At 46.9% G+C, this 48,453-nt stretch carries 34 protein-coding genes; 18 read left to right on the plus strand and 16 right to left on the minus strand.

Annotated elements, in window-relative coordinates; all coding sequences use genetic code 11:
- Positions 1-581: 581 nt before the first annotated feature.
- The 3 genes from A1359_RS01785 to A1359_RS01795 all read right to left on the minus strand — a co-directional run bounded on the left by A1359_RS01785 (position 582) and on the right by A1359_RS01795 (position 4,750).
- On the minus strand, positions 582-971 hold the full coding sequence (locus A1359_RS01785) for a hypothetical protein (RefSeq protein ID WP_066977136.1): 390 nt from the start codon (positions 969-971) through the stop codon (positions 582-584).
- 231 nt (positions 972-1,202) lie between these two features.
- Entirely contained in the window at positions 1,203-3,317 is a 2,115-nt protein-coding gene (locus tag A1359_RS01790) for a diguanylate cyclase domain-containing protein (RefSeq protein ID WP_066977139.1), read from the minus strand.
- 83 nt (positions 3,318-3,400) lie between these two features.
- Positions 3,401-4,750 carry a replication-associated recombination protein A gene (locus tag A1359_RS01795; RefSeq protein WP_456297531.1) on the minus strand — a complete coding sequence of 450 codons (1,350 nt, stop codon included), beginning with the start codon at positions 4,748-4,750 and terminating at the stop codon, positions 3,401-3,403.
- A 42-nt stretch (positions 4,751-4,792) separates the two neighbouring features.
- Between A1359_RS01795 and accA the strand changes: the two genes are divergently transcribed.
- The 4 genes from accA (at position 4,793) to A1359_RS01820 (ending at position 8,075) form a co-directional block, all read left to right on the plus strand.
- The gene (gene accA, locus A1359_RS01800) at positions 4,793-5,767 is read left to right on the plus strand and encodes an acetyl-CoA carboxylase carboxyl transferase subunit alpha (protein WP_066977141.1); all 975 of its coding nucleotides are present in this window, start codon (positions 4,793-4,795) and stop codon (positions 5,765-5,767) included.
- Between the two features lie 60 nt (positions 5,768-5,827).
- Positions 5,828-7,165: a tRNA lysidine(34) synthetase TilS gene (gene tilS / locus A1359_RS01805; RefSeq protein ID WP_066977143.1), complete on the plus strand. Its 1,338-nt coding sequence runs from the start codon at positions 5,828-5,830 to the stop codon at positions 7,163-7,165.
- Positions 7,166-7,680: 515 nt separating this feature from the next.
- A complete protein-coding gene (locus A1359_RS01815; RefSeq protein ID WP_066977147.1) occupies positions 7,681-7,875 on the plus strand; it encodes a hypothetical protein in 195 nt (64 codons plus the stop codon).
- A gap of 2 nt (positions 7,876-7,877) precedes the next feature.
- Positions 7,878-8,075, plus strand: a complete 198-nt coding sequence (locus A1359_RS01820) for a hypothetical protein (protein WP_066977149.1) — start codon at positions 7,878-7,880, stop codon at positions 8,073-8,075.
- A 7-nt stretch (positions 8,076-8,082) separates the two neighbouring features.
- On the opposite strand, the gene A1359_RS01825 is transcribed toward A1359_RS01820, so the two are convergent.
- On the minus strand, positions 8,083-9,078 hold the full coding sequence (locus A1359_RS01825) for a class I SAM-dependent methyltransferase (RefSeq protein WP_232322075.1): 996 nt from the start codon (positions 9,076-9,078) through the stop codon (positions 8,083-8,085).
- 248 nt (positions 9,079-9,326) lie between these two features.
- On the opposite strand from A1359_RS01825, the gene A1359_RS01830 reads away from it, so the two are divergent.
- Both A1359_RS01830 and A1359_RS01835 read left to right on the plus strand, forming a co-directional pair.
- Complete coding sequence (locus A1359_RS01830; RefSeq protein ID WP_066977151.1) at positions 9,327-10,799, plus strand: OprO/OprP family phosphate-selective porin; 1,473 nt, start codon at positions 9,327-9,329, stop codon at positions 10,797-10,799.
- Between the two features lie 178 nt (positions 10,800-10,977).
- A complete protein-coding gene (locus A1359_RS01835; protein ID WP_232322076.1) occupies positions 10,978-12,447 on the plus strand; it encodes a choice-of-anchor I domain-containing protein in 1,470 nt (489 codons plus the stop codon).
- A gap of 30 nt (positions 12,448-12,477) precedes the next feature.
- On the opposite strand, the gene A1359_RS01840 is transcribed toward A1359_RS01835, so the two are convergent.
- The 4 genes from A1359_RS01840 to A1359_RS01855 form a co-directional block, all read right to left on the minus strand.
- Positions 12,478-13,734, minus strand: coding sequence for a lipopolysaccharide biosynthesis protein (locus A1359_RS01840; protein WP_066977157.1), 1,257 nt, complete (start codon positions 13,732-13,734; stop codon positions 12,478-12,480).
- A gap of 231 nt (positions 13,735-13,965) precedes the next feature.
- Positions 13,966-15,360, minus strand: coding sequence for a sigma-54-dependent transcriptional regulator (locus A1359_RS01845; RefSeq protein WP_066977213.1), 1,395 nt, complete (start codon positions 15,358-15,360; stop codon positions 13,966-13,968).
- Positions 15,361-15,397: 37 nt separating this feature from the next.
- Positions 15,398-16,825, minus strand: a complete 1,428-nt coding sequence (locus tag A1359_RS01850; protein WP_066977160.1) for a sensor histidine kinase — start codon at positions 16,823-16,825, stop codon at positions 15,398-15,400.
- 100 nt (positions 16,826-16,925) lie between these two features.
- Positions 16,926-18,572 (minus strand): SulP family inorganic anion transporter, encoded by a 1,647-nt coding sequence (locus tag A1359_RS01855; protein ID WP_066977163.1) that lies wholly within the window; start codon positions 18,570-18,572, stop codon positions 16,926-16,928.
- Positions 18,573-19,068: 496 nt separating this feature from the next.
- Between A1359_RS01855 and A1359_RS01860 the strand changes: the two genes are divergently transcribed.
- The 6 genes from A1359_RS01860 to A1359_RS01885 all read left to right on the plus strand — a co-directional run bounded on the left by A1359_RS01860 (position 19,069) and on the right by A1359_RS01885 (position 31,502).
- Positions 19,069-21,630: a YbcC family protein gene (locus A1359_RS01860; RefSeq protein WP_066977165.1), complete on the plus strand. Its 2,562-nt coding sequence runs from the start codon at positions 19,069-19,071 to the stop codon at positions 21,628-21,630.
- Positions 21,627-23,504, plus strand: a complete 1,878-nt coding sequence (locus A1359_RS01865) for a proton-conducting transporter transmembrane domain-containing protein (RefSeq protein WP_066977168.1) — start codon at positions 21,627-21,629, stop codon at positions 23,502-23,504. Before A1359_RS01860 ends, A1359_RS01865 begins: the two co-directional genes overlap by 4 nt.
- A gap of 63 nt (positions 23,505-23,567) precedes the next feature.
- Positions 23,568-24,509 (plus strand): cation diffusion facilitator family transporter, encoded by a 942-nt coding sequence (locus A1359_RS01870; RefSeq protein WP_066977171.1) that lies wholly within the window; start codon positions 23,568-23,570, stop codon positions 24,507-24,509.
- A gap of 101 nt (positions 24,510-24,610) precedes the next feature.
- Positions 24,611-24,946 (plus strand): biliverdin-producing heme oxygenase, encoded by a 336-nt coding sequence (locus A1359_RS22190; protein WP_269747864.1) that lies wholly within the window; start codon positions 24,611-24,613, stop codon positions 24,944-24,946.
- A 315-nt stretch (positions 24,947-25,261) separates the two neighbouring features.
- Positions 25,262-28,570 carry a hybrid sensor histidine kinase/response regulator gene (locus A1359_RS01880; protein WP_198159232.1) on the plus strand — a complete coding sequence of 1,103 codons (3,309 nt, stop codon included), beginning with the start codon at positions 25,262-25,264 and terminating at the stop codon, positions 28,568-28,570.
- A gap of 16 nt (positions 28,571-28,586) precedes the next feature.
- Positions 28,587-31,502 (plus strand): EAL domain-containing protein, encoded by a 2,916-nt coding sequence (locus A1359_RS01885; RefSeq protein WP_198159233.1) that lies wholly within the window; start codon positions 28,587-28,589, stop codon positions 31,500-31,502.
- 143 nt (positions 31,503-31,645) lie between these two features.
- On the opposite strand, the gene A1359_RS01890 is transcribed toward A1359_RS01885, so the two are convergent.
- The 3 genes from A1359_RS01890 to A1359_RS01900 form a co-directional block, all read right to left on the minus strand.
- Positions 31,646-32,491 (minus strand): alpha/beta hydrolase family protein, encoded by an 846-nt coding sequence (locus A1359_RS01890; RefSeq protein ID WP_066977183.1) that lies wholly within the window; start codon positions 32,489-32,491, stop codon positions 31,646-31,648.
- 114 nt (positions 32,492-32,605) lie between these two features.
- The gene (locus tag A1359_RS01895) at positions 32,606-35,020 is read right to left on the minus strand and encodes an ABC transporter permease (RefSeq protein WP_066977186.1); all 2,415 of its coding nucleotides are present in this window, start codon (positions 35,018-35,020) and stop codon (positions 32,606-32,608) included.
- The gene (locus A1359_RS01900; RefSeq protein ID WP_066977189.1) at positions 35,017-35,715 is read right to left on the minus strand and encodes an ABC transporter ATP-binding protein; all 699 of its coding nucleotides are present in this window, start codon (positions 35,713-35,715) and stop codon (positions 35,017-35,019) included. Before A1359_RS01900 ends, A1359_RS01895 begins: the two co-directional genes overlap by 4 nt.
- Before the next feature lie 88 nt (positions 35,716-35,803).
- On the opposite strand from A1359_RS01900, the gene A1359_RS01905 reads away from it, so the two are divergent.
- Positions 35,804-36,376 carry a methyltransferase family protein gene (locus A1359_RS01905; protein WP_066977191.1) on the plus strand — a complete coding sequence of 191 codons (573 nt, stop codon included), beginning with the start codon at positions 35,804-35,806 and terminating at the stop codon, positions 36,374-36,376.
- Positions 36,377-36,582: 206 nt separating this feature from the next.
- Here A1359_RS01905 and A1359_RS22640 read toward each other — a convergent pair whose 3' ends face one another.
- Positions 36,583-37,260: a hypothetical protein gene (locus A1359_RS22640; RefSeq protein ID WP_198159234.1), complete on the minus strand. Its 678-nt coding sequence runs from the start codon at positions 37,258-37,260 to the stop codon at positions 36,583-36,585.
- Positions 37,202-39,166 (minus strand): APC family permease, encoded by a 1,965-nt coding sequence (locus tag A1359_RS01910; protein WP_198159235.1) that lies wholly within the window; start codon positions 39,164-39,166, stop codon positions 37,202-37,204. The genes A1359_RS22640 and A1359_RS01910 overlap by 59 nt, the downstream gene beginning before the upstream one ends.
- A 313-nt stretch (positions 39,167-39,479) precedes the next feature.
- Here A1359_RS01910 and A1359_RS01915 point away from each other — a divergent pair, with 313 nt between their 5' ends.
- Positions 39,480-40,196 (plus strand): YebC/PmpR family DNA-binding transcriptional regulator, encoded by a 717-nt coding sequence (locus tag A1359_RS01915; RefSeq protein WP_066977194.1) that lies wholly within the window; start codon positions 39,480-39,482, stop codon positions 40,194-40,196.
- 73 nt (positions 40,197-40,269) lie between these two features.
- Entirely contained in the window at positions 40,270-40,860 is a 591-nt protein-coding gene (locus A1359_RS01920; RefSeq protein ID WP_066977196.1) for an LOG family protein, read from the plus strand.
- 97 nt (positions 40,861-40,957) lie between these two features.
- Here A1359_RS01920 and A1359_RS22195 read toward each other — a convergent pair whose 3' ends face one another.
- From A1359_RS22195 to A1359_RS01930, 3 genes are all read right to left on the minus strand, one after another.
- Complete coding sequence (locus A1359_RS22195) at positions 40,958-41,128, minus strand: hypothetical protein (protein WP_157200433.1); 171 nt, start codon at positions 41,126-41,128, stop codon at positions 40,958-40,960.
- 335 nt (positions 41,129-41,463) lie between these two features.
- On the minus strand, positions 41,464-43,305 hold the full coding sequence (gene treZ, locus A1359_RS01925) for a malto-oligosyltrehalose trehalohydrolase (RefSeq protein WP_066977199.1): 1,842 nt from the start codon (positions 43,303-43,305) through the stop codon (positions 41,464-41,466).
- Between the two features lie 14 nt (positions 43,306-43,319).
- Positions 43,320-44,654: a L,D-transpeptidase family protein gene (locus A1359_RS01930; protein ID WP_083960444.1), complete on the minus strand. Its 1,335-nt coding sequence runs from the start codon at positions 44,652-44,654 to the stop codon at positions 43,320-43,322.
- Positions 44,655-44,792: 138 nt separating this feature from the next.
- On the opposite strand from A1359_RS01930, the gene A1359_RS01935 reads away from it, so the two are divergent.
- The 3 genes from A1359_RS01935 to apbC all read left to right on the plus strand — a co-directional run bounded on the left by A1359_RS01935 (position 44,793) and on the right by apbC (position 48,358).
- Positions 44,793-46,394: an alkaline phosphatase gene (locus A1359_RS01935; RefSeq protein WP_232322077.1), complete on the plus strand. Its 1,602-nt coding sequence runs from the start codon at positions 44,793-44,795 to the stop codon at positions 46,392-46,394.
- A 58-nt stretch (positions 46,395-46,452) separates the two neighbouring features.
- Positions 46,453-47,166 carry a hypothetical protein gene (locus tag A1359_RS01940; protein WP_066977202.1) on the plus strand — a complete coding sequence of 238 codons (714 nt, stop codon included), beginning with the start codon at positions 46,453-46,455 and terminating at the stop codon, positions 47,164-47,166.
- A gap of 100 nt (positions 47,167-47,266) precedes the next feature.
- Entirely contained in the window at positions 47,267-48,358 is a 1,092-nt protein-coding gene (gene apbC, locus A1359_RS01945) for an iron-sulfur cluster carrier protein ApbC (protein WP_066977205.1), read from the plus strand.
- Positions 48,359-48,453 lie beyond the last annotated feature (95 nt).

A 48,453-nucleotide genomic window follows, 5' to 3' on the forward strand; every position in this document is an offset into this window, starting at 1 on the left:
AAAACCCTCTTCACTATGTATAGTGCCCAACTATGTATAGAAAAGATTTAATTTGACATGCACACCACGTGTTACCAGCGACTACCTGTAGAGTGCTATACATAGTTTTACTGTTTGAAGGAGTCGCATAAATTCATTACCTGCTGGATGGCAACTAGAAACCGGATATGCATGACAAAATTCAAGCAAGTGAACCGTGAAATCATCAACTGAACAGTGACAATTGGCAATCATCAGCCATCTTGATATGTAGCGTCTGGCAAATATTCATTGAATTGTCTGGATCGACTAAATCCGCACCTCACAACTCCGGCAAAACTATGTAAAGCTTATCGACTGATGGTTGGCTCACATGTCAGAGAAACCAAGCTTTGCCACCAATAGAAATTTACAGCTATACATAGTTGGGCACTATACATAGGGGTCGAGCACAGTCGTCCACTGTCTAATAAAACAAAAAATCCCCATTACCGTTTCCAGTAATGGGGATATTAGCAGTATTGGTTTGGCTAGTCTCGCTGTAGTTTAATGGCTCACCTTTCTTCTTTCTCTTCTTTCAAAGAGAGAGGCGAATGATGGCTTTATTTTTTAACAAAAAAATACAAAACGCCAAACTTGCCTTTCAATGTCATATTTTTATCGTCTTTATCAAGCAAAGAAAAAACTTCAAACTTATCGGGTCTACCCAAAATAGCAACATTTAGTTTACCCTCTACTATTTCATAATTGACTGGCGGTTGATCGTAGAACACCCCTTCGCGTGGAATGTGCAAAATAGTGACTTTGCCGTCTTTGAAATTCCAGGTGTCTTCACGCGGGATGACTTCTGAGCTGGATATTGATTTTTTGGTGTGATCCAGTTTCCAGGAGCCTTGTACTTCATCTTTGGATTGCAGGGCAATATCTGCATAAATCGAAGGAACCCATAAGGATAAGGCGAGGAGAATCAGCGACGCATATATTTTATTCATTATTATTTTCCTATTTGCTAATTAATGCATTTTCGATTCTACTCGCCCCTATCTGATAACTAAAGGAAATAAACTTATTAGGCTAAACGAATGCTGTTTAGCTCTGGTACATCCTGATGCATGGTTAAGCAAAACAGGCTTGAATAGTGATATGTTTTGGATCGACAAGACCAATGCTAATCTTTTACTAGCTTACGCAAGTATCCGTTAATATGTCTATATAACAGCTACTTATAGTTGGTTGGTAAAAAGCACCCAGCCATTTCGGCCTTTGTTTTTGGCTTGATAGAGAGCAATGTCGGCATTTTTCTGTAGTGCTTCTGCACTGTTTATACCAGCATGAAAAAACGCCAAGCCTATGCTGGCAGAAATGACGCAAGACTGATTTAAAACCCTAAAAGGCTTGGCCAACTCATCAACCAATCTTTGCGCTATTTCTTCAGCTATAGTCGTATCCTCATAGCCTTCAATCAATACCATAAATTCGTCACCGCCTATCCTGCCAACGGCATCGGTTTCCCGAACACAATTGAGCATGCGTTCCGCCGCTTGTTTCAGTAATATATCTCCGGCATCGTGGCCTAAATTATCGTTAACAGCCTTAAAATAATCCAGATCCAACATCATCAATGCCAAACCTTTGTTGACACGGCTGATCTTTTTGAAGGCCAGTTGGAAGCGGTCGTTGAAACAACTTCGATTGGGTAATTTGGTTAATATGTCGTAATTGGCTTGTTGATAAAGCATTTCTGCCTGCTTTTTACTTTCGGTAACATCTTGTTTAACAGCCACATATTTCCAGATATTACCTTCTTCATCCATGATAGGCGAAATCGCCGCATGTTCCCAAAATAAACCACCATCTTTGCGTTTGTTATAAATTTCGCCGGTCCAGGTATGCCCTGAAATTAAGGTTGCCCAAAGATGTTCATAAAACTCTTTCGGATGTTCATTAGACTTTAACACCCTTGGATTTTTACCCAACACCTCTTGTTTCGCATATCCGGTAATTTCTTCAAATTTGGGATTTACATATTCAATCGTGCCTGCCGCATTAGTAATCACCACGGCAGCGGGTGCTTTACGAATAGCCGCTCTTAAAGCCATGTTTTCCAAATCGGCCAATTTGCGCTGAGTAATGTCACGATTACTGCCTCTTCTGCCGACAAAGCAGCCAGTTTCATCATAAACCGGGTGACAAATATGATTAATCCAGCGCTCCTCACCACTTTTAGTGATGATTCTAAATTCCAATTCCTCAGGTCCACGATCGTCAATCTGCTGGAAATGCCTAGCAATATCAACTCTTTCTTTGGGGGACAATATTGATTCCATTGTCAAAGCACCGGTTTGAAAGGCTAGTGTTGGAAAGCCGGTAATTCGTTCGCAGGCAGGGCTACTGTAGAGTACTTCCCCTTGGGGTGAAAACCAGGTCTCCCAGTCATAGGTATAGTCGGCAATGGTTTTAAACCAGCGCTCATTTCTTGCCAGAACCTCTGCCTCGATCCGCAGTTCATTCTCGACAGCCAGCCTACGCTCAGTTTCCCGTTTGAGCGCAGCATACGTTTGATAAAGACTGACTGATAAACCTATCAGTACCAACAAGTAACTGATTTTTTTAAGTAGATGGGCTAGGTTGAATTCGGTGTCGTTGACGTGAGTTGAGAAGGGCATAAACACGCTTTGGGTCGCAAAACCCACAATCAGAGATAACACCAGCCAGTGTTCAAAATCGTTTTCGCGCCACAATCCTTTACGCAGATAGCCGATCAGAGCCAGTAAAAACATGGCGGCCGGTACTAGATCATAGGGGCGGGGTATCGGCCAGTTGGCATTACTGGCGTCAGGTAGTGGCACCAAGGCAAAAAATAGAAAGCAACACATTGTCGCCAGTGCTGTCAGCCAAAGCACCGTTGTCGAATGACGTGCAGACATAGGTTGATTGTGATAACGATAATCTAACAACCAGCTAATAAATAGCATAAGCGACAAAAATAAACGTGAGGCTATCCAGCTCCAAGGTACCAGATGCGGATAAGTCGAGGGCATGTAGGGTAAGAAAAATGCCGATGTCACGACGGCATGATAGGCATCGAGAAATCCGGTTCCGATAAAGCCGGCGCCAACATACAAAAATTGTCTATCACCCTGACTAAAATATCGTATCAAGGCCAAACCACCGACGAAAAACGCCAAAAGCGTGGCGAGCGATTCCATCAATGTGTGTAGCGATACACTACCTTCCCAATTAATATCCTGTAGGGCATAGCTAGTTGCTATAAGGCCAAGCGCTAGCAGAAGATAGCTGTCGCGACGTTTAAACGATAAGCTGTTAATGCTGCTCATAACGATAATTGGCGATACAGGTTAATGGTTACTGCTGATCCGAATTTAGGTGTGAGTTTGCTTTGATTGTTCAATATTAACCATCAAAGTTTACGCAAAAACTGCAGTTTGCTTTTGATTTTAATCTCCAGTCCTCGCTCAACCGGAAAGTAGTATCGGCGATTTTTCAAAGCCTCCGGAAAATAATTTTCGCCGGCAGCAAAAGCGTTGGCTTCATCATGCGCATAGCGGTAATCAGCACCATGACCGAGTTCTTTCATCAGTTTGGTCGGTGCATTGCGTAAATGTACCGGCACTTCCAGCGAGCCCGTATTACGGACATCAGCCATGGCGGCTTTGTAAGCTACATATACCGCATTGCTTTTGGGTGCGCAAGCCAGGTAGGCAATAGCTTGCGCCAACGACAGCTCGCCTTCCGGACTACCTAATCTTTCATAGGCCTGTGCAGCGTTCAAGGCTAGTTCAAGTCCACGCGGATCGGCGTTACCGATGTCTTCTGAGGCCATGCGTATGACTCGCCGGGCAATGTACAAAGGGTCACAGCCACCGTCAATCATCCTGGCAAACCAATACAAAGCCGCATCCGGATCGGTGCCGCGTACGGATTTATGCAGGGCTGAAATCTGATCGTAAAAAATGTCGCCGCCTTTATCAAAACGGTTGGCATGGCCCTGAAGTACTTCATCTAATACCTCACGATTGACAACTTCCTGTCCATCTATGGTTTCCGCTAAATCGGCGGCAATTTGCAGAATATTCAAACAGCGACGGGCATCGCCATCTGCAGCCTTGGCGATCATTTCCAATACTTCGCTACTGATGACTAAATTATGTTCGCCAAGGCCGCGTTGCTGGTCGCTTAAGGCATTTTGCAACAGTTCTGTCAACGCTTGCGGCTCAATGCTGCGCATGACATAGACTCTAAGTCGCGATAACAAGGCATTATTGAGTTCAAAAGATGGATTTTCGGTCGTGGCACCAAATAAAATAATTGCCCCGCTTTCAATGGGTGCCAACAATGAATCTTGCTGGCTTTTGGAAAATCGATGAATCTCGTCTATGAAAACGACGGTATTCAGGTTACGGGTCAGCTTTATATCTTCCGCTTCAGCGACAGCGGCACGGATTTCTTTTACCCCGGCCATCACTGCGGATAATTCGATGAAATGGCACTGAGCGCTATTGGCAATGATTTTAGCCAAGGTGGTTTTACCGACCCCAGGTGGCCCCCAGAACACCAGCGAATGCGGCATACCCTGATCGATAGCGGCACGCAGCGATTTGCCTTTGGCCAGCAAATGTTGTTGGCCGATGAATTCATCCAATGTCGTCGGCCGCATTCGGGCCGCTAATGGTGCGTCGGCATGCGAGGTGAAGTAAGCAGTTTTATTCATAGTCAGGCAAAACAGATAGGCAATAGCGCTATTTTTCATTAGAATTACAGCTTATTTTATTGATTCTGACGCCGGATTGACATGGATTTAAAATTTTTAGATTTCGAACAGCCGATAGCCGAACTGCAAGCCAAGATCGAAGAGCTGCGCAAGGTCGAGCTGGATAACCATTTCGATATATCCGAGACGCTAAAACTGCTAGAACAAAAGTGCGAAAGTCTGACCGAAAGTATATTCAGCAATTTATCGGATTGGCAGATTTCACAATTATCTCGTCATCCCGGTCGCCCCTATACATTGGATTATATCGAGCAGATTTTTACCGATTTTCATGAGCTGCATGGCGATCGATCTTATGCTGACGACCCAGCCATTGTCTGCGGCTTAGCGCGTCTGGAAGGCCAGCCGGTTGTGGTCATTGGGCATCAAAAAGGCCGTGATACCAAAGAAAAAATTTACCGCAATTTTGGTATGCCGCGTCCGGAAGGTTATCGCAAGGCCCTGCGGGTTATGAAAATGGCCGAGCGTTTCCACTTGCCCATTATTTGCCTGATCGACACCCCGGGCGCTTATCCCGGTATCGGCGCGGAAGAGCGCGGACAAAGCGAAGCGATTGCCCGTAATCTGTTTGAAATGTCTAAACTACGCACGCCTGTGATCTGCACGGTGATTGGGGAAGGCGGCTCCGGTGGTGCTTTAGCTATTGGGGTGGGTGATCGTTTGATAATGCTGGAATATAGCACCTATGCGGTTATTTCGCCGGAAGGCTGTGCCTCGATCTTATGGAAAAGCGCCGACAAAGCCCAGCTGGCTGCGGAAGCCATGGGTATTACCTCTGATCGTGTGCGTGAACAAGGCTTTTTAGACGAAGTCGTGCGTGAACCGGTAGGCGGCGGTCATCGTAACTTCGAAAAAGTAGCTTTTAATTTACGTGAGGCGCTGTTGCGGCACCTGGATGTATTGAATCAGGAAGCCTTGGATCTCGACAGAATGCTGGAAAAACGCTATCAACGCATCATGCGTTTTGGCGCTTATATCGAAGAGCCGGTTAAATAAAGCCTGCTTCCTCCCGAGTAAAAGGCCGTTGAACACGGCCTTTTTTATTGTTTCAAACTTATGCCCCCCAGCCTCAGCTATCAAGCCATCGCATCTCAGATTCCAGCGTGCTCGGGCAATATTTATATTGCCTATAGTGGCGGCATCGATTCTCACGTTTTGCTGCATTTAGTGGCATCTCAGGCCAATTTAAAACCCAAAATCATCGCGGTCTACGTTAATCATGGTTTGCAAGCGCTGGCGGACGACTGGGGAGCGCATTGTCGGCGGCAAGCTGAGAATCTGGGCGTGAGTTTTGTTGGGCTGAAAGTGGACGCCCAGGCCGCAAATGGCGAAAGCCCTGAAGCCGCCGCACGCAATGCACGTTATCAAGCCTTACAGGGCTTAATCCAAACGGACGATTGTTTATTACTGGCTCAGCATCGCGAAGATCAGATGGAAACCTTGCTGCTGCAATTGTTTCGTGGTGCTGGTGTACAAGGCTTGGCAGGCATGCCGGCATCGTTACCCTTTGGCGAGGGCAGTTTGCTGCGGCCGCTGTTAAATATCGCCAAAGCAGATATCCGGGAATATGGGCTACGACATGGCTTGGATTGGGTCGAAGACCCCAGCAATCAAAGCAACGATTTCGATCGTAACTATTTGCGCAATGAAGTGGTGCCGATATTAAAACAGCGCTGGCCAGCGCTAGATAAAACCATTGCCCGTAGCGCGCAAAATTGTGGCGAAGCGGTTAGCTTGCTGGATGACTGGGGTCAACAGATGATTACGCAGCTGGTAAGGCCTTTGGATAACAGTCTGGCGATTGATCAGCTGAAAGCTTTTAGCGTTCCACAAAGCAACTGGCTGATTAGGCAGTGGTTCGGTTTATTTGGCTTAAAACCACCTAGTCAGGCTTTATTGCAAGCAATCAAACAACAATTTGTCGATGCCGGGCCTAATGCCCATCCGCAGATTCTCACACAAGGCCATGTTTTAAAAAAATATCGCCAACGTCTATATTGCCTTACAGAACAACATTGTATAAAACCAACGGACCGCTTGGCCTGGCCTAATGAAACGCCGACTTTGACCTTAGCCAATGGCTATAGATTATCCCGCGTTTCAGCATCCTCCGGCATAAATCAACAGCTCTGGCATACTGCCAATATCAGCATAAGACCGCGTAGTGGTGGAGAGAAAATCAAGCTTCCCGGTCGTGAAGGTCAGCATAGTTTAAAAAAATTATTTCAGGAAGTCGGCATTCCGCCATGGGAAAGAGAGACTCGGCCACTAATCTATCTGGATGATAGATTGGCCGCAGTAGCTGGATTGTGGATAGCCGAGTGGGCTTACGCCTGCAATCCGGATGCTTGTTATCGATTGAATTGGGTGCAATTTGAACTGAGTCGAATTTAATAAGGAAACGCTTTGCGAAGCTGATTTAGAAGTCGGGGCTCGGCCCGACAGCCGAGTAACTTTCTGCTACGAAAACCATCCATGGTTTTCGCCCTTCGGGCCAGCCTATCGGCTGTTCAAATTCGTTCCAAACGAATTTATGCACCGCCTCGGCAATTGCTCCTGCATTGCTCTAACTCCTGCATCCATGCAAGTCGAAAAGAAAGTCACCAAAGAAAAGGCGGCCCCACATCCGCTTGAATCCTGCGCTCCGAACGCTTCGAACGGGGTTTTTCGAAGAGCATCCATGCCCTACGAAAAACGCGCGACATCCCTGCCGCGCCCCTTCGGGCAGTTTCCGTTCAAAGCATTCGGTGCTCGGCGCGGCTGAGGGGAATTAAAAACCAAGCCTGCGGCTTATTTCCGCTTCGCGGTTTTTTTGATTTTCTGTCTCAGTTTGAATCGCATCCGGTTGAATTGGCAATTGCCCGAAAGCATGGGATGATTAACCGCACGGCAATTCCCGGAGGTGCGTAATGTTAATGGTTCCTGAAATTCTGCAAGTAGTCATCGTCGGTATGATGATTCTGATCCCGATGATTTTAATTTACAAAAAAGTTGGCTTGAATCCAGCCTGGGCGGCGCTGGTGTTTTTACCTGGTTTTGGTTTATTAATCATTTTCATGCATCTTGCATTGACACCCTGGCCCAACGCTAAACAGGAGCGCTGATCATGACACTGTTTTATATGATTTTGCCGATTTTTGTGCTGTTCTGTCTATGGTTGAGTTATCGGATTCTGCAGAAAGCGGGGGTGGATGGGCGCTGGTGTTTGGTTCTGTTGGTGCCTGTCGTCAATGTCATCATGATCTGGGTGTTTGCTTTTTGCCAATGGCCGAATTTACGAAGCGATGTCGATCAGGGTTTATAAAAACCGCTTATTTTATGGCTCGTAATATATTTCCGTAGAAAAGCGCTTTGCCGGTTTTGCTCATCATCCAGAGTTCTTTGATCTGCACTTGGTTGGCGGAAAAATATTGCTTGGCGCACAGGGCTAAATCAGCCAATTCAACTTTGGGTGAATAGGTATTAAGAATCAAAAACCCGCCTGGGTTCATTAGTCCGTAGGCGGCTTCTAACAAATCAGGCAGCTGATTTTCCAACTTCCATCTTTCACCTTTGGCACCTAAGCCCCAGGCGGGCGGGTCCATGATGATACCGTCATATCGATTGCCGCGTTTCAATTCACGCCGGGCAAATTTCAAGGCATCTTCAAGCACCCATTTTATATCTGTAAGCTGGCTGCGCTCCATGTTCTCGTTGGCCCAAGTCAGCATCTGTTTCACCGAGTCCACATGCACCACATCCGCGCCATTGGCACGAGCGATCAGCGACGCGGCGCCGGTGTAGGCAAATAGATTGATGACTTTTTGCCCGGCACTCACATGTTCTTTAATAAAGCACCAGTTTGCTTGTTGCTCTGGAAACAAACCCACATGTTTGAATTTAGTCAGTTTTAGACCGAAATTTAAGCTTTCATAACTGATGCCCCATTGTTCAGGTGCCTGAGGCTTAAGTTTTTTCCATTCACCTTGGGTAGAGGATATCTCTTCAAACTGCCAATGCGCCAGGTCTTGCCATTCAGCAAATGACCATTCCGGTTTGAAATGGGCTTGGATCTCAGGGCGGATGGTGATGACTTTCCCCCAACGTTCAAGTTTTTTGCCGTCGCCAGCGTCCAGTAGCTCGTAATCTGACCAGGCGTTGCTGTATTGACGTGAATTCATTTCAGATTGATTTGCTGTGCTCATCGGGGTAATCGTAGAAAAATAGCTGGTTTGGTTAAAGCTGTCGTTATCAATAACGACACTTAAATTCAGATTGTACAGAATCACCAGGATAATCGTGACCTGCAAAAAAGCATAGATGGGCATTGCTTATAGAAACTTTCCCTCGCCTCGGGCTTTTAAGATGGCTGTCGCAAAAAAGCAACTATTTGTCGCATAAGTTAGCGTTTGCTGGCTTGCTGTCATAAAACTGTCATATTTCCTCCTTACAATTCGCCACAACTGCAGGCCGTTGGATTGATATTTCTTGAAATTTAATCCGTTACGCAACCTTTGTAACCAGTGTCTGCACTTTAGTTTTTAGCATTAACTACGAAACCTTTGGAGATTTGAGAATGAAGTTAACTAAACTGAGTCTGGCCATGGCGTCGGCTTTGGGTGCAGGTCTGGCGGCGGATGCGCTGGCGATGGACTTGTACGTCGACACTAAAACTCAGCAAATTTTTGCTGAGCCTGGTCGTGGCCGGGTATTGTTAGGTGAATTTCAAAAAGTGGGTGACACTTCATCGCAACCGGCTGATTCAGCTAATCTGAAAGCGGAAATTGATGAAATCAAGCAAGATTTAGCGCTGAAAAACAACGAACTGAAAGCGTTGGACGAGCACATGAAAGTGGCTGAAGAAGTTAAGGTTAAACTGGATAGCAAAGGTGTACAGTTTGAAACGGCCGATAAAGATTTCAAATTCAGACTAGGTGGCCGTATCCACACCGATGCAACATTCAGTGGTGGTGATCATGATCTCGTAAACGCAAAAGGTAATACAGTTGGGGCCGACGACGGTACGGAAATTCGCCGTGCCCGGATGGAAATGTTGGGTACTTTCTATCAAGACTGGGATTTCAAAAGTCAGTTCGACTTTGCCGATAATAAGGTAGCCGTTAAAGATTTGTTCGTGCAATACAGTGGTTTAAAAGATCTGGAAATAACCGCCGGTCAACAAAAACAAGCCTTTAGTCGTGAGTTACAAGAAAGTTCTAACGACATGTTGTTTATGGAGCGTTCATTAATGAATGCTTTGAATGAACCAACCGTAGATCGGGCGATCGGTTTAGACGTCGGTAGCTTCCAGAAAGACTGGACGGCTCAAGTGGGTGTCTTTGGCGATACGGTTACCCCCAATAACACTAATAATATCGGACAAGAAGGTTGGGCTATCAGTAGCCGTGCAACCTACGCACCGATCAACGAAAAAACCAAAGTCATACATTTGGGTGTAGCGGGTAATTACCGCGATCCAAGCGCAAATGGTGAAGTCAATGGTCACAATTTACAATTGCGTTCTGAAACCACCCATATGTCTAACCTGTACTTAATTGATACTGGAGCAATTAGCAACGTCAGTAGCATTAAAATGGCAGGCTTGGAAGCCACTGGCTTGTATGGTCCGTTTACCGTCGGTGGTGAATATACCCATATGTGGCTAGATAGGGAAAATGGTTCTCAAAATGCCGAGTTTGATGGCTGGTATACAGAAGCTGCATGGACCATCACCGGTGAATCGCGTAAATACAAAAAAGGCAAATTCTATAAAGTTGAGCCTAAAAACAACTTTAGTTTCAAAAATGGTACCTGGGGCGCATGGGAATTGGCGACTCGTTATTCTCAAGCGGATTTAAACAGCGGTATTATCCACGGCGGCGAGATGTCCAATATCACTGTAGCGTTAAACTGGTATTTAAATGACAATATTCGCTTCATGGCCGACTATAACAAATTCTTTAGTTTGACGAATACGCCAATTACAACTGTAGGTGGTGGTGAGCCTAATGTGGATGTCTTTATGTTACGTAGTCAGTTAGCGTTCTAAAGCACAGGCTATAAAGCCGTATTTAAGCCGTGTCAGGGTAACCTGACGCGGCTTTTTTTGTGAAGCCAGTTTTGCGTTATGATGCCAAGCTTTGGTGTGACACTGTTTGAGGACTCTCTTGAAAAAACCTATATGTTTGCTTTGTGCATTGTTGATATCCGCCTGTAGCACTCAACCCGTGTCCGAATCATCAAGGCCAGATTGGCATTTAAAACCCGATTGTTTGTATCACTCGGGACATGATAAGGGCACCGAAATTGTCAGCGTACAGCAATCGACTTTGCGCGCAGTGTTGAGTAATTACAAAACCGGTGAGGCGGATATACTGGATATCAGTCAGTCGGCAAAAATTTCGCGCATTAATCGCTTTAATTTGGGGCTGCAAAAAGATGAAGAATTTACCTCGGTGGCATTTCATCCAACGCTGGATGTTTTTGCAGCGGTGATTGATGCTGGCGACGAGCGCGGACGGGTGGAAATACGCTCGGCCAGCAATGGTGCGTTATTAGATCATGTCGAAGTAGGTTATGGGCCTGATGCCGTGGTATTTTCTCAAGATGGCGCTGTGATGTTGGTGGCTAATGAAGGGGAAGCTTTTACGTTTGATAAAGTCACCGGCGAATTTTTTTCTGCCGAGGGTAGCATCTCTATCATTCGGTTAGATCAAAGAGGCCGTATCAAAGCTAATGCCAATATTGAATTGGCGGATGTGATGCATAGAGAAGGTTTTATCGTGGCAGAAAAAGGCCATTTTCTGGAGCGTGAAATCGACTGGGATGGTGATGGCAAAGTCACCAAGCAAACCGATTTCGATGGTAATGGCAAGATCGATAATAAACATGTGAAGCTTGGCCGATTTGACGGCGCTGATGTGTACGGCAACGAAAAAAAAGGTGAAGCCAAAATCTTGATTCCGATGACTCCAAATTCTAAAACTTTACTGGAGCCGGAGTATATCGCGCTGTCGCCGGATGCCAAGCGAGCCTATGTGACTTTGCAGGAAACCAATGAAGTGGCCGAAGTGGATGTGGAAAATCGCCGGGTGTTGGGCTATTTCAATATGGGCGTGGCCGAACATGGCGCCGACCGACAATCTGATGGCTGGGTGCAGTTTAATGATAATGTCATGGCTTTACGCGAGCCAGACGGCATTGCCTTGACCCCGGATGGCCGATATTTTCTGACCGCTGACGAAGGCGATACCGATACTGACGCCGAAGAAGGTGAAGAGCCTTTGCAAAGTGGCGGTAGAACCATGAGTGTGTTTGATGCCAAAACCGGCGATTTTGTCGCTGATACGGGCAATCAACTGGATGAAATCACCTTTGCTCATAGTGTGTATCCGGATAGGCGCAGTAATAAAAAAGGTGCCGAGCCGGAAGGGGTGGTCGCATTTGAAATGGAGGGACATGCTTGGGCTGTAGTTGGGCTTGAGCGTGCCGATGCTTTAGTGTTAATTTCATTGGCTAACCCCCGTCAACCTAAAGTAGTGGCCTTGGGCAAAATACCCGGCGATGAAAGTCGCGCACCAGAAGGTCTTGCACATTTCGTACGCAACGGCGAACACTATGTGCTCTCGGCTAACGAAATGAACGGTACGCTGGCCTGTTTTAAATTGACTAAGGGTAAGGTGGAAATAGAGCACTAGCCTAAGGCATAAACTAGTATGTAGTGAAAGTTACCGGCTTTTAATGGCCAGATACTGACACATGTGTCGACTGGCTAGCCATTTTAGACTGGTAAACAGCAGCAAAGTCGGCAGGGTAAAGGCCAGGGAGACCCCGGTTGCGCCGTATTGCCGACCTAGAATAAAACTCAAGATAACCATGCTGATTGCGGTTATCGATAATGAGCCGACCACCAAACGATTACGGCCCATGAACTGAAGGTAATAAGGCGCATAGGAATACAGCGCCATGATCACAGCACCACAGGCGCTAATGCACAAAGCTTGATAACCCTCGGCAAAATCAGCTCCGAACAATGCCAGTATCTGCTGGCCTCTGGCGACTATCAGTGACAGAAAAACCAGAATAAAGCTGCCGAATAGAGTCATGCGATTGTTTAGCAGCGTATGAATCTGTTGCGGTTCATGCCGTTCGAGTAATACCACCAGCATCGGTAGATAATAGCGATTGGTGGAGGTGCCGATGACCGAGATCAAGGCTGTGGTTTGCATGACCACCGCATAAATACCTACTACGGATTCCGAAGGATGCAGAATTTCCAAGATGATGGTGCCGGCGCTGGTCAATATCGTCATCATCAAGCTACTGATCAATAAGGGCAGGGATTTTTTAAGCCACCAGCGTCCGCCTCTGCGGTTGACTTTAGTCTTCTGAAGGGCGTCAGGGCCAAAAGTCTTTGCGCAAATCAACAGGCAGCCCAGAGTTAAGCACCAGGCTGTTCCGAAACACAGCACGGCAGAGACTGCAGTGATATCCAGCTGAAAATCATTTAACAGTATGATCAATAGTAGAAACACAGCAGGTAAGAAAAAACGGTATAAAACCAAGGCCAGGACCTGCGCGCCGAACACCGTAATCACTTCGATTAAAAACAGGCACACGGCAATCACCGGCAAAAACCCGGCGTAAATGACAATGGCGATATGGAAGTCGGCTTGCTGCCAGAGTAAAAAACTTTCCAGTCCCAGGCTCATCACCCCCATCAACAACAGGCTGAACAAAACAATGCTGCGCAGGGAAAACACCCAAAAGCCGCGCAGCCTTGGCCAGTTTTGTCGCTCTATATACAAGGCTATGATGCGCAGGGCGTATTTTTCCAGTCCTAGGGTGGCCAATGTAGACAGTAGGGTCACGACTGAAATGGCAACGCTGTAATCGTCAAACTCACCGATTTGCAGATGCCTGGCTAAGTAAATATTGGCCCAGTACATCAAGGCATAATTACCCAGACTGAGAGCAAATAGCATCAAGGAGCTGAAATTGTTTGGGTGGACGGAAAATTTTGGGTTCAATGAATTTTGTGCGTTGACTTTATTTAGGGTATCAAACCCTTTTACGACAGCCTCACATAGGCGGTAATCTGCGGGTTACAACTACGATTACGCGGTAATCGATTCGGCACGCAGCATTCATGCAGGCTATTGTAACCTTGATCGATACCGAGAAATGTTACAGTGCATGTCAGCACGCCGGCAGGTTTAAAAGTTACACTTCAAATGATACTTCTGAACTCGGTAGCGCAGAGTTTCCCGGGTGGTGCCAAGCATACGGGCGGCGGCGGTGACATTGGCATCCGTGCGGTTTAGCGCTTCCTGGATAATGAATTTTTCCATTTCATGCAGGTTTAAACTGCCGTCCAGCGGAATGAATACGCCTTGTTGATTGGCGCTGGCTTGGATGCCACTAATTTGCGATTGTGGGGCCTGCAGTTGCAACCATTCAATGGGTAAGTTCTCATCATTGGCTAATAACACGCAGCGTTCCAGCACATTACGCAGTTCTCGAATATTACCCGGCCAGTTGTAAGCTTTAATGGCTTGCCAGGCTTGTGCAGAAATATGGCTGACTGATTTGGCCGATTTACGATTGCAGTCGGCGATGAATTGCGGCACCAGTTGTTCCAAATCTTGCTTGCGTTCGCTCAAAGCAGGAATGCGAATGTTGATGACATTTAAGCGATGATACAAATCGCGGCGGAACAAACCTTCGGCCACCTTTTCCACTAAATCCAGATTGGTGGCGGCGATGATTTGCACATCCACGCTGATTTCGGTTTCACTACCCAAGCGGCGGATACGCAAATCTTCTACGGCTTTTAACAGCTTGCTTTGTAAATCAAGGTCCATTTCGCCGATTTCATCCAGAAACAGGGTGCCGGTGTGGGCTTGTTCAAACAAACCACGGTGGCGTTTTTTGGCACCGGTAAAGGCACCGGCTTCGTAGCCGAATAATTCTGCTTCTAATAGTTCACGCGGTAAAGCGGCACAATTGATCTCAACCAGCGGAGCTTGAGAGCGAATGCCGGAATAATGCAAAATACGGGCAATCATGCCTTTACCTGTACCCGTTTCGCCGCTGACGATCAGGCTGGAGAAGGGCACATTCACTACTTGTCTGAGCATGCTACGCAAAGATTGCATGGACGGGCTTTCGCCTATCAGGCTGTCTATGCTGTATTGGCTGTTTTGGCTGGCGTTTTGTAATTGCACCCGCCTTTGAGCGCGAGCGCTGCGGGCTGCACCTTCTACCAGCAGGTTCAGTCTATCCAGCGAGCAAGGCTTTTCGATAAAGTCATACGCGCCCAAGCGCACGGCGCGCACCGAGTCGGCAACGCTGCCATAGCCGGTCAAAAAGATCCATTCACTACTGTCGATATCGGGTTTGAGTCTTTCTAAGAAATCCAGGGCATTACCGTCCGGTAGATTCATGTCTGACAACACCACTAACGGATCCAGATTTTGTTCGCGTAATAGTTTTTCGGCTTGTTGCAAGGAATCGACCACGTTGACTTCCCAGTCTACTTTTCTAAAGAATCGTGCCAGTTCGGCGCCGAGCAGGGCTTCGTCTTCAATGATTAATAGGGTATTGGTCATCATGTTAGTTATCTCGGGATGATAGGCTTTGCGATGGCTAGGCCGGGTTGAGCGGTAAGCTCAGGCTGATGCTGGCATGACCGGCGCTGTTGTTTTCCAACTTCAGGTTGCCGCGCTGTTCTCTAATAAAGCGCTGTACCATGACCAAGCCCAAACCGCTGCCTTTTACTTTTAAGCTGACGAAAGGCCGAATGCCTTGTTGTAACAGTTCAGGGTTAAAACCACCGCCACTGTCGCTGACTGTCACTATCAATTGTTGCTGTTCTTGCTTGATGTCGACTTGCACTTTGCCGGGCTGGTCGCCGATGGCTTGCACGGCGTTTTGTAATAGATTTAACAGCACTTGTCTGAATTCGGTTTCTGGTAACAAGGCGAACATATTGGCTTGACTGTGAATTTCAAACTGGACATTTTCGTTCACTTGATAGCTCAGTAGGGTCAGTAATTCCTGGGCGACTTGATGGATATCGATGGTTTGAGCGGTTTCGTTGCTGTTGCGGGCGCTGCTGAGTAGGTCATTGAGATGCTTGGTTAGGCGATGCACTTCACGATGTAGCAGGCCAATCCGCTCACGTAATTCCGGGTCACTGGATTCAGATTGTATGTTTTCCAGTGCTACTTGAATAATCGCTAACGGGTTACGTAATTCATGAGCCGTGCTGGCGGCCATTTCAGTTAACGCTGCCAAGCGTTCGGCTTTGGCCAAGCGCTGGCTTTGCTCCAGCAAAGCATGACTGGTTTTACGCACCTGACTTTCCAGGTGGCTGGTGTAATTTAAGTGTGATTGTTCCAGTTCGATTAAATGCGCGACCAGGTGATTATAGCGCTCGAATAAGTCACTCAGGATAGGGTCGGCGGTTTTGTAATTGATCGGTTGTTTGACGCCTTCCGCCAAGCCTGATAACAACATGCGCAAAGCATCTAGCGGCTCCAGAACATTATTGCGAAAAAAATAATGTCCGATCCAGAATAATAGCAGCGGCAAAATGATGGCTAGTTGTAACTCCAACTTGCTGTCGTCTTCCACGTTGATCAGCAGTTTTTCCTCTTCATCGGTTTGTTGATCCAGTAAATCCTGAATCAGATTCATAGTATCGACCAGCGCTTGCGAATCACCCTGTATGGCCTTAGCAAATTTAGCTTGCAAGCTGTGCAAATCCAGCGGAACAGAAAAGTCGGCGCTGTTATGGTTTTGCAATAAATCCAGCAGGTGGCTTTGTAATTCGGTGATTTGTTCGTTGTTTACCGATGGGTCGTTTTGGTGTGCGGCTAATGTTGATTGTAGTTGCAGCAGTTCGAAAATGGTTTGCTGCAGATGATGTCCCTTGCCGAGGTCGGTTTGGATGGTGTGTATGCGTTGGTCATTCAACCAGGTGAGTCGGCCAATGGCTAGCAGTTCGCCTAGTACCAGCAGGCCCATAATCAGGGTAACGAAGATAATTGGTCTGAACAGCAACTGACGCATGGGCTTGATCTAGGTAGGGGACTAAGGTTTCAATTAACAATTTTGAGCTTAATCGATTTTAGAATGTAGAGACGCAAAAGCTTGCGTCTCTACGCTGGCATTAATCGGCCATTTTACGACGCGCAGCCAAATGGTGGTTAGAGAAGCTTTCATGCTTATCCAGACCTACAATGTTGCATAGGCCGCCCGCTAGATTATATTCTTCAGTAAAGTGATGAATAAACTCCATGACGGTGTGATCGATTAAATCTGACTCGCTCAAATCAAAAAATACATTTTGCTGCTTCGGAAAGTCGGCCAACAAACTTTTCAAACTGATGAAGTTGGAAAACACTGCAGAACCACTGACGGTAATATGGTAGGTGTCTTCAGACGTTTGATTAACATGGTAAGCCATAGAAAACATATGACTTAGTTTAAGTCCGCGGCTGAGATGAATCAGTAATTCTGCCACGATACCAATCGCTACGCCGACTAATAAATCAGTTGCCAATACGCCGATAATGGTAAATACAAACACTGCGAAATGATCCCAGCCTACTGCCAAGGTTTTAGCAAATTCTTTGGGTGATGCCAGGCGAAAGCCAGTAAACACCAATAGGGCAGCCAACGATGACAGGGGGATTTCGTGAATCAATTTGGGAAACAAGGCCACAAAAATCAGTAAAAATAGACCGTGAAAAAAGTTAGCCCAGCCGGTCTTGGCGCCATTATTGATGTTGGCAGAGCTACGCACGATTTCTGCAATCATGGGTAAACCGCCGAGCAGTCCAGCCAACACGTTACCTGCACCGACAGCGGCCAAATCACGATTCAGATTAGAGTCGCGTTTGTAAGGGTCCAGTCTGTCCACTGCCGAGGCGCTTAGCAAGCTTTCTAAACTGCCCACTAGCCAAATAGTAATCACCGCTATCCAGAATTCATAGCTGGCAATTTTGGAAAAGTCCGGAAAATAAAAACCTGACATGAAATTCTCTGGTACTGCCACTAAAAATGCTGGGCCTATTGAGAATTCGTGATGAGGTAAAATTTCCGCATCGGGCAAAAATAGATACTTATGAATATGGTCCAAATCAAAGTATTGCCCCAAAGCCAAGCCCATTAGCACTACTAATAAGGGGGCTGGAATCATTTTTAAATGGGTGTTTTTGATTAAGGCCCAGGCAATCAATAATGCTAGACCACATAATCCAATGATAGAGACTTCCGGGTTCATTTCGATAATCGAATGCGGAATTTCGGCAATGCTGCCCAGTAAGGAGCCTGCAGTCGGTTTAACTCCCAGCAAAGTATGTATTTGTTTGGCCATGATGATAATCCCAATTGCCGCCAACATACCGTGCACAACCGATGAGGGGAAAAACGCACTGAGTTTGCCGGCCTTGAATACACCCAGCAATACTTGCAATATGCTAGCCACGACGATGGCTGCGAGTGTATAGCGATAACCAGCCATGGCATCGCCTTGTCCCAATGATTGCACGGCATCCAGAATCACCACGATCAAGCCTGCTGCAGGGCCATTAATTGTCACATACGAGCCACTAATTCTGGAAACCAGCAAGCCGCCGATAATAGCGGAGATAATGCCTGCCATGGGCGGAAAACCCGAGGCCATAGCAATACCCAGACAAAGCGGCAGTGCAATCAAAAAAACCAGAAAGCCGGACAATAAATCGCTGTGCCAGTTTTCCTTGAGCCCGACAAGACCGGTTTTGGGGGTTAGGGCTGAAGAAGATGGGTGCATAACTAATCTCAGTAAGCAGGAAAACTATCTATGTGCCAGAACTATGCCAATTTTCTGGAAAAGTATAAGTCTTAGGCAGAATGCGCAGTGATACAGCGTACTAGTCTGGAGGCCGCTTGTTATAAGCCTGATCAACAAAGGCTAAAGGCTTGATTCAACCATTCTAATCGGTTTATATAAACCAAATTTAGTATTAAGCGCTGCTTAGTTCTATTTTGTCATATTCCCATTCTTCTATCGTTATTCCGGCAGGGATTGCTGGAAGCCAGGTTTCATGGACGATCGAAACTCGCCATCCATGGCACTGGATACCCGCTTTCCGGTGGGTATGACGAGCTTGGCGATATAGAATTAGGCTACATGTTCTAGTGGATGCAGGCTAAATCTATCGTGGTTGCCGACGAATAATCTGGTTTGGCACACCCTATGCAATCAATATTCTGAGCACCGGGCTTTTGCCTGTCGTTGCGTTGTTCACTGAATTTAGGTTGTAAAGATGCCCATACATAAGCACAAAGGCGATATTTTTGATTTAGATGCTGCCATTCAGCATATGGCCCATTGGTTACCCAGCCAGGGGCCGATCAAGGATTTTATTCACCACAACACCTTACATGCCGTTCAACACTTTCCGTTTCATGAAGGCGTTGCCGTAGCCGCCAAGGTGTTTGGTGCCCGCAGTTATTTGCCGTTGGCCGATTATCAGCAGCGTTTTCAAACAGGACGTATCACGCCGGATGCCATCGATTGGGCCATCGCGCAGTCGGGTTGCTCGACGCAGGATGCTCAGATTCTGCGGGATAGCATGTTTAAAGATGATCATACCAGCCACCATCCACCGATTTCTTTAGCCAATGATGGCATTCGCAATGCTTGGGTGAACCGGTTGGAAATCGATTTGAATGCTTTGGTGCATCCTGTAATGTTTAGGTTGTTATCGAACTATCTCGACCAAGGTATTAGCCGTTGGGCGTTGCCTAAAAACGGTGAAAACTTTTGGGATTGCGTGGTGCGTTTAACCCTGAATAGTCTGATTCCCTTGTATCCGTTTCATCAGTCCATCGTACGGGAAATGCTGCGAGAAAATCCAGAACAGGTGATCCTGACCTGCCTGGAAAAAATTGTCGGGGATGAGTCGCTCTATTCGCAATACCTGTTGGAAGTATTGTTGGGCCATCCCGGTTGGTCGGGCATGGTGCATATCATTGAAGGTAATCCGCAAGCCTTGTTGGCGCCACGTATGATTTCCTTGAAACAAATGTTGGCGGTGGAGTTAGCCTGCGAACTGGCGTTTGTGGATAAAAAGAAAGGCACACATTTTTTGAAAATTGCCGAATTGCCTGAATTGGCTGCCATCCCTTTGTTTGATGAAGATCATTTAACGCCGCAAGTGCCCTTGAAACTCAGAGTGTGGCATGAAGCCATGGAGTGGTCGTTACACTCAGAGTTGTTAGCGGCATTACGCGACCAGCCTGCGCCTAAAGTAGCTCAGGCAGCGCCTGAGGTGCAAGCCATATTCTGCATCGATGATAGAGAATGTTCCTTGCGTCGTTATCTGGAAGAAGTGCACCCCGGGGTGGAAACCTTTGGTGCGCCTGGTTTTTTTGGTATCGACTTTCTCTACCAAGGTTTAGATGACGTGTATCCGGTGGCGCAATGTCCAGCGGTGATCAAGCCAAAGCATTTGATTAAATCGTCTACCACCCTGCAGCGTGCGCCTAAAAAAGACCCGCGGCAGGATCTTAGCAAAATGCATTTCTCGGCACATTCCATGGCGAGGGGCTGGATTTACACGCAAACCTTGGGTTTTGCCTATGCCGCGCGTTTAGCCTGGAGTGTATTTCGGCCGGCAACTAAGTTGCCCGGTATCCGTACCTTGAGTGAATTAGAAGCACATGGCAATTTGCATTTATTACGAGAAAGCGATGAGCCGAATGAAGACGGTTATTTGCTCGGCTTTTCCTTGGCAGAAATGGCGGATCGGGTAGCTGGCTTGTTGCGCAGCATCGGCCTAACGCAAAACTTTGCGCCCTTAATTTTGGCGGCTGCGCACGGTTCCAGTAGTGTGAACAATCCGCATTTCGCTGCCTATGATTGTGGAGCCTGTGCTGGTAAGCCGGGTGCGCCGAATGCGAGAGCTTTTGCCTGGATGGCCAATCATCCCGGCGTCAGAGATATATTACGTCAGCGCGGTATCGATATTCCCGATACCACACACTTTGCAGCGTCTATGCACAATACCAGTCGTGATGAAATGACTTATTTCGACGAACCATCACTGGATAAATCAGTACACCCTCAAATGCAAGCCTTTAAGCGGGCCATGGGCATTGCGCTTGAGCGAAATGCTCGTGAGCGTTGTCGCTGGTTTGAGTTGGGACCGCAAACACCCGATAACAAGGTTGCACATCGACATGTGGTAACACGGGCCTTGTCCATTTTTGAACCACGGCCTGAATATAACCATTCCAATAATCTGTATTGCGTGGTGGGGCGACGTCAATTAACCCGGCATCTGTTTCTGGATAGGCGCGCATTTTTGCAATCCTATGATCCACAGTCGGATGTTGACGGTGAACTTTTAGCCAAGATATTGTCGGCCATTTTTCCAGTTTGTGGAGGCATCAATCTGGAGTATCTGTTTTCAAGGATTGATAATTCCATGTACGGCGCCGGCACCAAGCTGCCGCATAACGTAATTGGTTTGTTGGGGGTGGCGAATGGGGTGGAAGGCGATTTGCGCACCGGATTGCCCTCGCAAATGATAGAAGTACATGAGCCGGCACGATTGCTGATTGTGGTTGAGCAATGCACTGACGTGATCGATCAGGCCTTAGTCAAATTGGCTGGCTTGAGAGAATGGGTGGATAACGACTGGGTGCGCTTTGTTAGCTGTGACCCGCAAACTCGGGCACTGATGCTATATGGTCAACAGGGTTGGCAGAAAATTACGCTGCCGAGCGCGCTTGTTGCGCCTTCTGCTAAACGATCGGAGGCAGTGATTGTCGGCCAAACCAAAACCATTCCTGTGCATCAATTAACCGGGAGACATGTATGAATGTGTTATTGCTGGCGTGCGTTTTGCTGCCGTTGCTGGGCTTGTCGCTGATTTTTTTGAGTGATGGAAATGAGCATAAAATTGCCCGGATTAGCCTGTGGGTAACCAGGGCGATGAGTTTGTCGATTATCGCTTTGCTGGCGCTTTGGGCTTTAAGTGGCTTTAAAGCCTACGAATATCAATGGTTTGTACTGTATCAGCAGGATGATTATCAATTTCCGCTGCTGTTTTATCTGGATAGGGTCGGTGCGGCCTACTTATTTTGCGTGGGGATGATTTTCACCATCATCGTTAAATATTGTCGGGTATATATGCATAGAGATGCCGGATATCAGCGCTTTTTTCAAACCATTTTTACCTTTGCCTTTGGTTTAAATGTGATTGTGCTAGCAGGCAGTATCGATATGCTGTTTGCCGGTTGGGAAGTGGTGGGGATCTCCTCGTTTTTGCTGATTGCATTTTATCGGCATCGTTGGCAGCCAGTGCGGAATGCGCTGAGGGCTTATACGATTTATCGGCTTTGCGATGTTGGCTTGCTGATGGGTGCCTGGATGAGTCATATGCTGTTTCATGAAAGCCAGCACTTTAGTCAAATGGCCGGCCTTTTTGATCAGGCTATTGAGCCCGCCGGTTATGCGGCTTTGTCGGTGCTGTCCTGGCTGATTATTCTGGCAGCATCGGGTAAGTCCGCCCAATTTCCTTTTTGTTTCTGGTTGCCGCGCGCCATGGAAGGACCAACCCCTTCCAGTGCTATTTTTTACGGTGCCTTGTCGATTCATTTGGGTGTGTTTTTGTTGTTAAGAACCATGCCGATCTGGAGTTTTAATTTTCTGCCACGCTTGATGATTTTTAGCATCGGCTTGTTGACAGTCATCGTTGCCAGTCTGTCGGAAAAGACCCAATCCAACATTAAAGGCCAGGTGGCATATGCCTCGATTGCCCAAGTAGGCTTTATGTTCATCGAACTTTCGTTGGGGCTGGAAACATTAGTGTTATTACATTTTATGAGTAATGCATTCTTGCGTTGCTATCAATTGCTGGTATCGCCATCTATCGTCGCGCATTTATTACGGGTTGAGGGTGCTGTGGATACGGATTTTTACATCAAAGATCAGCGAAAACTGCAATATCTGCCCAATTCATTAAGAGATGTTTTACCGGATGTTTTGCAAAACACCTTATATGTTTTTGCCTTGCAGGAAGGTCAATTAGAGTTGTTGGTACGGAATATGCTGTGGGAGCCGTTGAAAAAACTAGGTAGAACGTTGAATCAGGTGAGTGCCTGGATTAAATGGCTGACAGTGTTGGCGTTGCTAGTTTGGTTGTTGATTGCTGTGGCGGAGGTCAGTGGGGTGGCAGGCACTTATCTGTCTATGCCGGTATCATTGTTGATGGTACTGGTGTCGGCCAGCGCCTTCAGTCAGAAACACAGTCCATTTAAAGTCTGGAACAGCATCGCCATCAGTAGTTTTTTGGCGGCGCTAGCCGTGTGGTTGATGGTGCCGAGCGCATTGTTTGATTTGTTCTTGTTCCTCAGCGGTATTGTGCCGGCTTGGTTGTTAGGTCTATTAGCCATGTATTTTCTGTTGAAAAATGACAATTTTGCCGAATCGTCTTTTCGTTATCGGGCCTTTTCAGAAACCCGCCCCGGTTTGTCGCTGTTATTGTTTTTGAGCTTTTTAGGGTTGGTGGGTTTTCCAATCACTCCGGCATTCCTAGGGGAGGATTTGTTGTTGTCGCATGCCAGTAGCCAGCATCCCTGGTTTGCCGCACCGATTACTATCGCCTTTGTGGTTAATGGTATCGCTGCTGCTCGAGTGTTTATGCGTCTTTGCATGGGGCGGCCGGTGGAGGTTAAGGAGTTTAGGTTATAAGGAAGGGTACATGAGGCGTCTATGAACTGTTAGACTTACGCCGTTTTTTATACGGATTAGATCATGGCTGACGCACAACCCTCGCTAGCCCGATATGGCTGGCTCTCCATTGCTGCGGCATTGGCAACCATCGCTCTTAAAAGTTATGCCTATTGGCTGACCGATTCGGTGGGATTGTTGTCCGATGCGTTGGAGTCGTTGATTAATTTGGTGGCGGCGGTGATTGTGTTAGTGGTGCTCAGCATCGCCGCGCGGCCACCGGATGACGATCATGCATACGGGCATGACAAGGTGGAGTATTTTTCCAGCGGTGCCGAAGGGGTAATGATTTTGTTGGCGGCGTTTAGCATCGCTTATACCGCCTGGGAAAGATTGACGCATCCAGAGCCCTTGCAGCAATTGGATTTGGGTATCGCGATTTCCGTTTTTGCATCGTTGATCAATTTATTCGTCGCCCGAATTTTGATCAGTGTCGGACAACGTCGGCAGTCTATTACCCTGGAAGCCGATGGCAAGCATCTGATGACAGATGTCTGGACGACTATCGGCATCCTGATCGGTATCGGCATCATCGCCGTCGGCAATCATTTTGAAGTGACGCTTAATCTGGCTAAGCAACTCGGTATGAATGGTTGGGAAATCCTGGACCCTATTATTGCTATTCTGGTGGCAATCAATATCGTCTGGGCAGGCTTGCACTTGATTCGGCGCACTATTGCCGGTTTGATGGATGCGGCATTGCCGGAAGAAGAGTTGGCAGAAATTATTAACGTTTTAGAGCGTTTCGCCGCCTCCGATCAAATTACTTATCACGCCTTGCGTACCCGTTATGCCGGTGCCCGGCGTTTTATGTCCGTGCATGTGTTGGTGCCGGGTCACTGGTCCGTACAGCAAGGTCATGATTTACTGGAATTGATTGAACAACAAATCATGGACAAATTCGATAACATGGATATCGATACCCACCTGGAGCCGATAGAAGATCTGGCGTCCTGGCGGCATTAGCTGTAGGTGCGAATTCTTGCATTGCATATGATATTCCAAGCATATTTCTAAATTTAAGTTGAGCAAAGCGAAGCCCAACAAAATTAAACGGTTGGGCTTCTATCGGTGTACTGTATGTAATTGAGGGATCAATGTTAGGCGGTCAATTAATTTCACGCAATCTTGCAGCGCGTCATGACTTGGCGACCACTCAGGGTGCCCGTTTTTATTCGGGTTATGGTGATGAAACAGCGACTATGCGGCGGGAGTTCCTTATCTTTGCCGATACAATTTGTGGTGACCAGGCGCAGTGTGCAAAAGCCGTTGCGATGGCCTGTCAAACATTCAATTTATTTTCACAAACTTTTGATAAGTTTTTATTGCAAAAGTTTTACAGCGTTGAATTGGATTCATGTGATAGGCAACTCTGTGGCCCAGCAAGTCGAATCATTGCTTGATGTTGCCAAACAACAGCAGACCGCTTCAGGAAAATTACAGATTTCGCGACACGAAACGGCACAGATATTTCAGGCATTTGTCTATTTATATCTAAAGTTTCCCAGTTTTTTTGTCAGTGACATATAAAGGGAAGCGAATTAAAGTAGGGTTTGCTATATATATTGCAGACCAGCACTAACTATGCAGTGTTGGCTGATCAATCATTGGAAAACTTCAGATGATTTATTCCCGGTCGTTTAACGCTTTGCATTTCAACACCGTCCATCGATCTCGCCAACACACGTATGCATAAATTTGGAAATGGTCTCGTCTTCTTGCTCCTCTTTGTACCGGCACTTTTATTGATTGGTGCCGGCGGTTATTTATTTGCAACCTCGGAAATTCGCTACCAACAACGGCAATTGCAGGCTGATGACACGTCGGCTGTGGAAATAGCCTCCAATTCCTTACGCCAGAATTTAAATAATTTGTCCAATGACATCATGTTTTTGGGGAATATACCGAAATTTCGAGATCTCCTGGATAACCCAACGCCTGACAATTTGGCACGCACGGCTGCATACTTTCGCATTTACATGGAAACGCAGGGCATATTCGATCAAATACGCTGGATAGATCAGACGGGAAAAGAGCGTTTACGCCTGGATTTTATCAATCGTCAAGCGCGGGTTATGCCAGATGAAAAATTGCAGGATAAGTCCCAGAGGTCTTATTACCTGCAGGCCTCTCAAACCCCTGCCGGCGCCATTTATATTTCACCATTCGAGCTTAATGTTGAGGATGAACAAATTCAACGCCCTTTCAAACCGGTTATTCGCATTGCCATACCGGTTCAGGATTCCGCGCATCACCCTAAAGGCATACTGATTATCAATTATCTCGGACAACGTCTGCTTGATGAGTTTGTACAATCAGTGGGCGCTAACGGTAATCGGCTGTTGTTGTTGAATCGTGATGGCTATTGGCTAAAGGGGTTGAGAGCGGAAGATGAATGGGGGTTTATGTTTAATCAGACCGCTACACTGGCCACGCAGAAACCTGTGCTATGGTCTGCTCTATACCAGAACGCGAGTGGCTATCAAATTGATGACGATGGGCTTTGGACGTGGAATCGGGTCAATCCGTTGGAGGATGTTAAAACCGGTCAGCTTCAAACACTGGCGAAAATAAACATTTTAGGGCGCTATGATTACACTTGGCATATCGTCATGCTGTTAAGCAACGAGAGCTTGAATGACATTCAACAGCACACTTGGCGAAAAATAAGTATTCCCATGGGGCTGCTGATGCTTTTGTTTGCGGTCGTCAGTGCCCTGCTGGCCGGGTCGCATGCCCGGGTCAAACAACTAAACCTTGATCTGGCCTTGCGGGCGCAGGAAGCACAGGCAGCCAATAAAGCCAAGTCAGATTTTCTGGCCAATATGAGCCATGAAATTCGCACACCCATGAACGCCATTTTTGGCATGCTGCATTTGGCGCTCAAGCAAGATGCTAATCCAACCTTGCATAATTATCTGAATAAAGCCCAAGCTGCAGCGCAATCTTTACTATGCGTGATTAACGACATACTGGATTTTTCCAAAATCGAGTCGGGGAAGCTGGATATAGAGTCCATCGAATTTACGTTGGAAAGTATCATCGAGCAATTGACCGCATCGATTGGCATGCAGGCAGAACAAAAAGGTATCGAATTTTTGATTCGTACTGCCCCGACCCTTCCTGGCATGGTTATCGGAGACCCGGTTCGACTGGGACAAATTGTGTTGAATTTGTGCAATAACGCGATTAAGTTTACTGATACCGGCGAGGTGGAATTGTCATTGTCGGCTGTCGATACCACGGCAGACAATTTCACCTTGCTGGTTTCTGTGCGTGATACCGGCATTGGTATTCCATTAGCAGCGCAAGCACAGTTATTCCAAAAGTTTTCCCAAGCGGATCAATCCACTACCCGACAGTATGGCGGCACGGGCCTGGGATTGGTCATCTGCAAAAATTTGGCTGAACTGATGGGTGGAAAAGTATGGATCGCTGACTCCCAACTAGGTAAAGGAAGCACTTTTTGCTGTAGTGTTAGTTTGAAAATATCACCACATGGACAACGCGATAGCCAGGACTTGCTTGATATTACCAGCAGCATGCTCAAGGATATTCGGGTATTGGTGGTCGATGACAATGCAACCGCGCGGGATATTATGGGTTCGATGCTAGGACAAATGCAGGTTGACCACGAAATAGTCGCTAATGGCGTGGCCGCCTTAACCACATTGGAACAGGCGGTAGCTAAGCCGTTTGACATTGTGCTGATGGACTGGCGCATGCCCAGCATGAACGGGGATGAAGTCATGCGCAGGATTCAGAGTAGTAAAGCTTTGCCGAAAATGCCCAAGATTATTATGGTGACTGCCTATGGTCGGGAGGAGGTGATTGCCTTAGCAGAAGCAGCTGGATCGCAAGGGTTCTTGGTCAAGCCTGTTTCGCCATCAACACTCCTGGATACCATGCTAAACGTACTCGGGCGTGGCCGAGTTTTGGCTAAAGCCATGCGGGTGAAAAAAATTGCGGATGATGGAGTGGATTTTGCGAATGCGCGGGTGTTATTGGTGGAAGACAACCCGATTAACCGCGAGTTTGCCTTCGAGTTATTACAAAGTATGCATCTGGATGTCGATGAGGCGATCAATGGTCAGCAGGCTGTGGAAAAAGTTCAGCAAACCGATTATGCTTTGGTGCTGATGGATATTCAGATGCCGTTCATGGATGGCATCGAAGCGACACGGCGCATTCGGACTCTGGCGGCCTCAGCCTCTGACGCTCGTTTCGCGCAATTGCCGATCATTGCGATGACGGCACTGGCCATGAAGCAAGATGAGGAAAAAAGTAGACAAGCCGGTATGAATGCGCATATCACCAAACCAATCGATCCGGATCAACTGGTTAGCACCTTAAGTCAATGGTTGCCGTTGGCTATCCTAAAAACACCTCCAACAATACATACCCGGAATGGCGCGGAGTTACCCGCCGATTTAGTGGGCTTAACCGGCGTGGATATCCAGCAGGGTGTGCGGCGGATCGGCGGCAACGTCAACGCCTATCGCAAACAACTACAACGCTTTACCAGCCACTATTCCAATGCCTTGCAAGAATTGCAAGGCATTATTGCTGAAAAGGGTTTTAATGCGGGAGAAGCTTATTGTCATGGCTTAAAAGGGGTATGCGCTAATTTGGCGGCCAACGAACTATTTGCAGCGATCAATCAACTTGATGTTTTGTTACAGCGTGATGAAATGCCAACTACGCAACAGTTTCAAGACTGCGAGGCGTTGCTGCAGCGTTTGCTTGATGAAATCAGGCAATTTGTCCCTTTTACTCAAGCTGTAGCGTCGCCCAGCGCGGGTTTAAGTGATGACGATCTATGGGTTAAATTGGCGGTTTTATCGACCTTGCTGGAAACCGATTTGGGGGCTGCCGAACAACTGATACAGGAAATACAATCTGGCGTGGCGGGAAATGAGCTTGAACCCACGGTAAATAGAATTGCTCGAGATCTTGATGGGTTCGATATTGATTCAGCACTGACAAATATCAAATCATTGCAAATACAGTTACGTCATGCAGACTAATTCAGGGGAAGCAGTCATGCATAAAGAAAAGACTTCGGCCAAGGCCAAAATACTTATTGTTGACGATGTGCCTGAGAACCTGCATGCGTTGATGCAGATTCTAAACGATCAATATGTCATTATCGCCGCCACTGACGGAGAGAAAGCACTGGACCTGGCACAGCGACAGCCGCTGCCGGACCTGATGTTGCTGGATATCAAAATGCCAGGCATGAATGGTTATGAGGTTTTGCAACGACTCAAAGCCAATCCGCTGACGGCGGACATGCCGGTCATTTTTGTTTCCGCTTTATCCGAAGCCGAAGATGAAGCAAAAGGCCTGAAAATGGGCGCCGCAGACTATATTACCAAGCCCATCAATCCTGGCTTGTTGAAATTGCGAATTCAGACCCAGTTGGAGTTACAGCATTTTCGACGCAAACCATCACACACATTTCAACCAGAAGGTCAAAATAGCTCGTCGAAGCCAGCCAGCATACTGGTGGTGGATGACATGCCGGAAAATGTGCATGGTCTGGTGAATGCCTTATCCGATCAATATCGGGTGTTGGTAGCTTGCGAGGGTGAGAAGGCTATTGAAATCGTACAAAGCACTAGCCCTCCGGACCTGATTTTGCTGGATGTATTGATGCCGAACATGGACGGCTTTGAGGTGTGTAGACGCATTAAGGCGACAGCGGCCGGCAATGCTATTCCTGTGCTGTTTTTGAGCGTTGTCGATAACACAATAGAAAAGGTACGCGGTTTTGCGGTAGGTGGAGCAGATTTCATTACCAAACCCTTCGATATTGATGAAGTAAGGGCGCGCTTGCGTAACCATCTTGAATTAAGCCAACTGCATCGACGTTTACAACAAACGGTGGCACAGCGCACGTCCGAACTCCAAAAAATAACGTCTCGATTGCGGGCCACTTTAAATGCTGTACCGGATTTAATAATCGAGGTTGATACCGAAGGCTATTGTTGTGATATTCATATGCGGCAAGAAACCACCTTGCCCATAGCCAAACGGAACTGGGTCGGCAAGTTAGTATACGAGCTGCTTCCGACAGAAGCGCATCAGACCTTGTTAGCGGCCTTTGCGGAAGTCAATGCAAGCGGGTGTTCCACAGGCAAACAATTTGAGTGGCCTTTATCCAAAGGTAGTCAGTGGTTCGAACTATCCGTTTCCAAAACACCTGCCGATGCGCTAGTGGAGCCGCGGTTCTTACTGTTGATACGGAACGTTACCGACCTGGTAAACACGCAACGCCGACTGCTGCTGTCCAATATGGTATTTGAAAATGCCGTGGAAGGGATTATGGTTACCGATGAATCAAACCGGATTATCAATGTTAATCGGGCATTTACCGAAACTTTTGGTTACAGCCAGGATGAGGTGGAGGGTCAACAACCTAATCTGTTAAAGTCCGGTAAACACGGTCACGATTTTTATCAAGCTATGTGGCGCAGCCTCCAACAGGAAAATACCTGGCAGGGTGAAATTTGGAACCGGCGTAAGAATGGCGAAATCTTTCCCGAGTGGGCCAGTTTAAATGTGGTGAGAGACGCCCACGGCAATGTCATTAATTACTTCGCGGTATTTAGTGATATGTTGCAAAAACAAGCGGTCGAAGAGCTGAGCCAGCTAAAATTTTATGACCCCCTCACCGGCTTGGCAAATCTGCCCTTGTTAAGCAATCGTATCGACCTTGCCTTGATCAGTGCACAGCCGCATCAGCGGGTTGTTGCCGTCATTTATTTAAATTTAAAACATTTTCGCGCCATCAACGATTCATTCGGTTTTGCCGTGGGTGACGATGTGCTGATTGCGACCGGGCAACGCCTGCTAGAAGTTTTGCCCAAACAAGCCACTGCGGCTCGTTTAGGTGCCGATACGTTTGGCGCGGTGTTACCGGATCTGAATGCCGTTGAAAAAATCAATCTGATAGTCGAAGAGATTCAGCATAAGCTTTATCAGCCGATTATCTTGGCTGATCAGAGCGTACAGCTTTCGATTCGTATGGGAATTTCAGTGTATCCTGGTGACGGAACAAGCGTTACCGATTTGATGGAGCATGCGGATATCGCATTATCCGACGCTAAAAAAGCACTGGAAACCAACTGTTATCGGTTCTACCGTAGCGAGATGAACATGCATGCTCGCGCCATGGTAAAAATGAGTGCGGCATTGCGAAATGCCATAGACGAAAACAGGTTGGTCTTGCATTATCAGCCGCAAGTCAATATTGATAGCGGTCAGATTATCGGCGCCGAAGCGTTAATCCGTATCAAAGATTCAAAGCAAGGCTTGATCTCGCCGGCCGATTTTATACCGATTGCCGAAGAAACGGGCTTGATCATTCCGATGGGCGAATGGGTATTAAAAGAAGCTTGTCGGCAGGCAAAGCAATGGCAGACGATACAAAATGGCTTTGTTGTGGCGGTGAATCTATCACCGGTACAACTGCATCAGCCTGATCTCCCGCATGCGGTTACGCGCGCACTGCAGCAATCTCAACTAGCGCCAGAATGCCTGGAGCTTGAGTTTACCGAAAGCGCGATTATGAATAATGTAGAAGATATTCTGCGCATCATGCGCGGATTCAAAGCAACCGGCCTGCAGTTGTCGATCGACGATTTCGGCACCGGTTATTCCAGTCTGTCGTATCTAAAGCATTTTCCAGTGGATAAACTCAAGATTGATCAGTCTTTTGTGCAGAATATGCTGGAAGGCGATAACGATGCAGCTATCGTTAGGGCCATCGTATCATTGGGCCAAGCGCTATCGATGACAACCATCGCTGAAGGGGTGGAAACCGAAGAGCAACTCATTTATTTGCGCGGTCTGGCTTGCACCGAAATGCAAGGCTACCTGTTTAGTCGACCACTTCCGGCGGATGAATTTACAAAGCTACTGAGCAAAACTCAATCTGTTTCAAAGCAGGCGTAAGGTAATTGAAAGCCTTACGCTCTAAGGAATATGCATGGAATATCATATGCAAGAGTCCTGTGTAGGTGCGGATTTATTCGCACAGTGCGAATAAATTCGCACCCACAGCTGACGAACTTGTTTCATGCGCATTCCTAAATAACTTAGGGGCGAGCATTCGACGCGGTTTTAGCTATTTTTTTCAATCCTAAAGCAAATTTACCCATGCCATGTTGTTTCACAAAGTGATCCCATCGATCAAAGTTAAACCGCAGCTCAGTGATGCTGGGGTTTTTATAGGAGAGCGTATAGAAAAATCGCATAATCAACCTAAAGTAAGCCAGTATTTCGCCATGTTCGTAAAACCTAAGAATGCGCATGTCCATGGCATTTGCTTCTCTTTCACTTTTAGGTATGGAATAGAAACCAGTAAGAGGCGAGGTATTGAATACATAAATGGTTTTAATGGCTTGCACTGAATATCCTGCATGCTGCGCTAAGCCGCCACCTAGAGAGTGGCCGGCAGAAAATATCTGTACATCATCGCCAAAGCTTTTTTTGATCGCTTGTACTATGTATTGCGCAACGTGATGCGTTTCATCGTATTGATCCCAGGTAAAAGGAATGTATTTAGTCAGCCATCTGCAGTTGGCAAACCAATCTTGCCATTTTTTAATACCCCGGGTACCCCTAAACACTAATACTGCGATAGTATCGTTAAGGTGCGAGGTTGACCAGACTTCCATGCCTAACCCTCCTACATGCCAAATTTTTTCTGGGGGCGGAGGCGGATTCAAGTTTTCCAGTTTGTCCCAGTGAAGAAATTTCTCAGGCATTTCCTGAGGAATATCTATTCCCTCATCACGATAATAAATTTCTGCACTCAGAATGGCCAAATCGCTAACTAAAATCGGGTCGTGTTCGATATATTGAAAAACACTCTGCGTTGAAACGTCTTCTTCACCATATCTTATTCTGGCAACTGTTTCAGGTTGTGTGCGAAATAACATAGTCGTTCCCCCTCAAAAAAACGATTTAAAAAACTACCGCCTATTCTTGTCTTGATTAGCAAGCGGCTTACTTTTCAACCCCTTTTCTACACCCAATCTCAACTTGCCACAACTTCAATGCTGTAAACATTGCCGGACTGTTAATTTTGCGGCTTTCCGCGCCGGCCAATAGGAGGCTGCCCAGGTTAATAGCAGCACAATGGCTAACCAATAAAACACCGCATTCAAGTCAAAGGCAAAATCCAGCTCTATTCCCAGCATGGTTTTGCCTAGCTCGCCGGCTATAGGCTCTGCAGCCAGATAGGCCAATGGAATACTCAATACCCAGGCAACAAGGCCATGCAGCAATCCTTCCAGCAAAAATAAACGGTAGATAGCATTGGCTGGGGCGCCAATGGCCGAGAGTACGCCGATTTCACGCGTACGTTGCATCACGCTAATAGCTAATGCGCCGGATAGCCCAATACCGCCGACGGCGGCAATCATGGATGCTAATCCTGACAGTGTGCCTAGGACTGGATTGAATTGGTTGCGGATGTATTGATTTTGTTCCAGTTTGGCTAGGGTGTTGTAGACATCCAGTTTGATAGCGTTGTCCTGGAAACGTTGTTTTAGCAGGCTTAAAAAATCTGCTTCCTCCTCAGGATTGTCGATGGAGGCTTGTATCAACGCGAAAGAGGCCATGTTTTTAGCTTGAGTGATAGTCCGTAGAGTTTCCAAAGGCGCATATACCGGCTCCACTGCATAGTTTCCGGCTACCAACCAGCGATAAATACCGATTACCTGCCAGTCTTGTTTAACCGAGCCTAGGGTTATCTGCAGTGTATTGCCGACCTGGATGCCATTGAGTTTGGCGGTATCTGCACTAATGACTACGACGCGTTTTCCTGCATCTGCGGCTTGCAACCAACGCCCGGATTCGATCAAAGGCTGATAGAGGGATGATGCCGAAGGTAATGCCAATAATTGGGTACCCAGATTGCCTTTTTGCCGAAGAACTTTTTTGTCTTTCAGCATTTCTACCGGCAGCCGCTGCCAGAATTCCACCTTCTCGGTTGCCGGAATTGCCTGGGCGATTTTAAGCAGTTGTTGTTCCGGTTGATCAACGGCAAAACTCAGGCGCACAGCAAACTGACTGCGAGCCATTTCATGGTTAAGGGTTAGATTTAATGAGGCAATAAGGCTGATTAACACCAGAAAGGTGGTTCCGGCAATGATAAGTACGCTTTGGGTTAGCACTAAACTGGTTTTGCGGCGGAACAGGTTGCAAAACGCAACCGCGTAAAGTGTCGGTAGCAAGCGGCTGGCGATACGTTCGATCAAGATGTCGAAACGACTGTAGCCAAAATCAGCGCCTAAGCCATAGTCGGCGATGGCCTCCCGTACTGTCATTGTGGCACTGAGCAGTATCGGACTCAGCGCCGCCAATAATGGCACCACTAAGCCACCTAAAAGCATATACAGAACCGCGCGTGGCGAAAAATCAAACCCGCCACAATTAATATTAAACAGTTCCAGTAAATGGCAGGAACTGAAATAAGCGGCGGCCAGGCCAAGCGGTATGGCGAGTAGGGTTGCCATTAGAGCCATCAGCAAGACTTCGCAGAGGTAAATTTTGGCGACAGTGAAGGTGCTGGCGCCCAAGGCTTTCATGACACCGATTTGATTTCTTTGCAGGGCTAGATGCGCGGAAATGGTATTTAAAATTAATACGCTAGCCAATGCCAAAGCAGTCAGAGCCATCAGTTTCAGCACGTTATTAACACCGGACAGAAAAGGCCGCCCCCAATGTCGTTCCGGGTCTTGTAGCAGAGTCACGTTCGCGGCGATTTGCTGCGTGGCCAACACGGCGCGGATGTCGCCAGCCAATGTGCGGGCTTTATCTTCACTATAGGGTGAAGCGATTTGTACCAAGAGTTGTCGAAAACTATTCAGTGGAACCCCGAATGGCAATCCGCCGGATGGCGCGGCAAAAAAATGCACTTGTCCGCCAAATTTGGGTGGTTTGACGAAGGGATGGCGGACGATGCCATTAATCGGCAGTATTAGCTTGTCTGCAGATGTTTTGAATTCAATACTATCGCCTATCCCCAAACCAGTGAATTGGGCAGAAAGGTTTTCGATAGCCAGATTATTTTGAGTGGGCCAGGCGCCGGCTTCTAGCAAGGTTTTGTCAAAGCCTTGCTTTTGGTAATCGGGACGGATTATCAAGGTTGCCATCGTCCATGTAGATTCCAGGGGCTTGCGGAAATAGACAGTTAATTGTGACATGGTGTCGACACCGGCCACGCCGGGCAGGGCTTTAATTTCCTCGAGTACAGACACGTCGACATCGCGGTTGAGTATCAGATTGATATGCGAAGGTAACGATTCTTTATGTGCCGCATCCATTTTGCTTAGCTGAAGGTCAATCATCCCAAATATAGTGCCAACGCAAAATATGCCTACGGCAATGCTGATGACGGCTAGCAGGCTGCGCGATTTTGACAGCCATAAATCGCCCCATACTTTATATAGCAGTATACTCAAAAGTAAGGCTCCGGGCGGCTATCGGCATGTATGCGTCCGCTACGAATTTCGATCTTGCGGCTGGCCGCATTAGCCAGAGCTTCGTTGTGAGTAACCATCACCAAAGTCTTACCCTGGTCGCGTAAATGGGCAAACAAGTTGAAGACTGCATCTGCAGTTGTCGCATCTAAATTGCCGGTAGGCTCGTCAGCGACGATTAGCGGCGGATCATTTGCCAAAGCACGGGCAATTGCCGCTCGCTGTTGTTGGCCGCCGGATACTTGACTGGGCAATCTATGCATTTCATCAGCCAACCCTACACGCTCTAGTAATTGAATGGCACGTTCCAGACGCTGATTTTTATTCAGTTTTCCAATAAACTCCATCGGTAATGCGATGTTTTGCAACAGGCTCAGCGTTGGCAATAATTGGAAAAATTGAAAAACGATGCCAACATGAGCGCCGCGCCAAGCGGTTAATTTGTTATTGCTGAGGGTTTGCAAGTGGGTACCGTTAACGATAATGTCACCCCGACTAGGATGATCGATACCCGTCAACAGGTTTAACAAGGTCGATTTGCCGTTACCGGAGGGGCCGACAATAGCAACAAAATCACCTGGGAAAATAGCCAGATTGATGTCGTGTAAAACAGTTTGTAAAGTGCCGGCCTGCGGGTAATCCTTGTAAACTTGTTTCAGTTCGATGATTTTGTTCATGACGGTCCGGAATTGAAATACGCTTGGCGAACTATCTGCTATCGTAACACGGCATGACTTGCTAAATTTCATCGCTGGAGGCTGACAAATGACATCTGTAAGGATTATCTGGTTAATGATTGGCGTGCTTTGGATGGTCGCTGAGATTAGGCTGGTTCGCAAGGTTGCGAAAAACTCTCAGGATGTTATCGATGCTGAGCGACGGTCGCAAGGCTGGTTATGGCTAAGCGTAATCTGCAGCATCAGTCTGGCGCTGTTGTTTAAGAGCTTGGCCTGGCTACCCATTCCGATGGAGTATATGTCTCGTCAATGGCTGGCTATCACGCTATGCGCAACCGGGCTAGCTCTGCGTTATTGGGCCGTGGTTAACTTAGGCCGATTTTTCTCAACCCATGTATTAATTCAACATCAGCATCAGTTGATTACCCATGGACCCTACCAATGGATACGTCATCCTGCCTACACAGGATTATTGCTTGCATTAGCCGGTGCCGGCTGGGCGATGGGGGATTTTTTAGCGCTGCTACTGCTGATAGTAATACCTTTTTTTGCTTTCAAAACCCGCATTGCCATGGAAGAGAAAAAACTGATCAAGCAATTTGGACAGCAATATTTAGTTTATTTGCACAAAACCTACAAATTATTGCCGCCTTTCTATTGAGCGAGATTAATCGACGGTTAGCTGATTTTTAACTGGCGCCAGTACGAATATCAATTTTATGCAGAGCCAATTACGCTTAAACATATACCCAGCTGACTAGTTATTTGCGCTCAGCTGCGGCAGCTCAAAAAGGCTTGCCTGGCACGGCTCTGTGGGCCTTTTGGGGCTTTGTAGCTGAATAAAAATCCTCTGCCGTTCCAGTATATTTATTCTTCGCAATGGTCTGCGTTGTTTTTAGCCTCATGGTTTTTTTCTTCTAAACACTCTTTCACCAGACCTGCGGCTTCGGCTTCTTTTTCAGCTGAGCTGTGTTTAGCTTTTGCACGCACCGACCGCCGGTATAATTTTTCGGATTGTTTTTCCAAATGATCGAGGTCTGCTTGCAGTTTGGCAATATTTTCATCATCAGTATCTTTTGCTATTAAAACAGCCAATTTCGCTTCGGTTTTTGTAATCTGAGCTAGAAGGTTTTCAGATTCTTTGGCTGTTAGCTCGGAAAATATCTTGGCATCTTGCAAATGATCCAATGTTTCTGCAATTTCAGCCGCTTTGCCTTCTTCCGGTTCGGCATCAAGCTCGAAATCTTTGTCGGCTAATACCAATGATGTCACTGGCAATGAGGGCAATAATTGAGTTAATGGCTGGTTCAATAAACTGACTGGTTTATTTTGTTTTAGTTTGAATGGCATAAATACCAGATCGGTGTTTTCAGAATACTCTATGATTTTTGCCACATCAACATCAGTCACCATGACGACTTCAGCAGGAATACGAGCATCCCGGAGTGTTTGCTTGAGAGTTTCTTCAATCTCGACGCTGGTATCTTTAAGGCAAGGGGCTAACAAACGAATAGTTGAGCCGCTCCAATCGTCGGTTCGTGTCATCAAAAATGCCCAATAGCAATGACAACCGGCTACTGGCGCCGCCCCACCACCAGACATCGATAATTCTATCTTCTGGTTCAATATCATCAATTGCGGACAAGTTTTTGTTTTCATCATCCAGTAATACCAAATTACAATCCAAACGCGAGGCAGTAATCAGATGTCGATGATACAAACTGGAATAATGCTCGCTATCCGGGTGCTCTTCCTGGGAAACCCAACTCAATAGCAGTGTATTTGCATGCAAGGGACCAATACCGAAGCCCTGGATAATCGTGTGGATGCCAATTTCTGTATTGGGTGCCGAAACGGCTAATGGAAATGCTTGTATTTTGAGCGCTTTAATTTCCTGTGCTAACTCAGCTTCGGCCTCTTTCCGTAATTTAAGACCTTTAACACCTTTGCCTTGTAATATCTTGACGATGGTTGTGAAACCACTGTTAGCTTCCAGCCAGGATGAAAAACGGTATAGTGGAAACCGCCGATCATCATTGATCACAAACAGCAAAATATTGGGACGCCAATCCCGTGGATGCTCAGAGTTTAAACCCGCAGCCAATAAATGCGCTCTGATACGTTGTAAATGATAAGACCTGCGGCCATCTGCCCAGCGGGCAAAAGGTGCTACGCGGCTAATATATTCATAAATCCCGAATAAAACGGCTATTGCAACGATGCTGGCAGTCAAGTCGATGGTCATCATGATGCCAAGACAAGCGACACCACCGATCAAACTTAAATGCTTGTTATAGTATTTGAATAGCGGCCTGAACGACGGACTCGCGGCACGCGCTTCAAAATAGGTGGCGTAATTGATCAAGCCGTATGAGATTAAGAAAAACATCGATACGACTGGGGCAATCAGATTGAGCTGACCAACCGCGATGGTTGCTGCGGCGATAACTGTAGACAATAAAACCCCGCGCCTTGGGTTTCGTGTCGGACCATGGCCTTCGGCAAAAGGCAGCAAAAAACCAAAAAGTCTGTCTACAGCGATGGATTGCAATATTCTCGGCGCCCCCAAATAAGATGCCATAGCCGATGATAATGTCGCCGCCAATACACCGGCCAAAATCAGCTCAGGTACAACTGCCACACGGTTCATTGCGCCGTAATCAATCGTCAAATCATGTAAGGATAAGCTGCCAGCTAACACCACGGTAGTTGCAACATAAATCACCATTGAAATGCCAACAGCCAAAAATGTACCCAAAGGCAAACTGACACCAGGGTCTTTTAAATCACCCGACATATTGACACCCTGAGTAAATCCGGTCACAGCGGGGAAAAATAGCGCAAATAAAAACCAAAAGTTTGGCCCATCGGATGGGGCGGCGAAATTATCTATTAATAATTGGCTATCCCAGTGGATAAAGCCACCGATGAAAAATGAGGCTAATGAGGCGACAAGAATCACCATAACCAGATATTGCAAGCGGGTTGCCCAATCAGCGCCCAACCAGGCAAACACAAACAATAAAGCTACGCAGAGGCCGGCTATCAGTTGCGGATTATTAAACGGTTCAGGTAAAACTATGGCCAACGCCTCACCAAATCCTAAACAATAGAAAGCAATCGAGATCGATTGAGCAATATAGAGGACGATCCCGATTGATCCGCCAAACTCATGGCCTAAGGTTCTGGAAATCAAATAATAGGGGCCGCCACATTTTACTTTTAAATTGGTTGAAATAGCCGCTAGAGAAAGGCTGGTAATGATGGAGATGGCATTGGCCAATCCTACGATAACTAACGCGTAGGCCAACCCGGCGCTACCAGTAACATACCCCAGACGCATAAAAAGGATAATACCCAGAATGGTTAAAAAACTGGGGGTAAAAACACCACCAAAAGTCCCTAAAGTTGGCAGGTGTTGATAGGTTGTTTTTGGTTTTTTAATGGCCATATATTTTCTTGGGTTCAACAATTAAGTGCACTAACTTTTAGGAATAGAGGCGGTCAGTGGCTGTAAATCTATGACTGTTCTATTGGGTAACAGATGAGAGGGCTTATAAATAAATATAATCAACTCATCGAAGTGCAACGATACCAGATTGAAGCATTTAAGAAATTAGATAAAAAAATCAGCAGGCTATTGTCTGCCTATAGTTTGATGGTTTTTACTTTTTATCAGCCAGCTTAGTCAATTCATAAGTTCCCTATGCAAATACTTAGCTGTAAAATCCGTCACTTTAATTTTTCAATGGAGCAACAAGCAAATGGGTAGAGCTTATCAAAACCGTAAAGTGTCTATGGCCAAAACATCGGATGCCAAGGCCAAGGTTTACAGCAAATACGGTCGAGAGATCTATGTGGTTGCTAAAGCAGGTGGTGTTGATCCGGCGGGTAATTTGGCTTTGCGGGGATTGATTGAGCGCGCCAAGAAAGATCAGGTGCCTACCCATGTGATTGAAAAGGCAATGGATAAAGCCAAAGGTGGTGGTGGAGAGGATTTTGCGCCTGCGCGTTACGAAGGCTATGGTCCAGGAAGCTGCATGGTGATTATCGACTGCCTCACCGATAATCCTAATCGCACTTTTGGTGATGTACGACTTTGTTTTACCAAAACAAAATGCAAAATCGGTACCCAAGGTGCCGTTAGTCATATGTTTGATCATGCCGCTATTTTGGCCTTTAATCATGCAGATGAAGACGCTGTGCTCGAGGCTTTACTGGCAGCGGATGTCGATGTGACCGATATTGAAAGCGATGACGGCAAAGTCACTGTCTTCACGCCTCATGCCGATTACTTCAAAGCCAAACAAGCCTTGCTGGATGCCTTCGGCGAGATTGATTTTGATGTGGATGAAATTCAATTCCTACCTAAAAGTGCCACGCCTATTAGTGGCGATGATGTTGTGCTGTTCGAAAAGTTTTTGGATATGTTGAGTGAGCTGGACGATGTACAGAATGTTTATCACGATGCCCAGTTTTGATATTTGCATTGTTTGATTAGGCGTGGATATTCTTGAAAATTAAGCCTATACACTTGGAATTATAAAGGTTGCTATGATGCCGATTAAAAGCCTTTGCATTTATTGTGGATCGAGTCCTGGTCGCCTTGATGCCTATGCGCAAGCCGCAGACTCACTTGCCGAAGCAATGGTTAGGCGTAATATCCGTTTGGTATACGGGGGCGCTAGTATCGGCATTATGGGCAGGCTGGCAGACCGGGTGTTGAAACTAGGCGGTCAAGCGGTAGGCGTGATACCGAAAGCTCTGGCGCATAAAGAAGTGGCGCACCATGGGTTAACTGAATTGCATGTTACCCATTCCATGCATGAACGTAAAATGCTGATGGCCGAACTATCGGATGGATTTATCGCGCTGCCTGGTGGTATAGGCACATTGGAAGAGTTATTTGAAATTTGGACTTGGGCGCAACTGGGGTTGCACCAAAAGCCTTGTGGCTTGCTTAATGTGGCAGGTTTTTATAATGCCTTGATCCAATTTTTAGATCACGTTTTGGCAGAACAATTTGTTAAAAATCATCATCATGCTCTGTTGATGGTGGAAAGCCAGCCGGAGGCGCTATTAGAGCGCTTGGTAAATTATCGGTCACCGGGAGCTGAGCATTGGTTGGATCAAGACGAAACTTGATTGAAGTATTTCAGTGAGCTGCGATATTGCCTAAATTTTGATGCAGACTCAGCTAACGCTAACTGCTTATTTGGCTTTCTTGGCTGCAGATATACGTTCAACGTTCTGAATCAGGTTTTTGTTCGCTGGTTTGTAAATTTCGGATACTTTGTTTCATCCAGTTTGTGGCTTGAATTCTTAGTTCTATATCATAGATATAGCTCGGATTTAATTGAAAGCCTGTGTTAGCGGTTTTAGATGGGGTGGCCTTGCCGAATTTGCTGATCATCGTCATGTCCTAAGTTTTTATTAATTGAGAAATTGCTTATAGACTGGTGCAATTTGATTAATGCCCTTTTTGGGTGGACGTAATGAGTTAAGCAAAGAAGGTGCCAGCATAGCTTGCTGCCGAGTTGCATTGAAAACATAGTACTCAGGTTAATATCAATGTTGATAAACCCCGATTTGTCAGTCCAATACTGCCAAATCTGTCAGGTTAATGACGCCGATGATTTCAAACTAGTTGTCTGCCTGCATAGATTGCGTTCGAGAGATTCGGATTCAAATAGGCCGTATTACTCCTGTTCCCATTGGCGAATCATTTTGATTGTCTGACCTTGTCTGTCAACTCATTGGAGCGGGTGTTTGTTCTACCGGAACGAGCAACCAAATGACCGACCAAGCGGGTAAGCTATCTGCAAAATTTTGACTATCAAGCCCATTGAGTGTTGCATACAGTAATTGGCCTGCCGGTTTGTCAGTACTGATATCGACGGCAACCTCGCCCAGGTTAAGCAGCGCAGTCAGTCGCGAGCCATCGCCCATTTGCCAGTCAATTTGCAAAGCCAGTGGGCCGATTTGTTTTGCTAGGCTGTTTGTTAACACCATAGGCAAGCGCGGGATAATTGCTTGCTGACGTAATCTCAATAGCTTGCGATGAAAGCTTAGCCAATCCGATTCTTCTTCATGATCACAGGCTTGCCAATCCAAAATCGACATTTGAAAGCTACTCAGAGCTGCTGGGTCGGCTATGGTTCTGCGTGCCTTTGCGGTTTCAAAACCGGGCATATCGGCAAATTCTCGTCGCCGGGCCTGATTGACGCGTTTTGCTAAATGCGCTTCAAAATCGCAAAAAAAACCAAACGGTTGTCGGCAACCCCATTCCTGGCCCATAAATAACATAGTAGGAAAGGGCGCTAATAACAGCAATGCAGTCGCGGCGCGAACGGCCGCTGCCGGGGCTAAATTATGGATGCGTTCCGCCAATGCCCGGTTACCGATTTGGTCATGATTTTGCAGGAAGCTGATAAAAGCCAAGGGTGATAACTGAGCGCTAGGCTCGCCGCGTGGCGCGTTTCGGTAGCTTGATATTTCGCCTTGATAGGCAAAGCCTGATGTTAAACAACGGCTTAAATGCTGTAATGGGTGCTGGGTAAAATCCTGATAATAGCCCCAGCTTTCGCCCGTCAACAAAACATGCAAGGCATGATGAATGTCGTCATTCCATTGTGCGGTGTATTGATTAGGCTTGCCGTTAGTGTCGCGATTTAAGTAACCGGCTGTATTGCTGTCGTTTTCTAAAATCAGATGAATCTGCCGTTCATCGCCCCATTGTTCGCGCACCTGATTCGCCAACTCGACAAGAAAGTGTGGTTGGCTGCTGTCGATAATGGCCTGCACCGCATCCAGCCGCAATCCATCAAGATGAAATTCTTCTAGCCAGTACCTGGCATTATGAATAAAAAATTGCCTGACCCAATGACTGTGTTTGCCATCAAAATTAAATCCTTTGCCCCAGGGTGTGCGGTGTTTCTTGCTAAAAAAAGCCTCTGCATAAAGATGCAGATAATTGCCTTCCGGTCCAAAGTGGTTATAGACCACATCTAAAAATACCATCATGCCTTTGGCATGCGCGGTTTGTACCAAGCGTTTTAGATCGTCTGGAGCACCGTACTGACTATCCGGGGCAAAAGGCAATACACCGTCATAGCCCCAATTTCGCTGGCCGGGAAAATCCGCGATCGGCATCAGTTGGATGGCGGTTATGCCGAGTGCAGATAAATAATCCAGCTTTTCAGTGACGGCATTGAAGCTACCTGCCGGGGTGAAACTGCCGACATGCAGTTCGTAAATCACCGCTTCTTGCCAGGGTCGGCCGCGCCATTCGTTATCCGTCCAAACCCAGCTTTCCGGATTCAGTAGTTGGCTGTATCCATGCACGTCTGCCGGTTGATAGCGCGAAGCAGGGTCGGGTACATGATGTTGTTGGTCAATGCGATAACGATACAACATACCAATATTGACATCGGTCAATCGCAGCAGCCACCAACCTTCAGAGTCAGGCTGCATGGGATAATGGCTTTCAGTTGCCTGGCTGAGCAAACAGAGCTCAACGTGATGAGCATTCGGTGCCCAGAGACGAAAGCAGGCTATACCGGATGCTGAGAATTCCGTCCCAAATGGCATCCGGTGTGACTTGCTCAATTTGTCAGTGGTTTGACGGGGGTAGCCTCCAGATCGAAAGTGCTTTTGATGCGATTGGCTATTATTCGGGTTTGTTTTTTGCTGGTAAATGGTCCGGCAACCACTTGATAAACGCCATCTTTTGCTATTTTTCGGGCTGGAATTTGCGGTCCTTGGTGGTTTAGCATCGCGGCTAATTTTTGGGCATCGGTTTCACTGTCAAAGCTTTCAGTCACAACCGACCAATCGTTTGCAGTCAACTCGTTAACAACCGGTTGTCCATAAAGTTGCTCGGGGCGTTGCACTTTAATGGCATCCGCCGTGATTGCAGGTAATTCTCTAGCATTTTGCAAAATAGGTGTTGGAATACCATCCGCTCGATTGATAACAGCATCAACACTAGGCCAGTCGATATCGGCATTTTTTTCAGCGGCCAGCTTTTGCAGTTTTTTACGCAGGTCTTTTTGCAGCTTCTTATCCTGCTTGGACCATTTGTCCAGTGGTTGATGAGCTTCGATATACAGCATATCTTGCTTCCAGGCCGCTAAATAGGGTTGGTGCACAATACGCACCGGCGTACCAATATCAACCTGATGAAACAATTCTTCCACATCCTCTGGGTAAAGCTGTACACAGCCATGGCTGATTTGCATGCCTATACCGTAGGGCTTATTGGTGCCATGAATCAGATAGCCGGTAAAACCCAATGGCATCGCGTAGTATCCCAGCGGGTTTTCCGGGCCGGAAGGTATCACTTTAGGCAGCGGATCACCCAATTGTTGATGCTCACGTAAAATCGATGCAGGCACGGTCCAGGCCGGGTTGGCTTTTTTGGCGACAATCTTGGTGGCACCAATCGGGGTATTCCAGCCATCGCGACCAATACCCACAGGATAGGTTATTACTTTGGCTTGATTTTTAGGATAATAAAACATCCGCATATTAGCCAGATTCAACACCAGGCCATTCCGTGGGGCTTCAGGCAGAATGAACTCCAGCGGTAACAACACGGACTGATTGGCACTCAATGCCCAAGGATCAAGCCCAGGATTGGCGATGGTAATGTCAGTAAAACCCAAACCAAAATGACGCGCCAGATCCGATAAAGTGTCATTTTCATTGGTATCCACAGTGGCCAAATTGCCAACTAACGTTTGATTGTCAGCAATGGAAAATTCGTGGTTTTCAATGGATTCCGCTTTGCCTGTCCATACAGCAAGATGTGTCTCCTCAGGTGTAATAGACAAGGTTTGACAACCGCTTGCGAAGATAGCAAGCAGCAGCATGGGCATTAAAGTAAAGTGACTTAAGTTGATACGGAAAACGTTGTGCTGTTGAGTCGATGAAATCATAGTCTAAAGCGAAATACAGTAATAAGTGTTTTAAAACATAGCTGTTTTTCTTAGGGAAAGGGGAGTTTTAACCAAACCTTAATTTTAATTTTACCCAAGGTATTATCAACCTGGGCGTCCACAACTAGGGTTTGTCATATGCCTGACACATTAAGTTTTTACCATGCTTTATTTGATTATGGCTATTGCCGCCGGCAAAACGTTCCATCCATCGGCAAGGTATTTATGCACAACGACTATAAACTTACTTCCGGCGCCGTCATACTGGCAGCGCTTTTGCTGGCTGCAACCGACAGTCACGCGCAAAATAAGCTGGAAACGCCGGACTTCTGGTTGGAAAGCGGGCAAAAAAGTCTTGCAGCCGCCGAACGCCTGAGGCCTAACGAGGGCTATGCCAAAAACGTCATTTTGTTTGTCGGCGATGGGATGGGGATTTCCACCATCACGGCAGCTCGTATTTTAGAAGGGCAAGCCAAAGTCGGAAATCGTGGCGGCGAGGAAAATTCCTTAAGCTTTGAACAATTGCCCTATCTGGCCTTATCCAAAACTTACAGTGTCAATCAACAAACGGCGGATTCCGCCCCCACCATGACCGCTATTATCAGCGGTGTGAAAACCAATGACGGTGAATTGTCGGTGGGTATGCAGGTTGCACGCAAGGAAAAAAGTGCTGAGGTGATCAATGTCTACCAAGTTAAAACCTTGATTGAACAAGCCGAGGAACACGGCTTATCAACTGGTATTGTCTCAACGGCTCGTATCACCCACGCTACACCTGCCGTCTGTTATGCCCATATTTCAGAACGCGATTGGGAGTCGGATGCGCAAATGCCCGCGGACGCTACGGTTAAAGATATTGCCTCTCAATTGATCGATTTTCCTTATGGTAATGGTTTGGAAGTGGCGCTCGGCGGTGGTCGGAGCATGTTTTTACCTAATACCATGCCTGATCCTGAAGATGCCGGCAAATTTGGTGGTCGAAAAGATGGTCAGAATTTGACCCAGAAATGGCTGGATCACTACCCTCATTCGATCTACGTATACGACAAGGCTGGCTTTGAGGCTATCGATCCCAAACACACCGATCATTTGCTAGGCCTATTCGAACGTTCGCATATGGAATACGAATACGACCGGGCTAGCGATACCGCAGGTGAGCCGTCGCTGACTGAAATGACGGCAACAGCGATAGACATTCTCGCCAAAAACAAAAAAGGTTATGTCTTAATGGTTGAAGCCGGGCGTATCGATCATGCTCACCATGCCGGCAACGCCTATCGGGCTTTGACGGATACGGTGGAATTATCCAACGCCGTCCGCAAAGCGCTGGAAAAAACCCACAGTAAAGACACTTTGATTGTAGTGACTGCAGACCATAGTCACACCTTTACCATTGCCGGTTACCCGGAACGCGGCAACCCGATTATGGGTCTGGTCAAACATCCTGGCAGCGACACGTTTGCCCTGGATCAAAACGGTCTGCCTTACACCACATTAGGCTATGCCAACGGCCCCGGTTATCGCGGACCAAATGCTCGGCCGGATTTGGCGGCAATCAATACCGCGCATCCCGATTTTCTGCAGGAAGCCAGCATTCCTCTGGAAAATGAAACCCATGCTGCCGAAGATGTGGCTATTTTTGCTAGCGGCCCAAAAGCCCATTTATTCCATGGCGTACAAGAGCAAAGTTATATCTATCAGGTGATGGCAAATGCCTTAAGATTTAAACCCGGTTTATAACCCGCTAGCCGGCAATAATTAAGAGCTTTGTGAGCGGCTTTTTGGGTTTGGCATATTGATGTTAAAAAATCTCTACCTGTTTTCTATCCTGCTAATACTGGGTTTGACTGCTTGTGCCCAATGCAGCGTAAAACCTTTACAAATTCAGTCGCAACAGCCGCTGCCGGCACTGGCGGTTGAATATGAAACAGTCATTTCTTTCGATGATACCGACCAAGCGCAGCAAGTCTATTTATGGCGTTTCTACCGGGCAGCGAATCGATTAGAAACCCACAATCTGCATGACAACAGTGGAGAAATCTGGACTAGATCGGTCTATGGCAGCATCAGCTACCAACGCGTGTTTCACACCCAACAAGTAATCATCGATTATTTGCCCGGCGACTTGAAAGCTATAGGCGCAAAAATAGACTGGCTAGCCCTTAGTACGCTGTTGGATTCAGACATGATTGAAAGTTTGCGATCAGATACCCAAGCAGAATTTCTGGGTCGTCCGGCAACCCATTACAAAAACAGCGACCCAAACAAAACTATCGAAATTGTTTGGCTGGAACAAGAGCAATTGCCCGCCCTGATTCGGCGCACAGAGCAAGGGCATACTATTGTCAGTCGCATCAAGACGATTCATGCTTTGCATCAATCACCCTGGGCGTTACCTGATTCTGCTGATTATAGTGTTACCGATTTTGCCGATCTGGGCGATAAAGAAAACGATGCTGTTATCAGGCAGATTTTGCCGAAACTCAAAGCGGGTCATAGCCACGCACGTTGATATTACAAGTGCTGCGCTTCAATAGCCGCTGTTAAAGTGATAGGCTATACCCAGTATTTAACTCAGGTATTAACAGTCACTTACACAATGGAGTTTACATATGGCCGGTATTGACAAGGTTGTTGTCGAAAATCTGCTTAAAACCTTTATCGATCCCAACGTCGCTACGGATTTGGTTTCCGCCAAATCGGTCAAGCATATCGCCATTGATGGTGCCGACGTCAGCATCAAAATTGAATTGGGTTACCCAGCCAAAAGCTATCTGCCGGAATTAAAAGAAAAGCTGGCGCAAAAGCTGGCGACGCTACCCGGCATAGGCAACATTGAAGTGATTGTGGAGGTAAACATCGTTTCGCATGCGGTACAAAAAACCCTGAAACCGTTGCCTAATGTGAAAAATATTATTGCTATCGCTTCCGGCAAAGGCGGGGTTGGCAAATCCACCACCTCAGTAAATCTTGCACTGGCCCTGGCTGCAGAAGGTGCGAACGTGGGTATTTTGGATGCCGATATTTATGGCCCCAGTATCCCGACCATGTTGGGTTTATCCGGAAAACCGGAAACCTTGGACGGCAAAATGATGTTGCCGAAAGTATCCTTCGGTATTCAGACTATTTCCATCGGCTATATGGTTGATCCTGACCAACCCATGATCTGGCGAGGCCCAATGGTTACTGGTGCTTTGCAGCAATTATTAACGCAAACCCAATGGTCTAATCTGGATTATTTGATTATCGATTTACCGCCCGGCACCGGCGATATTCAACTGACCTTGGCGCAACAAATTCCGGTTAGTGGTGCGGTGGTTGTGACTACACCGCAAGACATTGCCCTGATCGATGCTCAGCGTGGCATAGGCATGTTCGAGAAAGTCAATGTACCCATTCTAGGGCTGGTGGAAAATATGAGCATCCACATCTGCAGTCAATGCGGGCATGAAGAAGCGATTTTCGGGCAGGGTGGCGGCTTGGCGATGTCAGAGAAAAACGACATCGAGTTGCTGGGATCGTTGCCGCTGGACATCAATATCCGCAAATTAGCCGACAGCGGCAGACCTACGGTGGTAGCTGAACCTGATAGCCGCGCTGCTGAAATGTATAAAGCCATTGCACGCAAAATGGCCGCGAAATTAGCTATGCGTACACGGGATTACAGCGGAAAATTCCCAAACATTGTGATCCAGAATACCTAAGGAATGCGCAAGGAATATCATATGCAAGAATCCTGTGTAGGTGCGGATTTATCCGCACAGTGCGAATAAATCCGCACCCACAGCTGACGAACTTG

It is taken from the genome of Methylomonas lenta (assembly GCF_001644015.1).
Lineage (GTDB): Bacteria > Pseudomonadota > Gammaproteobacteria > Methylococcales > Methylomonadaceae > Methylomonas > Methylomonas lenta.

Coding starts and splice junctions, on each gene's coding strand:
- A1359_RS01845 (WP_066977213.1), bottom strand. CDS start 15,360: ATGACCAATACCCTATTAATCATTGAAGACGAAGCCCTGCTCGGCGCC.
- A1359_RS01840 (WP_066977157.1), bottom strand. CDS start 13,734: ATGCTATTTGCTCTCAGTCTGGGTAATTATGCCTTGATGTACTGGGCC.
- accA (WP_066977141.1), top strand. CDS start 4,793: ATGGATTTAAAATTTTTAGATTTCGAACAGCCGATAGCCGAACTGCAA.
- A1359_RS22195 (WP_157200433.1), bottom strand. CDS start 41,128: ATGATCAGCAAATTCGGCAAGGCCACCCCATCTAAAACCGCTAACACA.
- A1359_RS01940 (WP_066977202.1), top strand. CDS start 46,453: ATGTTAAAAAATCTCTACCTGTTTTCTATCCTGCTAATACTGGGTTTG.
- tilS (WP_066977143.1), top strand. CDS start 5,828: ATGCCCCCCAGCCTCAGCTATCAAGCCATCGCATCTCAGATTCCAGCG.
- A1359_RS22640 (WP_198159234.1), bottom strand. CDS start 37,260: ATGACACGAACCGACGATTGGAGCGGCTCAACTATTCGTTTGTTAGCC.
- A1359_RS01785 (WP_066977136.1), bottom strand. CDS start 971: ATGAATAAAATATATGCGTCGCTGATTCTCCTCGCCTTATCCTTATGG.
- A1359_RS01830 (WP_066977151.1), top strand. CDS start 9,327: ATGAAGTTAACTAAACTGAGTCTGGCCATGGCGTCGGCTTTGGGTGCA.
- A1359_RS01820 (WP_066977149.1), top strand. CDS start 7,878: ATGACACTGTTTTATATGATTTTGCCGATTTTTGTGCTGTTCTGTCTA.
- A1359_RS01850 (WP_066977160.1), bottom strand. CDS start 16,825: ATGCGTCAGTTGCTGTTCAGACCAATTATCTTCGTTACCCTGATTATG.
- treZ (WP_066977199.1), bottom strand. CDS start 43,305: ATGCCATTTGGGACGGAATTCTCAGCATCCGGTATAGCCTGCTTTCGT.
- A1359_RS01930 (WP_083960444.1), bottom strand. CDS start 44,654: ATGATTTCATCGACTCAACAGCACAACGTTTTCCGTATCAACTTAAGT.
- A1359_RS01815 (WP_066977147.1), top strand. CDS start 7,681: ATGTTAATGGTTCCTGAAATTCTGCAAGTAGTCATCGTCGGTATGATG.
- A1359_RS01905 (WP_066977191.1), top strand. CDS start 35,804: ATGACATCTGTAAGGATTATCTGGTTAATGATTGGCGTGCTTTGGATG.
- A1359_RS01885 (WP_198159233.1), top strand. CDS start 28,587: ATGCATAAAGAAAAGACTTCGGCCAAGGCCAAAATACTTATTGTTGAC.
- A1359_RS01795 (WP_456297531.1), bottom strand. CDS start 4,750: ATGAAAAATAGCGCTATTGCCTATCTGTTTTGCCTGACTATGAATAAA.
- A1359_RS01865 (WP_066977168.1), top strand. CDS start 21,627: ATGAATGTGTTATTGCTGGCGTGCGTTTTGCTGCCGTTGCTGGGCTTG.
- A1359_RS01915 (WP_066977194.1), top strand. CDS start 39,480: ATGGGTAGAGCTTATCAAAACCGTAAAGTGTCTATGGCCAAAACATCG.
- A1359_RS01910 (WP_198159235.1), bottom strand. CDS start 39,166: ATGGCCATTAAAAAACCAAAAACAACCTATCAACACCTGCCAACTTTA.
- A1359_RS01825 (WP_232322075.1), bottom strand. CDS start 9,078: ATGCCCATCTATGCTTTTTTGCAGGTCACGATTATCCTGGTGATTCTG.
- A1359_RS01890 (WP_066977183.1), bottom strand. CDS start 32,491: ATGTTATTTCGCACACAACCTGAAACAGTTGCCAGAATAAGATATGGT.
- A1359_RS01870 (WP_066977171.1), top strand. CDS start 23,568: ATGGCTGACGCACAACCCTCGCTAGCCCGATATGGCTGGCTCTCCATT.
- apbC (WP_066977205.1), top strand. CDS start 47,267: ATGGCCGGTATTGACAAGGTTGTTGTCGAAAATCTGCTTAAAACCTTT.
- A1359_RS01855 (WP_066977163.1), bottom strand. CDS start 18,572: ATGCACCCATCTTCTTCAGCCCTAACCCCCAAAACCGGTCTTGTCGGG.
- A1359_RS01860 (WP_066977165.1), top strand. CDS start 19,069: ATGCCCATACATAAGCACAAAGGCGATATTTTTGATTTAGATGCTGCC.
- A1359_RS01900 (WP_066977189.1), bottom strand. CDS start 35,715: ATGAACAAAATCATCGAACTGAAACAAGTTTACAAGGATTACCCGCAG.
- A1359_RS01920 (WP_066977196.1), top strand. CDS start 40,270: ATGATGCCGATTAAAAGCCTTTGCATTTATTGTGGATCGAGTCCTGGT.
- A1359_RS01935 (WP_232322077.1), top strand. CDS start 44,793: ATGCCTGACACATTAAGTTTTTACCATGCTTTATTTGATTATGGCTAT.
- A1359_RS01790 (WP_066977139.1), bottom strand. CDS start 3,317: ATGAGCAGCATTAACAGCTTATCGTTTAAACGTCGCGACAGCTATCTT.